Source organism: Streptosporangium fragile (assembly GCF_039534445.1).
GTDB lineage: Bacteria > Actinomycetota > Actinomycetes > Streptosporangiales > Streptosporangiaceae > Streptosporangium > Streptosporangium fragile.
In genome coordinates, this window is record NZ_BAAAVI010000051.1 from 1 (window position 1) to 57500 (window position 57500).

Here is a 57500-nt window from a genome sequence, read left to right on the forward strand (position 1 = left end):
TGCCGAACCCGCCGCCCCCGGCACGCGCGGGTGCCGATGCCCCCGCGGCCGGCGCCGGGCGCTCCCCGTGCCACCGCCCGGCCCCGCACGCGACCGCTCCCGTGCGCCACCGCGCCGCGCAGGCGGTCACCCCCGTGCCACCGCCTCCGGTCCCGCGCGCTCAGCCGACCAGGTCGGGGATCTCCTGGGTGGCGTACCACAGCAGTTCGTTGGCCTCGGCCCCGTCCACGACGAACTGGGCGTCGTCGTCGCCCCGGTCGGCCGCGGGGAGCGCCGCGATGGCGGCCTCGACGTCCTTGACCGCCGACGTGTCGTCCACGTGGACCGCGGCGATCTTCGCCATCGGCACCGGCGCCGCGAGCCGCACCCGGGCGCGCTCCTCCAGGTCGGTACCGCCGCTGACGTCGCCGTCCGGCACGTCGACCGCGACGACCACCCGGCGCGCGGCCACCTCCACCCCGTCCGCGCGGTCGGCGGCGAGCATTCGCAGGGACGCCCTGGCCGCCTCGGTCAGGGCGACGTACTCCAGTTCCTCGGTGTCACCCGAGACGTACCACTCGACCAACGCGGGGGTGACCGCGTAGCCGGTCAGCGGGGCCGGGCCGATCTCCCCCGCGGCGGCCACGCGGGCCAGCGCCGGGAGCGTACACGGCAGGTAGACGCGCATCCATGCCTCGATCTGTTTCTCCGGGATCGGCACCGGTTCGGCACCGATTCACCCCACGAGTGTGCCAGTCCCGGCGACCCGGCAGGGAGATTGCCCGCGCGGTGCGGCACGCGCCGGACCGGCGGGTACGCCGTCAGCGCAGCGGGACGCGGAGGAGGGTCTCCAGCTCGGAGATGGTCGTCTCGGGGTCGCGGTGGTGCACGCCGACGATGCCGAGCCCGCGGGCGGCCTCGATGTTGGCCTGGATGTCGTCGACGAACACGCATTCCGGCCCGGCCAGGCCGATCCTGCCCAGCGCGTGCTGGAAGATCCTGGCCTCGGGCTTGCGCATGCCGATCTCCCCGGAGATGACGACCTCGTCGAAGACGTCGTCCCAGCCGTCGCGGGGGTACTCGTTGGCCCAGGAGTTGGAGAGCAGGCAGGTCCGCACCCCGGCGGCGCGCGCCTCGCGGAGCATCTCGTACATCGGCTCGACCCGGTGGAATCTGGAGAACATCCTGGCCAGCAGCCCCTCGGCGATCGGCGGCACGCCGTCCGTGGTGAGCAGCCGGGCGGCGAGGTCGCGCTCGAAGTCCAGCCCGGAGATCTCGCCGCGCTCCAGAGCGTGGATCATGTTCTCCCCGGTCGCCGAGCCCTCGTAGGCGTTCATGACGAGCTCGCGCATCACCTGACGGTAGTGGTCGGGGTCGAGCCGCTCGGCGACGACCCACTCCGCGACGGCCTCGGAGAGGTCCACGGTGAGCACGCCGCCCCAGTCGATCAGCACGCCCTTCAGCATCTCGCCTCCTCGATGAAACGGGTTCCAGAGTAGGTCCGGCCGGTGCACGGCGGGAAAGGGGGTGGTGCGAAACTGACCGCCATGGACTTCGCGCTCAGCAGCAAGGCCGAGGAGTACCTCGCCAACCTGACCGATTTCATGAATACGCATGTGTACCCGGCGGAGCCGGTGTACCACGCGTGGCGACGCGACCGAGGTCACGACAACCACGAGCTTCCCCCGGTGGTGGAGGAACTCAAGGCGGAGGCCCGCTCGCGCGGGTTGTGGAACCTGTTCCTCCCTGACGAATCCGGCATGTCGGTGCTCGACTACGCCACCCTGGCCGAGGTCACCGGCCGCTCCATCGACCTGGCCCCCGAGGCGCTGAACTGCGCGGCGCCCGACACCGGGAACATGGAGCTCCTGCACATGTTCGGCTCGCCGGAGCAGCGGGAGCGCTGGCTCACGCCCCTGCTCGCCGGTGAGATCCGCTCGGCCTTCGCGATGACCGAGCCCGCCGTGGCCTCCAGCGACGCGACCAACATCGCCACCTCCATCCGGCTTGACGGCTCCGAGTACGTGATCAACGGTCGTAAGTGGTTCATCACCGGCGTGGCCGACCCGCGCTGCGAGATCATGATCGTGATGGGCAAGACCGATCCGGACGCGCCCCCGCACCGCCAGCAGTCGATGATCCTGGTCCCGTTGGACACCCCGGGGGTGGAGGTCGTCCGTCACCTGCCGCTCTTCGGCTACCAGGAGCAGCACGGCCACTCCGAGGTCGTCTTCACCGATGTCCGGGTGCCCGCCGAGAACCTGATCGGGCAGGAGGGCGACGGCTTCCGCCTGGCCCAGGCCCGCCTGGGCCCCGGCCGCATCCACCACTGCATGCGCGCCATCGGCATGGCGGAGCGGGCCCTGGAACTGATGTGCACCCGCGCCGCCAACCGGGTGGCCTTCGGCCAGACTCTCGCCCAGCAGGGCGTCGTGCAGCAGCAGATCGCCGAGTCGCGCCTGGCCATCGAGCAGGCCCGGCTGCTCACCCTGAAGGCCGCCTGGATGATCGACACCGTCGGCGCCAGGGCCGCCGCCTCCGAGATCTCCGCCATCAAGGTCGTCGCCCCCCGGATGGCCTGCGAGGTCATCGACCGGGCCATCCAGATCCACGGCGGCATGGGCGTCTCCGACGACGTCCCGCTCGCCATGATGTACGCCCAGGCCCGCGCGATGCGCATCTTCGACGGCCCGGACGAGGTCCACCTCCGCACCGTCGCCCGGCGCGAGCTCAAGCCGTACCTCTCCTAGCGTCCCGGGCTCCCGGCGGCTTCCCGGGTGCCGGGCGCATGGAGGCACAAACAAGGAAGATTCCCCACAAATATCCGGATCAAGGGCGGAGACGAGTTTCGCGGTCCCCGGTCGAGGAACGCTACGGGAGTGCGTCGGGGCCGTACCACGGCACGTGGAAGGCGTGATCGGTCTTCCCCGGCCGCGACGGCCCTCTCCCTCGGTTCCTGTGAGGAGGGATCATGGCAGTAGCTCAGACACACCAACCGCGCACCCGCACGGCGCCGCGGTCCACCGCGCCGGCCCCCACGGAACAGCGGACGGCGGAGCGGGAGGCGGCGGAGCCGGCGACGGGCGACCGTTCGTACACGCTGAACCTGCCGATGCTGACGGTGCAGGTCCGGCCGCCGCACATGCCGCACCTCCGCATGCCGCATGTTCGCATGCCGTACGTGAACCGGCAGGAAGCGAGCCACGCCGTCCACACCGCCAGGACGTTCCTCCCTCCGCCGGAGCGCCTCGCCTACTACGGGGGGCTCGGTGCCCTGGCGGTGGCGGGGCTCATCGAATGGCCGGTGGCGGCGGCCATCGGGGTCGGCACGGTGATCGCCCAGCGCGCCCGCAGGGAGAGCCGGTCCGCGGAGCCGGCCGCCCGGCTCCCGGGGCCCGCACCGCGGAAGAAGGCGTCCCCGGCGCCCACGACGTCCGAAACGTCCGGGACGTCCGGGACGTCCACGGCGCGGAAGGCGGGATCCGCTCCCCGCGCCGCACGGTCCACCGCCCGCAGTGCGAAGTCCGCCGCTCCGGCCGCGAAGACCGCGGAGACCACGAAGACCGCAGAAACCGCGAAAGCCACGGAATCCGTGGTGAAGACCGCGGGGGCCCCCACCGGACCGCGTCCGTCGGGCGGCGGAGGCGAACCCGGATGATCACAGCGACGGGGTCGATCGGCCCGCGCGCGACGACGCGCCGGTCCCGGTCCTCACGGGACGCGGCCCCGGAGAGATCGGCCCGGTGAAGCTGCCGGAGATCGCCGAGGAGTTCCGCGCCGTGGGCGGCGCGGAGAGGCGGGAGACCCCCGGAACCGGGGTCAGCGGGCCCGGGAGTTGATCAGCCGGGCGAGCGCGCGGTGCTCGGCTGAGCGCAGCACCCGCTCGGCCTCGGCCGGATCGACGACCGGGGCCTTCTCCAGCAGGCCGCGGGCGGCCTTGAGCTTCAGCAGGCGCCGGACGGACTGGTCGAGCCGGTCCTCGGAGATCTTCCCGGACTCCACCGCGGCCAGCACCGCCCGGTACGCCTCGCGGTAGTCCGGCGGCATCAGCAGCAGGTCGGCCCCCGCCCGGATCGCCCGCACGGCCACCTCACCGTCGCCGTACTTCTTGCGCACCCCCGCCATGTCCAGCGCGTCGGTCGAGACGACCCCGTCGAAGCCGAGCTCCTCGCGCAGCAGCCCGGTCAGGATCGGCTTGGAGAGCGTGGCCGGGTCGCCGGACGGGTCGAGCTTCGGCATGACGACGTGGGCGCTCATGATGGCGTCGACGTTCTTGCCGATGGCGGCGGCGAACGGCGGGGCGTCGAGCTTGCTCCACTGGGCCCGGGAGTGTGTGATCACCGGCAGGCCGGTGTGGCTGTCGACGGCGGTGTCGCCGTGCCCGGGGAAGTGCTTGGCGGTGGCGGCGATCCCGGCGTCGTGGAAGCCGCGGACCGCGGCGGCGACCATCGGCGCGACCTTGCGCGGGTCGGAGCCGTAGGCACGCGGGCCGATCACCGGGTTGCGCGGGTTGATGTTGACGTCGGCGACCGGGGCGAAGTCGAGGTTGACGCCCAGCGCACGCAGCTCGACGCCCGTCGCCTCGGCGGCCCTGCGGGCCAGCGAGGGGTCGCCGGTCGAACCGATGACCGAGGCCCCCGGCAGGTCGGTGACCAGCGGCGCGAGCCGGGAGACCTGGCCGTTCTCCTGGTCGGCGGCGATCAGCAGCGGGATCTCCGGCGACGCCTTCTGCAGCCCGTTGGTCAGCGCCACGACCTGCCGGACGCTCTTGACGTTGCCCGCCCAGGGGAACAGGATCACACCTCCCGGTCGGTACTTGGCGACCATCTTCGCGGGGGTGTCGACACCGAAGCGCGCCTGGTTCTCGCCCGACACCGTGTCGGCCGCCGCCCCGTACAGCACGGGCATGAAGAGCTGCCCGACCTTCTCCTCCACGCTCATCGAGGCGAGCACGGCCTCCACCCCGGAGGGCTTGGCCGTCGCGGGCGCCGTCGGTGTGGTGGCGGGGGCGGGCGTCGCCGCGGCGTCGGCACCGCCCTGCCGGGGCGAGCCCGGCGGCGCCGGAGCCGCCGCCGTCCCCGACGCGGCGCACCCGGCCACCACCGTCGCGATCACTGCCATCCCCGTCGTACGCATCCACCGAGCCATGGTTCCCACGCTATCCGCGCGAGCGACCCGGCACGCCACCCGCGGCCGTCCTCGCGCCGTCAGAGGGCCAGTTCGGCCAGCCCCGGCAGGTGGGCACGGGCCGCGGTACGGGCCTCGGTCGCGGAGGCGGCGGCCCGCGCGGCGCGGGCGGCCAGGACGCACTGCTCGCGGCTGTGGCGGGAGAGCACGGCCCGCACGGCGGGCAGCGCGGGTGCGGACATCGACAGCGAGGCGACGCCCAGCCCGACGAGCACGCAGGCGAGGGCCGGGTCGGCGGCGGCCTCGCCGCACACCCCGCAGGGCGTGCCGTGCTCTCCGGCCCCCTCGACGGCCAGCGCGACCAGGTCGAGCAGGCCGGGCTGCCAGGGGTCGTGGAGCGCGGTCAGCGCGCCCAGCTGCCGGTCGGCGGCGAAGGCGTACTGCGCCAGGTCGTTGGTGCCGAGGGACAGGAAGTCGACCACGGCGGCGAGATCGGCGGCGCGCAGGGCCGCGGACGGGACCTCCACCATCACCCCCGCCGACGGCAGTCCCGCCTCGGCGCAGGCGGCGGCGAACCAGGCGGCCTCCTCGGCGGTGGCCACCATCGGCGCCATCACCTGCAGCCGCGCCGAGGACCGGGACGCCGCCCGGGCCAGCGCGGCGAGCTGGACGTTCATGATCTCCGGGTGCGCCCGGGAGAGCCGGATCCCCCGCTCCCCCAGCGCGGGGTTCGGCTCCTCGGCCTGCGGCGGCAGGAAGGCGAGGGGCTTGTCCGCGCCCGCGTCGAGCGTCCGCACGACCACCCTGCCGCCGGGGAAGGCGTCCAGCACCTCCTGGTAGGCGGCCTCCTGCTCCTCCTCGCCGGGGGCCGAGGCCCGGTCGAGGAAGAGGAACTCGGTCCGGTAGAGCCCGACGCCCTCCGCGCCGTGCTCCAGGGCGGCCGCCAGGTCGCGCGGCCCTCCGATGTTGGCCAGCAGCGGCACCGGACGCCCGTCGGAGGTGGCGCCCGGTCCGGTGGCGGCGGCCAGCCCGGCCTGCCGCGCCGCGGCGGCGGCCCGTGCCTCGGCCACCTCACTGCCGGAGGGTTCGGCGCGTACGAGACCGCCGGTCCCGTCCACCAGCGTCCGCGTACCCGCCGCGATCGAGGTCGCCCCCGGGCAGGCCACGACCGCCGGCACGCCCATCGCGCGGGCGAGGATCGCGGTGTGGCTGGTCGGCCCGCCCTGCTCGGTGACGAAGGCCGCCACCACGTCCCGGGAGAGCAGCGCGGTGTCGGCGGGCGCCAGGTCCCGGGCGACGAGGACGTACGGCTCGGCGGCGCGCACGGGCACGCCCGGCAGGGGCCGTCCTTCGAGGACGGCGACGGCCCGGTCCCTGACGTCGTCGAGGTCGGCGACGCGCTCGCCGAGGTACCCCCCGGCCCCGGCCAGCGCCTCGCGGTAGCGGCCGAACGCCTCGTAGATCGCGCGGGCGGCGCCGGTCCCCCCGTCGACCAGCCGGGCCACCTCGGCGGTCAGGCCCGGGTCGCGCGCCATCATGGCCTGGGCGTCCAGGATGTCTCTGGCCTCACCGCCGGCGCGGGCCCCCCGCTCCTCGAGATCGGCCGCGACCCGTTCGAGCGCCGCCTCGGCCCTGGCCCGCTCCGCCGCGGCGTCCCCGCCGTGCCGGGCCTCCGGGGACGGGACGGCGGCCTCGTACGACAGGACGTACGCGGGACCGACGCCGATCCCCGGGCTCACCCCCACCCCCGTGAGCGTTGTCATGGCGCCGATGCGATACCGGCGAGTTGGTCGACCACCTCGTCGGCCCCCTCGCCCTCGGCCCTGATCACCACGGTGTCGCCCTGGCGAACGTCGAGCGAGAGCACGGCGAGGATGCTCTTGGCGTTCACCGGCTCGCCGTTCCCCTTGGCGACGGTGACGTTCACGGACGCCTTGGCGGCGGTCTGCACGAACGTCGCAGCCGGACGGGCGTGCAGGCCGACCTCGGCCGCAACGGTGACTTGGCGCTCGGCCACGTAATCCTCCTGGAGAGTCGGCCGGGCGGTCTAGACCGCCCGGTTCATTGACGGGGCGACAGGGGCCAGCCGACCCCGGTCAGGTCCGCGACCACGAGATCGGCCGCGGCGAGCTCGGCGTCCGTGTGGGTCGTCGCGATCCCCACGCAGGACATGCCGGCTGCCTTGGCCGCCGTGATCCCGGCGATCGAATCTTCGAACGCCACGCAGTGTGCCGGATCGACGGACAGGCGCGCGGCGGCGAGCAGGAAACCCTCGGGGTCCGGCTTGCCCACGACCACGTCCTGGGCGGAGACGAGCGTGTCCACCAGGGCCCGTACGCCGACCTCGGCCAGCCGCGCCTCGGCCCAGTCCCTGCCCGCGGAGGTGACGACCGCGACCGGCGACCCGTGCTCGGCGACCCGGCGGACCAGATCCGCGGCGCCCGGGACGGGCACGATGTCGGGCAGATCGGGATGGTCGTCGAAAGAGAAGACCTCGGCGATCAGGTCGTCGATCTGCTTACCGGGGAACAGGTGCGCCTGCTCCGCCAGGACGTCGCGACCGCGCCGCCCCATGAACCGGCGCAGCACGACCTCGTCGTGGACGACCCCGTGGCTCCTCAGCAGCATCGACCACATCGCGAGGCTCCGCGGCTCGGTGTTGATCAGCGTGCCATCGAGATCGAAGAGCGCCGCCGCATACATGGGTGAACCAGCCTCCGTGCCGTCATCGTGATCCGTTCCTGCCCCAGCATCCTTGCCGATTCCGCGGGGCCGAACCCCAGCGGGGTCACCTCCACTCGAAAAGCCCGTCTCCCGCCTCCACCCAACCCTCGGCGAGGCCGGTGACGGCACCGGCGGGAGCGTCCAGGGCGACGACCGGGCAGACCGGGGAACGGCCGCCCGCCTCGACCCGCGCCGGGTCCCAGGCCACGACGGGCTGCCCCGCGTCCACCCGGTCGCCCTCGGCGGCCAGCAACGTGAATCCCGCGCCCTTGAGCTGGACCGTGTCGATGCCCAGGTGGACGAGGACCCCGCGGCCGTCGTCGCCCACGACGACGAACGCGTGCGGGTGGAGCTTGACGATCGTGCCCGCGATGGGAGAGAGCGCCGAGCCCGGCGTCCGGACGGGCTCGATCGCCATGCCGGGCCCGACCAGACTCCCGGAGAAGACCGGGTCGGGCACCGACGCCAACCCCACGGCCGCCCCCGCGACCGGTGCCAGAACTGTGGTCATCGCACCCCCCTCGGCAGGTCCCGCCCCGGAGGGCGGGAACGGCCCCTAAGGCCCCGTCAGCCGATGACGTCCTCGATGTCGCTGGCGATCGTGTCGGCCTCGGGGCCCACCACCACCTGGACGATGTTCCCGGCGGCCATCACGCCGTGCGCCCCGGCCGCCCTGAGAGCCGTCTGATCGACCTTGGAGGCGTCGCGCACCTCGGTGCGGAGCCGGGTGATGCACGGTTCGATCTCGATGATGTTGTCCGCACCACCGAGTCCGGCGATGATCGCGTCGGCGTCGGCCGCCATGTCGCCCTCCCATTGTGATTGGCCCTGTCTCCAAGGCTATGACCAGGCTAAAGGACACTGTGTGATCAGTCGGTCTGGGTCACCTTGTTCAGGCCGCGGGGGGCGTCGGGGTCGATGCCCAGCCTGCGCGCGAGGGCCTCGGTCAGGAGCTGGCCGGGGACGATGAGGCCCAGCGGGGCGACCCACTCGGGCAGGTCGGGACCGTTCAGCGCGGCGGTGGCGACCGCGGACAGCGCGGTGCCGCCGCCGACGGTGAAGGCCGAGGCGCCCGCGCCGGTGACCCGCTCGGCGAGCGCCACGGTGCCGGCCAGGGTCGGGCCCTCACCCGCCGCGACCAGGATGGCCGGGGTGTCCTCGTCGACCACGGCGATCGGGCCGTGCAGCAGGTCGGCGTAGGACAGGCCCATCGCGTGCAGGTAGCACGCCTCCTTGAGCTTGAGCGCCAGCTCCAGCGCGGTGGAGAAGGCCAGGCCACGGCCGGAGACGACGGCGCCCGGCTTGTCGGCCAGGCCCTCGACGATCGCCTCCAGGTCACCCGGGTCGTTGATCAGCTTCTCCACCGCGTCCGGGGCCCGCCGCAGGTCGGCGGGGTCGACGTCCGCGCCCAGACCGAGGGCGAGCACGGCCAGCGCGGCGAGCTGGGTGGTGTAGGTCTTGGTGGCCGGGACGGCCTTCTCCTCCCCGGCGACCGTGCAGAGGGCGAGGTCGGCGGCCTGGGCCAGCGGGCTCCGCTCCCCGCCGTTGGTGATGGCCACGGTCTTCGCACCGCAGTCCCTGGCCCAGGCGAGGGTCTCGACGATCTCCTCGGTCCGGCCCGACTGGGAGAGACCGACGGCGAGGACGCCGTCGAGGTCGAGCTTGCGCCGGTAGGTGGTGGCGATCGAGGGGGCGGCGAGCGTGGAGAGTCGTCCCGTGTGCGTCTCAGCGAGGTAGCGGCCATAGACTGCGGCGTTGTCGGAGGTGCCGCGGGCGATGAACAGAAGCTGACGGGTCTGTCCCGCCAGCCGCTCCACCTCGGCGACCCGGGGGAGGAGGGCATCCAGTGTGGCTCGCAGCGCAGCGGGCTGCTCGGCGATCTCGCTGCGCATCTTGGTCGTCATCTCGCGCTCATCCTTCGGTTCGGACGGACCTCGGCGGGGACGAGATCGGGCCGTTATCGATCCGTCGCCGGTCCATACGTTGACACGCTTTTCCAGTCTCTGGTCTAGTCCGGACTAGACCAGTACGAACCATAACTCATGCCACATTTCAGATCGAGGGGGGATTCCATGGCTCAGATCGATCCGGATAGCCCCGTGCCAAAGTACTTCCAGCTGCGGGAGATCCTGCTCGACCTCATCGAGAGCAACGAGCTGACGATCGGCTCGGCGATCCCGTCCGAGCGCGAACTCTGCCAGCGGTTCGGCCTGTCCCGCATGACCGTGCGACAGGCGGTCGACCACCTGGTCTCCGAGGGCAGGCTGCAGCGGGTGGCGGGCAAGGGCACCTTCGTGGCCCGCCCGAAGATCGAGATGGCTCTCCGGCTCACGTCCTTCAGCGACGAGATGCGCGCCAGGGGCATGGAGCCCGGCTCCCGCGACCTGGACCGCCGGGTGGTCAGGGCCAGCGCGCACCTGGCCAGGGAACTCGGCATCCGGCCGGGGGACGAGGTGCACTTCATCGAGCGGCTGCGGACCGCGGCCGGCGAGCCGATGTGCATCGAACGGGCCCACATCCCCGTCTCCCTCGCGCCCGACCTCGACACCTACGACCTGACGGGCCGCTCCCTGTACGCTCTCCTGGAGACCCGCTACGGCCTGGTGCTGGACGCGGGCGAGCTCACCATCGACGGCGGCATCGCCGACCCCGGCGACGCCGACCTGCTGAAGCTGCCGCGCGGCGGGGCCGTGCTGCTGCTCCAGCGCCGCTCCTTCGCGGGCGGCGTCTGCGCCGAGCTCGGAGTCTCCACCTACCGCGCCGACCGCTACCAGCTCCGTACGGTCCTGGAAATACCGACCCGCCGCTCCTGAAGCCCGCAGGGCTCCTCCCCGCCGAACGCCCCGGCCGCGCCCGTCCCGCACCCGGGCCGAGGCCGCCGCGCACCCGTCAGCCTCCCTCCTTCAGCCCCCCGGAGGAAAGAGCATGAGCTTTCCCTCGGCGGACGCGGGTCCGCCCGCCGCCGTACCACCCGGATCCGTTCCGACGAGCGCGCGGCGTCCGGCCGGTCGTCGCCGTGTATTCGCCGCACCGGGTGGTACATACCCTCCATCCCCCGCAGAGCACGGCAGACGGGGGGGTCGAGGATGAGCACGGCAGCGGCGGAGCGCGGCCCGGGCGTCTGGTCGTCCGCCTTCTCGGTCCTGCAGCGCGTCGGACGCTCCCTGATGATGCCGATCGCGGTGCTGCCCGCGGCCGGTCTGCTGCTCAGGTTCGGCCAGGAGGACCTGCTCGGCCGCACCGACAACGCCTTCCTCGACCAGGTGGCCGGGATCTTCGCCGCCGCGGGCGGGGCCCTGTTCGACAACCTGCCGCTGCTGTTCGCGATCGGCGTGGCCATCGGGTTCGCCCGCAAGGCGGACGGCTCCACCGCACTCGCCGCCCTCGTCGGATACCTGGTCTTCGACCGGGTCAGCAGGACGATCTTCTTCACCGCCGCGCCGGAGTCCGAGGTCTACAAGAAGGTCGCGCAGAAAGTCGTGGGGCCGGACGGGCAGGCCGTGCCCGCGCTGAACCTCGGCGTGCAGAACCCCACCGGCGTCCTGGGCGGCATCGTCATCGGCCTCACCGCGGCCCTGCTCTGGCAGCGGTACTACCGGATCAAGCTGCCCTCCTGGCTGGCCTTCTTCGGCGGGCGCAGGTTCGTCCCGATCGTCACCGCCGTCGTCGCGATGGTCCTCGGCGTGGCCTTCGGCCTGCTCTGGCGGCCGGTCGGCGACTGGCTCGCCGGGGTGGGCGACTGGCTCTCCGTCCACGGCACCGTGGGCGCGGGCGCGTACGGCGTCGCCAACCGGCTCCTCATCCCGATCGGCCTGCACCACTTCCTGAACACGATCGTCTGGTTCACCCTGCCCGGGTGCACGGCCGGGGTCGACGGCGCGACCAAGAACGCGGCGGGTGACCTGAACTGCTACTTCGCCGGTCAGGAGGGCGCCGGGATCTTCATGACCGGCTTCTTCCCGGTGATGATGTTCGGCCTGCTCGGCGCCGCGATCGCGATCTGGCGGGCCGCGCCACCGCACCGGCGCCCGGCCGTCGGCGGCATCATGCTCTCGGCGGGGCTCACCGCCTTCGTCACCGGGATCACCGAGCCGATCGAGTTCGCCTTCGTCTTCGTGGCCCCGGTGCTGTTCGTGGTGCACGCGTTCCTCACCGGGCTGTCCATGGCCCTGATGGCCGAGCTGGGCGCCCGCCTCGGGTTCACCTTCTCGGCGGGCGCCATCGACATGCTCCTCAACGCCGGCAAGTCCAACACCCGCGAGCTCGGGGTGATCATCGGCTTCGGCGTGCTCTACTTCGTGATCTACTACCTGCTGTTCACATTCATGATCAGGAAGTTCAACCTGGCCACCCCCGGCCGGGAGCCCGAGGACGGTGGGGCGCCCACCGACACGGCCGCCGCGCCCGCCCCGGCCTCCTCCCCCGTTCCCGGTACGACCGCCGTCCCGTCCGCGGAATCTCCCCGGGAAGCCACGGCGCCACCTCCGGGGTCCACGACGCCTCCTCCTGCCCGTTCCGCGGAACCGCCTGCGCCTCCTGCGGGAGCCACGGAACCGCCGGGCCCCACGACACCGCCCACGGGATCCGCGGAGCCGTCCCCGGGACGGACCGGCACCCCGCGGGACGGGCCGGAGACCGGCCCGCCCGGTTCCTGAGCCGCGTTTCGGCCGCCCGCCGGGGATCACCGTCACGGCCGGAACCCGTCTCCCGGTGATGATGAACCGCTCCAACCCCAGGCCGTCTTCCCCTCCCAATCGGGCGAATCAGCCGGGATTCCGAAGAAGTTGGCGGAGTACGTATCCGGACGGCAGACCGGAAACTCCTTGATCTGTCACCCATGCCGACCAGCAGCCCAGCATCCTCGGAGTCGCCCATGTCGCCCTCTCGACGGCCGGTATCGCTCCCCCGGCTCGCGCCCTCCCCCTCCGCCGAACCGCCCTACGACGACGACCGCCCCGCCGGGGACGCCCCGGCCGCCCCGCCGTACGTCCAGGGAGCCCTGGCCCTCACCGTGGACCCCGAGCCCGGAAGGGATTCCGGGGCCGCGGGTCGCCGGGCGCAGCACCCGTTGGTCTGGGGCCCGCCGGGCGCGCCCCCCGACGAGCGGCGGCTGCGGGCCCTGGCGCAGGCCGTCGCCGAGATTCTCTCCGGCAGGCGGCCGCCGGCGAGCGTCGCCTGCCACCTGACCGGCCGGGCCCAGGCCGAGCTGGTCCGGAGCGGAAAGGTCATCGACAGCACCCGGCCGCCCCGGACCGGCCGGCTTCACGTCTCCCAGCCCGAGGACGGGGTGGTGGAGATGTGCACCGTGGTCGACTGCGGCGACCGCTCGCGCGTACTGGCGCTGAGGCTGGAACGCAGGGGCGTGCGCTGGCTGTGCACCGACGTCGAGACGGCCCCCTGAGCGCCCGTCCCGCACTGGGCACCGGCCCGCCGTCCCGGCCGGGCTCGGAGAGTCCCGGAGCCCGGAGACCCCGGAAGGCCGGGAAGACCCGGGAGGCCGGAAGACCGGCAAACCGAAGGGCCGGGAAGACCCGGAAGACCGGGAACCCGAAGACCCGGGAACCGGAGATGTCGAGAGGGCGGGAGAACCCGGGAACGCCGAAGGGCCCGCACCCATGGGTGCGGGCCCTTCCGGAGGCGGTCAGGCCTCGGTGTGCTTGGGGTCGCCGTGGCAGCGCTTGTACTTCTTGCCCGAGCCGCAGGGGCACGGGGCGTTGCGCTCGACGTTGCCGTAGGCGTCGCGCTCAGCCCGGGTGCTGACCCGGGTGTGCTCGATCTCGCCGCTCTCGCCGGGCGCGGTGTACTCCAGCTCGGAGGGGCGGTCGGGGCCGCGCAGGCCGCGGGCGATGATCGAGCGGGTCTCCGCGATCGCCGCGTCCTCGCTGGCCTCGGCCTCCTCGACGATCGGGTTGGTCTGCACCTCGACTTCGAGGTTGAACAGGTACCCGACCGACTCCTCCTTGATGCCCTCCAGCATCCGGGAGAACATCTCGAAGCCCTCGCGCTGATACTCGATCAGCGGGTCGCGCTGGGCCATGGCGCGCAGGCCGATGCCCTCCTGCAGGTAGTCCATCTCGTAGAGGTGCTCGCGCCACTTGCGGTCGAGGACCGACAGGATGACCCGCCGCTCCAGCTCCCGCATGGCCTCCGAGCCGAGCTCCTCCTCGCGACGGTCGTAGGCGGCCATCGCGTCGTCCTTGATCCGCTCGCTGAGCAGCTCGGCGGTGAGCTCCTCGACGCTGCCCGCCTTCCCGATGACGTCGTCGACGGCGACGCTGATCGGGTAGAGCTGGCCGAGGGCCTTCCACAGCTTGTCGAGGTCCCACTCTTCGGCGAAGCCCTCGGCGGTGGCGCCCGCGACGTAGTCGTCGATCACGTCGTTGATGAAGGTGCGGATCTGCTCGTGCAGGTCGGCGCCTTCGAGCACCCGGTGACGCTCGGCGTAGATCACCTTGCGCTGCCGGTTCATGACCTCGTCGTACTTCAGAACGTTCTTGCGGATCTCGAAGTTCTGCTGCTCGACCTGGTGCTGGGCGGAGGCGATGGCCTTGGAGACGATGCCCGACTCGATCGGGACGTCGTCCGGGATGTTCAGGCGGGTCATGATCATTTCGACCCTGGCCGAGTTGAACAGGCGCATCAGGTCGTCCTCAAGCGAGAGGTAGAACCGCGACTCGCCCGGGTCGCCCTGGCGGCCGGAACGGCCGCGCAGCTGGTTGTCGATGCGCCGCGACTCGTGGCGCTCGGTGCCCAGGACGTAGAGGCCGCCCAGCTCGGTGACCTCGTCGTGCTCGGCCTTGACCACCTCCTTGGCCTTCTCCAGCGCCTCGCCCCAGGCCTTCTCGTACTCCTCCGGGGTCTCGACCGGGTCGAGACCGCGGTTGCGCAGCTCCAGGTCGGCGCGGAAGTCGGGGTTGCCGCCGAGCATGATGTCGGTGCCTCGACCGGCCATGTTGGTGGCGACGGTGACCGCGTGCTTGCGGCCCGCCTCGGCCACGATCGCCGCCTCACGCGCGTGGTTCTTGGCGTTGAGGACCTCGTGCTTGACGCCCCTGCGCTTGAGCTCCTTGGACAGGCGCTCGGACTTCTCCACGCTGGTGGTGCCGACCAGGACCGGCTGGCCCTTCTCGTAGCGCTCCTTGATGTCCTCCACGCACGCCAGGAACTTGGCGTCCTCGGTCTTGTAGACCACGTCGGCCTGGTCCTTACGGATCATCGGCCGGTTCGTGGGGATCGGGACGACGCCGAGCTTGTAGGTCTGGTGGAACTCGTTGGCCTCGGTGGCCGCGGTGCCGGTCATGCCGGAGAGCTTGGCGTAGAGGCGGAAGTAGTTCTGCAGCGTGATCGTGGCGAGAGTCTGGTTCTCGTCCTTGATCTTGACGCCTTCCTTCGCCTCGATGGCCTGGTGCATGCCCTCGTTGTAACGGCGGCCGTGCAGGACGCGCCCGGTGAACTCGTCGACGATCAGGACCTCGCCGTCGACGACGATGTAGTCCTTGTCCTTCTTGTAGAGTTCCTTGGCCTTCAACGCGTTGTTGAGGAAGCCCACCAGGTGGGTGTGCTCGGGCTTGTAGAGGTTCTCAATGCCGAGCCAGTCTTCGACCTTCTGCACGCCCGACTCGAAGATGCCCACTGTGCGCTTCTTCTCGTCGACGGTGTAGTCGCCGCTGCTCTCCTCGCCGTCCTTGCCCTCGGTGCCCCTGCGGAGCCGAGGAACGATCTTGGCGAACTCGGCGTACCACTTGCCGGACTGCTCGCCCGGACCGGAGATGATCAGCGGGGTCCTGGCCTCGTCGATGAGGATGGAGTCGACCTCGTCGACGATGGCGAAGTTGTGGCCGCGCTGGACGCACTCCTCCAGCGACCAGGCCATGTTGTCGCGCAGGTAGTCGAAGCCGAACTCGTTGTTGGTGCCGTAGGTGATGTCGGCGTTGTACTGCCTGCGGCGCTCGTCGGCCGGCATGTTGGCCAGGATGACGCCGACCTCCAGGCCGAGGAAGCGGTGGATGCGGCCCATCTCGTCGGCGTCGCGCTTGGCCAGATAGTCGTTGACCGTGACGACGTGGACGCCCTTGCCCGAGATGGCGTTGAGGTAGGCGGGGAGCGTACAGGTCAGGGTCTTGCCCTCACCGGTGCGCATCTCGGAGATGTTGCCCATGTGCAGGTTGGCCCCGCCCATGATCTGCACATCGAAGTGACGCTTGCCCAGCACCCGCCGGGAGGCTTCACGGACGGTGGCGAAGGTTTCGGGCAGCAGGTCGTCGAGAGACTCGCCGTCGGCGTAACGCTGCTTGAACTCCGCGGTCAGCGCGCGAAGCTCGGCGTCGGTCAGGCTCGTGAAGTCGTCTTCAATGGAGTTGACCTGGTCGGCGATCCGCTTGAGCTTACGCAGAAGCTTGCCTTCGCCTGCGCGAAGAATCTTGTCGAGAAAGGCTGGCACTTTAGCTAAAGCTCCTCGCAGGTCTTCCGCGGCCGGACGGCCCGGTTGAGGACGAGACATGGTTCTCCGCTGCCATCGTAGGCGGTTCTACCACCTGACACAGCCACCCTGAATCACGCCCCGGCAGCGGATAGCGTTCCTTGCCCCCTTCTTTGAGAGAGTACGACCAGCTTCTAGGGGTATGTCGCCTCTAGCACGCCCGCGCGGGAATCGCCGCGCGGGCGCGTCGTTATGTTCGGAAGGAGTGGCCGCAATGGCGGACGACACGCATCAGGCAGACGCCAACCACGGGGGAAAGGCGTCGTCCTGGCTGGCCGTGACCGTCATCCTGCTGGGCTTCACCATCGCGGGGGTGGCCCTCTGCCTGGGTCCCAACTGGTTCATGTTCTGGATGGGGGCGGCGGTCTGCGCCCTGGGCGGGATCCTGCTGCTGGCCTTCCGGGTCTTCCAGGACGTGGTCCTCGACGCCCCCCGTACGATGCACGCGGGGACGAACCGGGACATGCTCAGCTGACGGGCCCGCCGGCCGGGACAACCGGGCGACCGGCGGGACGACCGGGGCAGTCGGCGGGACGGCCGGGGCGGCCGCGCCGGAGCACGACCGGCCTGTGGACCCGGCCGCCGGAGCGGCCACCCGGAGAGCACGGGCTGACACCGGCATAGCCCTTTCGTCGGTGTGGGGCGCTAACCTCGGCGTCATGCTGACGTGTTGCTTCCCCCGGGGGCGGGCATGACGCTCGCCCTCTCCCCCGACGAGGCTCGCCGCATCATCCTCCGCGCCCAGGGCTTCCTGGGCGCCGAGGCCCGCCGCGGCGGCGCCCCCGCGACGCTGCGCAGGCTGGGGGCCGTCCAGCTCGACACGATCTCGGTGCTGGCCCGCTCGCACGAGCTGGTCGCCTACGCCCGCCTCGGCGCCGTCGGCAGGCAGAAGGTCGAGCGGGCCTACTGGGACGACCCGGCCCGGGCGTTCGAGTACTGGTGCCACGCGGCCTGCATCCTGCCGATCGACGACTGGCCGCTGTACGCGTTCCGGCGCCGCTACTACCGCGACCGGAAGTTCCGCTGGCACGACGTGCCCGACAGCGTGGACAAGATCCTGCAGTTGGTCCGCGAGAGCGGGCCCGTCACCACCACCGACATCGGCGGCGCCAAGAACGGCGGCCCCTGGTGGGACTGGTCGGACTCCAAGATAGCCATCGAGTGGCTGCTCGACACGGGCGAGGTCGTCTGCACCCGCCGGGTGGGCTGGCGCCGCGTCTACGATCTCACCGAGCGCGCGGTCCCCGCGCACCTGCTCGCCGAGGACCTGTCCGACGCCGAGTGCGTCGCCCGCCTCGCCCGGATCGCCGGGCGCGCCCTGGGCGTCGCCACCCGCGCCGACCTCGTCGACTTCCTCCGCCTCAAGGCTCCCGAGGCGCTCCTGCTCGACCGGTGCCTGCTCGACGGCGCGACCGGGCTGGTGCCCGTCCGCGTCTCCGGGTGGCCGGAGCGCTCGGCCGCGGCCTGGGCCGACCCCGCCGCGTTGGAGACCGAACCCCGGGGCCGCCACCGTACGACCCTGCTCTCCCCGTTCGACTCCCTCGTCTGGGACCGCGCCCGCACCCTCCGCGTCTTCGGCTTCAACCACCGCCTGGAGGCGTACGTGCCCAAGGACAAGCGCGTCCACGGGTACTTCACCATGCCGCTGCTGGCCGGAGGCCGGTTGATCGGCCGGGTCGACCCGGCGCGCGAGGGCTCCACGCTCGTCGCCCGCCAGGTCGGGCTCGAACCGGGCGTCTCCCCCGGCAAGGGCGCCGGGCCGCTGGCCGAGGCGCTGTGGGAGGCGGCCGGTTGGGTCGGCTGCGACGCCGTACGCGTCGAACAGGTCGATCCGCTGCTGGCGGGTCCGCTCCACGACGCCCTGGGGCGCTGAGCGGAGGGGCGGCGACCACCGCGACCGCCCGGGGCGGGTCCGGACCGGGATCGGCACGGAGACCACCGCGGACCGCCGGGGCGAGCGGATCACCACCGGGCGCGGATCACCACCGGGGGCGGGCGGATCACCGCCGGGCGCGCACCGGCACCGGGGGGGCGGCGACCGCGGGACGGTCGCCGCGCCGGACGGGCCGCGTCAGGTGATCTCCAGCATCCGCTCGCGCACCGCGTAGACCACCGCTTCCATCCGGGAGTGCAGCTGGAGCTTGTCCAGGATGTTGCGGACGTGGTTCTTCACGGTGTTCTCCGAGATGAACAACTGCTTGGCGATCTCCCGGTTGTTCATGCCCTTCGCGACCAGGCGGAGCACCTCCATCTCCCGCTCCGTCAGGCGCGGAACGGGGAGCTGCGGTGGCCGCTCGGCCTCCTTGCGGCTCATGCTGGCGAACTCGCTGATGAGCTTGGCGGCCATCGCCGGGTTGATCAGCGACTGCCCTTCGTGCACGCCGCGCACGGCCTGCGGGACCTCGTCGAGCTGGACGTTCTTCAGCAGGTAGCCGGTGGCTCCCGCCTTGATCGCCTCGAAGAGGTCTTCCTCCTCGTCGCTCACCGTCAGCATGATGATCCGCGTGCTCGGCACGGAGGCCTTGATCGCACGTGTGGCCTCGATGCCGCTCCTGCGCGGCATCCGGACGTCCATGAGCACGACGTCCGGGGTGAGACGGTCGGCGAGTTCGACCGCTTCCTGACCGTCGCTCGCCTCGCCGACCACCTCGATATCCGTCTCCGCGTCCAGCGCCATCTCCAGGCTGCGCCGGATCAGCGCGTGATCGTCAACGATCAGCACGCGGATCGGGTCGCCACGCCCGGCGGAGCCGGTTGCGTCGTCGGGTTCCGTCACGCCTCCTCCTCGGGGGGCCAGAGCCGTTGGACCGCCATGATTACACGGGTTTCACGGTCCTCGGGTTGGGCGGAGAGGATCTTCGAACGCGTCCGTCAGGGTTCGACGAGGCGCAGGACGCCGTAGTTGTACCCCTGCCGCAGATATACGACGCTGGGCTGGCCGCTCTCCTTGTCGCGGAACAGGTAGAAGTCGTGCCCCACCAGCTCCATCTCCAGGAGGGCCTGATCGATCGTCATCGGCTCGGCCTTGTGGAACTTCTCCCTGACGATGAGCGGCCCGTCGCCGTCCATCTCGATGGGGATTATCGCCTGGTCCTCCGAGAGTTCGGCCTCGTCCGCGGTCTCGGCCGCGGGCCGGCTCTCCGCCTCGGTGAGAAGCCGGGCCGGGGCGCTCTCCAGGGATTCCGCGAGCGCGGTGGCCGTCAGCTCGGCGACCGAGGGGGGGCAGTGGTTGCCGTGGTGGATCTTCCGCCGGTCGGCGAGACGGCGGAGCCTTCCTTCGAGTTTTCCGAGTGCTATGTCAAGGGCGGCGAAGCGGTCGTCGGCCGAGGCCTCCGCGCGGATGGCGGGACCGCGCGAGTGGATGGTGAGCTCTACCCGCTCGCGCTGGTCGACGATGCGGGGATTACGCTCCTTGGACACCTCCACGTCAACGCGAATGAGCTTGTGGTCAAGACGCTCGATCCTGGCCAGCTTGGTGTTCACATGATCGCGGAATCGGTCACTCACTCCGGTGTGCCGCCCCTTGACGATGATCTCCATGCACAGCCCCCCTTCGAATCTCGACGGTGGTACGCGACACCCGCTCGGCCGACCTGGTCTTCGTCCCCACATCCGCCTGCTGAGGGTTTCGCAGCTCTTTGCCACTACATGCCCTTCTCCTCTGGCGAGGAACATCTGGCTCCTCGGGAAGGCAGGACTTACCTCTAAGCCGCACCGTGATCGATCGACGAAAAGTCGTCTTACGTGGGCCGTTTCGCCTGCGGCTGGCATCGGCTAGCCAGGCCGGCCCCCCAGCGGGGGTCGGTCCGGCGCAACCACGGACCCGAGCGGGTGCCATGGCTCAGACGCTATCCGCATCCTGGCCGAATGTCAGCCTGCCGATCCCCCGAAGGATCACTTTGGGTAGCGTCAGCGGGTCCGCGGCCCGCTCCGGGGCACCGCAGGCAGGTCCGGCGCGTCGGCGCACGACGGCTTTCCATACCCACTGAGCAGCTCTTATGCCCCGATCGAGGCGGCGAGATGTGGCGCCGGGGTGAGAATGACCATTTGCTTTCTCTTTACCCTCCGTCACCGCTGCGATTTTGATCTCTTCGGCGTGTCGCGGCGACCGCGGCGGCGAAGGAGGGGGTCACCCCCGCCTCCCGGAGCGCCCTGGCCGCCTCGGCGAGCGTCGCGCCCGTGGTGACGATGTCGTCGACCAGCACAACCGCCTCCACGCCGCCCCAGGATCGCGGTACGGGCGCGTTCCGGTCGGCCGGAACCGTGAAGGCCGAGAAGAGGTTCGCGGCCCGCTGAGACGAGCTCAGCCCCGCCTGGTCGGCCACCCGGCGCCGCTGGGCGAGCACCCCGGCCACGGTCACGGGCCACCCGGCCAGACCGAGGTAACCGGCCGCCAGCTCCGCGAGCCGGGTCACCGGGTCGTGCCCGCGCCGCCGCAGCACCGGCCGCGCACTGGGCACCGGCACGAGCACGACCGGCCGCGCGCCCGCCGCGGCGGCCACCGCCAGGGCGAGCGCCCCGGCCAGGGGACGCGCGACGGCCGTGCGGCCCCGCTCCTTGTACGCGATGATCATCCGGCGCACGGCGGGTGTGTATTCGCCCGCCGACCAGCACGCGGGCAGGCCGGGCGGGGCGGGATCGGGGGTCCGGCGCGCGGGCCGGCCGTGGAGCTCCACGGCGCAGCGGGGGCAGACGAGAACGCCCGGCGCGTCGCATCCGGCGCATCGGGGCGGCAGGATCAGGTCGAGCATGGCGGTCGTCACGGACTCACGGTGTCATGCCCCACCGACAGAAATCGCAGGACAGAGGCCGGATGGGTGTCCCGGCCACGGAAGTCCGGCGGGAGCGGCCCCGGCCGCCGCACACCCGGAACGAACCGGTCCACACCCGGAGCGGACCGGTCGCCGCTTCCCAGAGGGCTGCCCGGCCGTCCCCGGAGCCGTCGCCGTCCCGGGGCGGTCCCGGGACGGCGACGGGCCGGAATCGACCCGGGAAGGCCGGGAAGACCGGATCCGGGTCATCCCGGAGGGAAGACCGGGAAGGACGGGCCCGGATACCCCCGGGCGAAGACCGGGAGAAACGGACCCCGATCACCCCGGGAAGACCGGACCCGGGTCACCCCAGGGGGAAGGCCGGGGAGGACGGGCCGTCGGGACCGTTCTCGGCGAAGCCGGTGGAGCCGGTCGTCTCGTCCTTGACCAGCGGATCCCACTTGGCGGTGTTCCAGAACAGGACCTGCCGGTTGCCGTTGTCGTCTTCCGCCCCGGCCAGCAGGGTGCCGTCCAGCGCGGTGATGCTCTTGATGCGGGAGTCGGAGGCCAGCGACTTGGGCGCGGCGGTGACGGACGCCTCCAGCAGCTCGGACTTGCCGGTCAGCACGTAGAGGGTCTTGCCGTCCTTCCAGGCGATGTCCTTGATCGTCTGCCCGCTCTCGGCGGGCACCACGGTCTGGAGGTTGTCGATGCGGGTGTTCTCGCGCTGGCCGATGACCGTGCCGATGTGGACCTGCTCCCCCATCCCGTCCCTGACGACCACCGCGACGTGCACGCCGTCCCGTGCGACCTTGAGCAACCGGACGTGGGCCGTCTCCAGCTCGGGAGCGGAGACCCGGTACTGGTGCTTGTTCTCGCTGTCGTGCCGGAGCACGATCGAGGTGTGGTCGTCGGGCCGGTTGACCGTCCAGAGCGTGTCGTAGCGGTCCCAGGACGGCGGGGTGAGGTTGTCGCCGGTCACCCACACCCGCCACTCGCCGCCCGCGGCCAGCGGCGCCACGGAGACGGTCTTGTCGTCCGCCGAGAGCACCGCCACCTGCTTGACCGGCTGGGCGCTGATCGCCGGATGTTTGAACTCGTTGTCCTTCTGGCCCGCCCGGCCCGGCACCGGGTGGCCCGTGTTCTCCTTGCCCAGCAGATGCAGGGCCCCGCCGGCCAGGTAGAACGGGGCGACGTTGTTCGGGGTCATCCAGGGGTCGAACCTCGACTGCTCCTGCGCGTCGATCTGGAGCGCGGAGCCGGAGGAGTAGTACGGCTCGCCGTTGACCTTGACCTCGAAGCCCCAGCCGCCCTTGGTCAGCGCGGTGAGCGTGGCGGCGAGCTGGGCCGCCATCGAGTTGACGCGGTCGACGTCGACGCCCCGGGTGAGGTCGATGACGACGCGGTTGTTCTCGGTGGTGACGTCGATGAGCTCGGTGCCGGGCTCGAAGGCGGTGTTCACCGCGTCCTTCAGCGAACTGCTCGGCCCCTGCAGCAGCCGCTCGACCGTGGTCTTGGCGAAGTTGGCCGCGGGATCGATCGGCACGCGGACCTGGTCGACCACCAGTCCCTTCCACTGCGCGTCCAGGAAGTACAGGTCCACGGGGAGGTAGCCGCGGTCGACGTCGACCTCCGAGAGCAGCAGCCCGTCGGGGGCGGCGTCGATCCGCCAGCCGCCGGGCCCCCTGACGAGGCTGAAGGGCTCGTTGAGCGCGCCGCCGCTGGGGCGGTAGCGGCCGTCCTGGTCGATGATGGCCGTGACGGCGCCCTTGAGGGTGACCCGCGTCTGCTTGTCCTCCTCGCCCACGGGCGGGAGCTTCTCGTAGTCACCCTGCCGGTAGACCGTGACGCCGCTGTGGGGGTTCCACTTCCTGGCGAAGGTCTCGGTCAGGTAACGGCGGGCGACCGTGCGGGCCGGGTCGTCGGGGCTGGCCATCGCGGCCCGGAAGCCGGTGACGACCTCCTCGGGCGACCACTCGGGGTTCGGCGACATGGGGATGACCCGCGCGTACGGGTCGCCGAGCGGGTTGCCCTTGCGCACGTCGTCGACGGCGATGGCCTTGCCGCCGGTGGGGATGACGGCGCAGGAGGACGTGCCGCAGGCCAGCACGGCGGCCATCGCCGCCAGGCCCGCGGCGCGGAGAGGCTTAGTCCGCATCGCGGCCTCCGTCGATCACCGCGGGCGACAGCACCGGGGTCATGTGCTGCCCCCGCCACGTGCGGCGCATCTCCACCTCCGGCGGGACCAGCGGCAGCGGCGATCCGCGCAGGACGGCCCCGGCCACCCTGGGCAGCGAGAGCCGGAACTGCGATCCCTCGCCGGGGGCGCCCCAGGCCTGCAACCAGCCGCCGTGCAGCATGGCGTCCTCCCGGGAGATGGCCAGCCCCAGTCCGGTGCCGCCGATCGTGCGGGCCCGGGACGGGTCGGCCCGCCAGAAGCGGTCGAAGACCAGGTTCTCCTCACCGGGCTTCAGGCCCACCCCGTGGTCGCGTACGGCCACCGCGACCGCGTCCCGGTCGGCGCCGACCGAGACGACGATGTCGCGCCCCTCGCCGTGCTCGATGGCGTTGAACAGCAGGTTGCGCAGGATGCGCTCGACCCTGCGGCTGTCCATCTCCGCCATGCAGGGCTCACCGGGCAGGCGCAGGTCGAACCTGGTGGAGTGCCGCTCGGCCAGCGCCTCGGAGTCGGCGACGGCGCGGAGCACCACGTCCCTGACGTCCACGGAGTCGATGTCCAGGTCGGCGGCGCCCGCGTCGTAGCGACTGATCTCCAGCAGGTCGGCGAGCATCGCCTCGAACCGGTTGAGCTGGTTCTGCATCAGCTCGGCCGACCTGGCGGCCATCGGGTCGAAGTCCTCCCGGGCGTCGTAGAGCAGGTCGGCGGCCATTCGCACGGTGGTCAGCGGGGTGCGCAGCTCGTGCGAGACGTCGGAGACGAACTGCCGCTGGACCTGGGAGAGCTCCTCCAGCTGGTGGATCTTCAGCGCCAGGTTGGCGGCCATCTCGTTGAAGGAGGTGGCCAGGCGTGCCAGGTCGTCCTCACCGCGCACCTTCAGCCGTTCGTCCAGGCGCCCGGCGGCCAGCCGCTCGGCGGCCTGCCGCGCGAGACGCACCGGCGTGACGACCTGGCGGGTGACCAGGAAGGCGATGGCGGCCAGCAGCAGGACGAGACCGGCGCCGACGAGGATGATCATCTGCTGGACCGAGGCGAGGATCCGTTCCTCCTTGTCCAGGGGGACGAGGTGGTAGATCTCGTACGAGGTGTCGAGCCCGGTGCCCCAGGTGTCGAGGCGGGTGCCGATGATCAGGCCGGGCACCGGCTCCGGCTGCCCCTTGTAGTACAGCGGGGTGTACCAGGTGCTGTCTTCGCCGGCTTCCTTCTTGAACAGCTCCTCGCGCTGCCTGGGCGGGATGCTGACCGGGTCGATGTTCGTGGTGCCGTAGAACTCGCCGGGCCGGTTCTCGTTGCGGATGATCACCGAGTAGCGGCTGGCCGAGCCCGCGCGCCGGGCGAGCGCGTCGGTGGCCTGGCTGAGCGGGCTGCCGCCGCCCGCCTGGAGCGCCTGGCCCGACTCCACGGGCTGCTTGGCGGCCTCGGCGGCCGGCTGGTTGAGGTAGCCGAGCACCGCGTTCCGGTCGGCCTGGGCCTCGCTTCTGGCCGCGCTCTCCCTGGCCTCCAGCGTGGCTCTGGCGATCTGCTGCATGAGGAAGACGCCGAGCACGGCGACCACCACGATGGAGATGACCATGGTGCTGGTGACCACGCGGAGCTGTAGCGAGCGCCAGAAGACCCGGCGCACCCGCCCGGCCGCGCGCCGGACGCTTCGCCGGAGGCCCCGCGCCAGCTGGCGCGGGGTCCGGCGACGCTTCTTCGGGGCGGAAGGCATGTCGGGGTCCGGGGGGATCCGCGGATCAGGCCGGGCCGGCCTTGTAGCCGACGCCGCGGACCGTCACGACGATCTCGGGATGCTCCGGGTCCTTCTCGATCTTCGCGCGGAGGCGCTGGACGTGCACGTTGACCAGGCGGGTGTCGGCCGCGTGGCGGTAGCCCCAGACCTGTTCGAGCAGGACCTCGCGGGTGAAGACCTGGCGGGGCTTGCGCGCGAGGGCGACCAGGAGGTCGAACTCCAGCGGCGTGAGGTTGATGGTCTCCTCGCCCCGCTTGACCGAGTGCCCGGCGACGTCGATGGTGATGTCGCCGATCTGCAGGATCTCCGGGGTGGGCTCGTCGGTGCGGCGCAGCCGGGCACGGACCCGGGCGACGAGCTCCTTGGGCTTGAAGGGCTTGACGATGTAGTCGTCGGCCCCGGACTCCAGACCGAGCACCACGTCGATGGTGTCGCTCTTGGCGGTCAGCATCACGATCGGCACACCGGATTCGGCGCGGATACGGCGGCAGACGTCGATACCGTCCGCGCCCGGAAGCATCAGGTCGAGCAGGACCAGGTCCGGCCTGGTGTCACGGAACGCGTCGAGCGCCTTGTCGCCGTCGGAGACGAAGGAAGGTTCGAAACCCTCCCCGCGCAGCACGATGCCGAGCATCTCGGCGAGAGCGGCGTCGTCGTCGACGACCAGCACGCGTCCTTTCATGGCCCCTCATTCGGTTTACGCAGTTCGGGAGTTATTGGGATAAATCGCTCGATCGTCGAAGATTACCCTTGTCCGCCTACTGGATGACACCCGCCGACGACCGCACATCCAAACGACGAATTTTAGGCACACGCAACGTGAAGCGCGTCGTGGTGCCCCCGTACGGCCGCCACCGGTCCCGGTGACTGCGGGCACCGGGCGGAGATGACCACGCTCCCAGTCTGCGGTAAACGACACCGTCTCGGCCATCCCTCCGGCGTCTCCGTCGATCTCCGTGACGGAAACGGCACCTGCCGCGCGGAGAAAGGGAGCTGCGATCGCCCGATCACCACGAGCGGTGGGGCCACATGCCAGGATTGGGATATGTCAGACGGTCACGGTTCCGCCCCCGGCACGCCCCCGGGTTGGGCGTCCAACCAGCCTCCGCCCTACGGCGGCGATCCGGGATCGCCGTGGACCACCCCCGGTTCGGCTCCCGGAGCCCCCCCGCCCCACACCGGCCACGGGCCCTACGGGCAGGCGCCGCCGTACCAGCAGGGCCCGTACGGGGCGCCACCCTACGGGGCGCCGCCCGCGATGCGGCCAGGGATCATCCCGCTGCGCCCGCTGGGCCTGGGTGACATCCTCGACGGCGCGATCAAGCTGATCCGTTCCAACCCGCGGAGCGTGCTCGGCCTGTCGGCGATCGCCGCCGTGGTGAGCGCGGTCCCCCTGGCGATCGCGCAGGCGTTCGCCCTGAGTTCCGTCGCCCCCGCGCTGGACGACCCCGCCACGGCGGAGGTGTCCGGGGCGGACCTCCTCGCCTCGTACAGCAGCCTGCTGCTCTCGTCCGTGGTGGAGTTCGTCGCGGTGGTCGTGCTCAGCGGCGTGTTGACGCGCATCCTGGGCCGCGCGGTCTTCGGCGGCAGGATGACCGCCGGAGAGGCCTGGCGGCTGACCCGGGGCCGGGTGCCCGCCCTGTTCGGGGTGGTGATCATCGAGATGATGGTCCTCCTGGCCCCGCTTGTCCTGATCTATGTGTTGTTCGCCGCTCTCGCGGCATCCGGGGCCTTGACGGGGGCCGGGGCCGGCGGGGCGGTGCTCCTGATCCTGGCGGCGATCCCGGGCTTCCTCGTCTACGTGGCGTTCTTCGCCACCAAGCTGGCTCTCGCGGCGCCCGTGGCGGTGCTGGAGCGGCGCGGTGTGATCGACTCCCTGCGACGGTCCTGGCATCTGGTCAAGGGCGCCTTCTGGCGGACGCTCGGCATCCTGATCCTCACCCAGATCCTCGCCGGGCTGATCGCCCTGGCGCTCTCCCTGCCCTTCTCCATGGGGGTGAGCCTGATCAGCGTCCTGAGCGAGAGTTCCACCGGCTCGCAGATCGTCGCGGCGGTGCTGATCGCCGTGGGCGGCACGATCAGCGCGATGATCACCTATCCGTTCCAGGCCGCGGTCAGCGGCCTGCTCTACGCCGACCGGCGAATGCGCGCCGAGGCGTTCGACCTGGTGCTGCAGACCGCGGCGATCGAACAGCAGCGGCAGGGCTGGGTCCACGCGTCCGCCGACGACCTGTGGGACCCCTCCGTGACCCCCGTCCAGCCCGGGTACGGGCAACCGGGACAGGGACCGGCGGGGTACGGGCAGCCCGGGTACGGGCAACCCGGGTACGGGCCACCCGGGTACGGGCAACCGGGACAGGGACCGGCGGGGTACGGGCAGGATCACGGACAGCCGGGGCCCGGGGAACGGGGACAGCCCGGTCAGGGAGCCCCGTGGTCCCAGCCCTGACCTCCCCGATCGACATCGATCGCGAGGAGGCACAACGCCAGGCGGCCCAGGAGCTGCTCAAGGCGGAGTACGCCAAGGAGTCGCTCCTCGACCGGATCCTGCGCGGCGTCAGCCAGTTCCTCGGCGACCTGCTGGACCAGGACTCCGTGGGCGTCGTCGGCGGCGTGGTGGCGTGGTCCGTGCTCGCCGCGATCGTCGTCGCCCTCCTGACCGCGATCGTCCTCGTCGCGCGCAGGACCGCCCGGGGCCGCACCGCACGCGGGGAGGGCGTCTTCGGCCGCCGCCGCCGCACCGCCGCCGAGCACCGTGAGGCCGCCGAGCGGCTGGCCGCGGAGGCCCACTGGTCCGACGCCATCCGTGAGCGGCTCCGGGCGATCGCGAGCGAGCTGGAGGAACGCGTGATCGTCGACGCGACGCCGGGCCGCACCGCCGGCGAGCTGGCCGCCGAGGCCGGGCGGGCGCTGCCCGCGTTCGCCGCCGGGCTGGCCGCGGCGGCGCGGGTGTTCGACGACGTGACCTACGGCGAGGTGCCGGGCACGGCCGAGGGCTACGCGCTCCTGCGCGACCTCGACGAGCGCCTGCGCGACGCCCGTCCGGTGCTCGCCGGGGCCGCGCCGGGAACCGCCGGGCAGGGGGCCGTCCCATGAGCCTGGCCGCACCCCCGGGAACGGGGTCGACGTCGGCGTCGCCGACCGCCCGCGGCCTCTGGCGTGACGGCCGGGGCATCCTCGTGGTCGCGTTCCTCGTGGTCATCGGGGCTGTCACCGGCGTGCTGCTGAGCGGCTCCGGGGGGACCGGCAGGCCGCTCGACCCCGCCGACAGCTCGCTGTCGGGCGGCAAGGCCCTGGCCGAGCTGCTGCGGGCCCGGGGCGTCCGGGTCGTGCGGGTCACCTCGGCCGCCGAGGCGGAGAGCGCCGGCACCGGCACACTGCTGATCGGCGACACCTCCTTCCTCACCGCGGAGGACGCCGCGCGGCTGGCCGCGCTCCCCGCCGACCTGCTCCTGGTCGGCGTGCGGGCGCACCTGGACGTGCTCGCACCCGGCGCGGTGCCCCGGCAGGAGCAGGCGCGTACGCGCTCCCGCGAGCCCCGGTGCGCCCTGCCGGCCGCGGCCAGGGCGGGCAGCGCCTACCTGGGCGGGACGACCTTCACCTCTTCGGCGTCGGCCACCGGCTGCTACCCGTCGGACGGGGCGCCCACCCTGGTCTCCTACCCGGACGGGGAGCGGACGGTCACCGTCACGGGTGACGGCGGATTCATGAGCAACCAGCGGCTCGCCGAAGACGGCAACGCCGCGCTCGCGATGAATCTGGCCGGGGCCAAGCCCGTGCTGGTCTGGCTGACGGCCCCCGAGTCGCCCCCGCGGACCGGCGGAGAGGCGTCCTTCTACGACCTGATCCCCGGCGGGGTCAAGTGGGCCGTGGTGCAGGTGATGCTCGCGGTGCTCCTGCTGGCCCTCTGGCGGGGGCGCAGGCTCGGCCCGGTGGTGGCCGAGCGGCTCCCCGTCGTGGTCAGGGCCGCCGAGACGGTCGAGGGCCGTGCCAGGCTCTACCGTGCGAGACGGACCCGCGACCGGGCCGCCGCGGCGCTCCGCGCGGGCTTCACCGACCGGGTCACACCCCGGCTCGGGCTGCCCTCGGCAGCGGGGCCGGAGGCGACGGTGAACGCGATCGCCGACCGGACCGGCCAGCCGGCGACGAGCGTGGGCGCCGCCCTGTACGGGCCGCCCCCGGCCGACGAGGCCGGGCTGGTCGCCCTGGCCGCATACATGGACATGGTGGAAAGGCAGGTCAGAGAGTCGTGAGCGAGCGTAGCGCGCGAGCCGGAACGCCCGGCCGCACCGCGGTCCCGGCACCCGGGAGGGGGTCCGCGTGACCACACCACCGGGCAACGGAGACCGCACCGGGGCGACCTCCGCCGGGGCCTTCCCCGGCGACCCCTTCCCGGGCGCCCCGGGCGATCCCGGCGCCCCGCAGGCGCCGAACCCGCCGAGCGCGCCGAACGCGCCGTACTTCCCGAGCGCGCCGGACGCGCCGTACTTCCCGAGCGCGCCGGACGCGCCGCAGCCTCCGGGCCCGGCGAACGCGCCGCACACGCCCGGCGGGCCGCACACGACGGGCGCACCGAGCGGACCGGACGCCCCGCACACAGCGGGTACGCCATACGCGCCCGGCGGGCCGCACGCGCCGCGGGTTCCGGGCGCTCCGGTCGCCCCGCCGGTCCCGGCCGCGTACGCGACGGGCGCGGCGGACGCCGCCCGTGACGCGCTGGGCGCGCTGCGCGCCGAGGTGTCCAAGGCGGTCGTCGGCCAGGACGCCGTGGTCACCGGCCTGGTGATCGCGCTGCTCTGCCGGGGTCACGTGCTGCTCGAAGGCGTACCGGGCGTCGCCAAGACCCTGCTCGTCAGGACCCTGGCGGCGGCGCTGTCCCTGGATTTCAAGCGGGTGCAGTTCACCCCCGACCTGATGCCCGGCGACATCACCGGCTCGCTGATCTACGACGCGAAGACGTCGGAGTTCGAGTTCCGCGAGGGCCCCGTCTTCACCAACCTGCTCCTCGCCGACGAGATCAACCGGACCCCGCCCAAGACGCAGGCCGCGCTGCTGGAGGCGATGGAGGAGCGCCAGGTCAGCGTGGAGGGGGCGGCGCGCCGACTGCCCGACCCGTTCATCGTGGCCGCCACCCAGAACCCGATCGAGTACGAGGGCACCTACCAGTTGCCCGAGGCGCAGCTCGACCGGTTCCTGCTGAAGCTGACCGTGCCTCTCCCGCCCCGCGATCAGGAGATCGCGGTGCTGGAGCGGCACGCGCTGGGCTTCGACCCCCGCGACCTGTCGCACATCAAGGCCGTGGCCACCGCCGGCGACCTGGCCGCGGGACGCGACGCGGTCAGCCGGGTGCACGCCGGCCCCGAGGTGCTCGGCTACATCGTGGACATCGCCAGGGCCACCCGCCAGTCGCCCTCGCTCCAGCTCGGCGTCTCGCCGCGTGGAGCCACCGCGCTGCTGGCCGGGGCCCGCGCGTGGGCGTGGCTGTCCGGCCGCGGCTACGTGACGCCCGACGACGTCAAGGCGCTGGCCAGGCCCGCGCTACGGCACCGGATCCAGCTGCGCCCCGAGGCGGAGCTGGAGGGCGCGACCGCCGACGGCCTCATCGACGCCATCCTCGCCTCCGTCCCCGTCCCCCGCTGACCGATGGCGCTGACGGGACGGGCCGCGCTGCTGGCCCTGCTGGGCACCCTGGTCGTGCTGGTCGCGCCCCGGCCGGGGCCGGCCGTGGCGGGGGTGGCGCTGCTGATCGCGGCGCTGGTCGCGGTGGATCTGCTGCTGGCCGGGAGCGTGCGCGCGCTGCGCTTCACCCGCGCGGGTGACCGCCTGGTACGACTCGGCGAGTCCGCCGCGGTCGAGCTGATCGTGGAGAACCCCGGCCCCCGCAGGGCGCGCGGCCTGATCAGGGACGCCTGGCCGCCGTCGGCGGGGGCCGCGCCCCGGCACCTGCCGCTGGACGTGCCGCCCGGGGAGCGCCGCCGCCTCGTCACCACGCTCACCCCCACCCGCAGAGGTGACCGGGAGGCGGTCACGGTGACGGTGCGCACCCTGGGCCCGCTGGGCGTCGCGGCCCGCCAGGGCGCGCACCGGGTGCCCTGGTCGGTCCGGGTGCTGCCCCCCTTCCTCAGCCGCAAGCACCTGCCGGCGAAGCTGTCGCGGCTCAGGGAGCTGGAGGGCCAGCACCCGTCGATGGTCCGGGGGCAGGGCACCGAGTTCGACTCGCTGCGCGAGTACGTGATCGGTGACGACGTCCGCTCGATCGACTGGCGGGCCACCGCGCGCCGTAACGACGTCGTGGTCCGCACCTGGCGGCCCGAGCGCGACCGGCGGGTGCTGATCGTGCTGGACACCGGCCGCACCTCGGCCGGCCGGGTGGGCGCCGCTCCGATCCCGCTGGCCGGCGAGACCCCGGGGGCCGGCCCGCCCGCCAGGCCCGGCCCGCCCGGCGCGGCACCGGTGGTGCCCGGCTGGCCCCGGCTGGACTGGTCGATGGACGCGGCGCTGCTGCTCGCGGCGCTGGCCTCCCGCGCCGGTGACCGGGTCGACTTCATGGCCTACGACCGCGCGGTGCGTGCCTGGGTGTCCGGCGCCGGCCGTACGGAGCTGCTGTCGTCGCTGGTCAACACCATGGCCCCGATCGAGGCCGAGCTGGTCGAGGCCGACTCGGCCGGGATGGTCGCGGCCGTCATGGCGCGGGCCAGGCGGCGCTGCCTGGTCGTCGTGCTGACCGACCTCAACGCGGCGGCGCTGGAGGAGGGTCTGCTGCCGGTGCTTCCTCAGCTCTCGTCGCGGCACCTGGTACTGCTGGCCGCGGTCTCCGACCCGCAGGTCGCCGCGATGGCGGGCGGGCGCGGCACCCCCGAGCTGGTCTACGGAGCCGCCGCCGCCGAGCGCCTGAGCGCGGACCGGCGCAGGATCACCGCCCGGTTGCGCCGCCAGGGGGTGGAGGTGGTGGACGCCGCCCCCGAGCAGATCGCCCCCGCCCTGGCCGACGCCTACCTGGCGTTGAAGGCGGCCGGCCGCCTGTGACGGGGAGGGGCCCCTACCCCGCGCTGGGCGCGAGGTCGGGGGCCCGCTCCAGGTCACCGGTCTCGCGGGCCGCCTCGGCCCGGCGGCCGAAGTAGACCACGTACGCGAGGAAGGCGGCCTCGGCGACCACGCCGATGCCGATGCGGGCCCAGGTGGGCAGGCCGGAGGGGGTGACCAGGCCCTCGATGAGCCCGGAGACGAACAGCACCACGACCAGGCCGAGGGCCACGCTCATCACCGCCCGGCCCTGCTCGGCCAGGGCCTCCCCTCTCCTGCGCGGGCCCGGGTCGACGACCGTCCAGCCCAGGCGCATGCCGACCGCCGCGGCCAGGAACACCGCGGTCAGCTCCAGCAGGCCGTGCGGGGTGATGAGGCCGAAGAAGATGTCGAGCTTGCCGCGCGAGGCCATCAGCCCGGCGGAGACGGCCACGTTGAGCGCGTTCTGCCACAGGACGTAGGGGATCGGGATGCCGAGCAGGATGGACATGATGATGACCTGCATCGAGACCCAGGCGTTGTTGACCCAGACCTGACCGGCGAACGAGGCCGCCGGGTTCTCCGAGTAGTAGTCGGCGAAGTCGTGCTCGACGAGTTGCGTGATTTCCTCCGGGGTGGCGATCGCCGCCTGGACTCCGGGGTTCTCCGCCACCCAGACGGCGACGACCGTGGAGACCAGGACGAACGCGACCGTGGTGCCGATCCACCACCGGCGCGCCCGGTAGGCGACCACCGGGAAGGAGACGGTGAAGAAGCGGATGAACTCGCGCCAGGCCGGGGTGTGCGCCCCGGTCACCGCGGAGCGGGCGCGGGCGACGAGCGCCGACAGGCGGCCCACCAGGATCTGGTCGGCCGAGGCCGAGCGCACGAGGGACAGATGCGTGGCCACCCGCTGGTAGAGGTCGACCAGCTCGTCGACCTCGGCGCCGTCCAGCGACCTGCGCCGCCGGATCAGCTCCTCCAGGCGGTCCCAGGTGGCGCGGTGCGCGATGACGAAGGCGTCGATGTCCACTCGGGCAGCCTATCCAGTCGAAGGTAGGGTGCTTGGTGTGTCCGATGTCGTAACCGGCGAGGCCGTGGTCGTCGAGGTCCGCGTCGCCCAGCTCCCGAGCAGGGCCGCGGCCCTGCTGATCGACATGGTGGTCCAGATCACGACGCTGCTCGGCGCCTCCCTGCTGGTCGGCATGCTGGCCTTCCTCAGCGATCCGGCGCTGACCACGATGGTCTACATCGCGCTCACGGTGCTCGTGCTCGTCGGTTATCCGGTGGCCTTCGAGACGCTCAGCCGCGGCCGCAGCCTGGGCAAGCTCGCTCTCGGGCTCCGGGTGGTCGCCGACGACGGCAGCCCGGAGCGGTTCCGGCAGGCCCTGTTCCGCGGGCTGGCCGGGGTCCTGGAGTTCTGGATGCTCAGCGGTGCCCCCGCCCTGATCAGCTCGCTGATCTCGGAGCGGGGCAAGCGGCTCGGCGACATCTTCGCGGGCACCGTCGTCATCTCCGAGCGCGGCCCCCGGCAGTACGGTCCGCCGCTGGAGATGCCGCCGCAGCTCGCCGCGTGGGCGGCGACGCTGGAGCTGTCCCGGCTGCCCGAGCAGGTCGCGGCCACCGCGAGGCAGTACCTCACGAGGTGGTACGACCTGAGCCCCGCGGTCCGGCACGAGATGGGGGTGCGGATCGCCACCGAGATGTCGGCGTTCGTGTCTCCGCCCGCGCCTCCGGGCGTGCCGCCGTTCGCGTACCTGACCGCGGTCCTGGCCGAGCGCCGCCGCCGCGACCACGACCGCCTGACCCGGCGGGCCGGTGCCGGGCCTCTCGCGCGGGAGACGCCCGGCGGGCCCCACCCGGCCGGTCCCGGCGGTACCCCTCCCTGGGCCGCCGGGCAGCCCCCCGCCCCGGCCGGGACCGCGCCGCAGCAGCTCGTCCCGCCCGCGCCACAGCGACCGCCGTACGCGCCGCAGCAGCTCGTCCCGCCCGAGGCGCAGCAGCTCGTCCCGCCCGCGCCACAGCGACCGCCGTACGCGCCGCCGGGGCAGGCGGCCCCGGGGCGGATCCCGCTGCCGCCTCCCCCGACCCGGCCGTCGCCGCTGCCCGCTTCCCCGCCACCCGCGTCCCGGCCGGTCGAGCAGGCGCCCGCCCCCACCACCCCGGGCGGTTTCGTACCTCCTGCCTGAGGTCGCCCCGGGCCGGGCGGGAACGCGGGCGCGGGAAGCGGAGAAGCGGAGAAGGGGCGGCGGAAGGTCCGCCGCCCCTTCGTCCGGACCGTTCATCCGTGTCCGGCGACCGTCAGGTCAGTGCCGGCCCCGATCGGGGTAGGAGCCCTGGGTCTGCACGTTCAGCCGGTCCACGCGGACGTGCTTGGCCGGGTCGGTGCGGCTGTCCTCGATCTTGAGGACGTCGAGCCCGCGCCAGTAGTCGGTGGCGTAGACGTAGCCGTTGTAGTAGTACGCCGACCAGATGCCGCCGCGTCCGCCGTCAGGCTCGGGCCCGCGCTCGAAGTAGCCGAACTCCTGGGGGTTGGCCGAGTCGGTGAAGTCCACGAACGAGACGCCGCCCTGGTACCAGGCCTGGACCATGATGTCCTTGCCCTTGACCGGGATCAGCGAGCCGTTGTGCGCGACGCAGTTCTCCGTGTCGGCCTGGTAGCGACTGATCTTGAAGTAGCTCTTGAACACCAGCTGGCCGTTCACGATGTCGTAGATGGCGTCGGCGCCGCGGTTCGGGCCGGTGGCCTCGTTGCAGGTGGCCCCGCTGCCGCCGCCCAGCTCGTCGGTGAAGACGACCTTGGTGCCCTTGTTGTTGAAGGTCGCCGAGTGCCAGAACGCGAAGTTCTGGTCGGTGACCCGCGCGGTCACCTTCGGCGCGAGCGGGTTGGAGATGTCGAACAGGACGCCGTCACCCATGCAGGCGCCGGCCGCGATGTTCTTCTCCGGGTAGACCGTGATGTCGTGGCAGCCGCTGGTCGGCAGCAGCAGGCCCGGCTGGGTCTCGTTGCCCCCGTCGGGGAAGATCACCGGGGTGGCGACGACCGCCGCGTCGGTCGGCTTGCGCAGCGGCACCTTGATGATCGAGATCTTGTCGTGCGGCGGCTGGCAGTCGGGGAAGGCGGTGTTCGGGTTGTAGGAGGAGACGTACAGGTAGACGTTCCTGCGGTCCCGGCCCTTGCCCGGCAGGAGCGTCAGGGTGTGCGAGCCGCAGTTCGTCTCGACCGACTTGATGTACTTGGGGTTTTTCTTGTCGCTGATGTCGAAGATCCGGACACCCTCCCACGACTCCTTGACGTCGGCGCCCTGGGCGACGCTGTTGCAGGAGTCGTCGCTGCGGGAGTTGTCGACGGCGCTGAAGAGCAGGTCGCCGTAGACGGAGACGTCCATCTGGGAGCCGGGGCAGATGATGCCGCTGACCAGCTTGGCCTGGTTCGGCCTTCTGATGTCGTAGATCGAGAAGCCGCCGTAGTTGCCGACGTAGGCGTAGCCGTCCTGGAAGGCGATGTCCGTGTTGACGGTGGGTTCGAGACCGGGGAGCTTCGGGAGCGTGCCCTGGTGCGAGACGTTGGGGCTCGTGACGATCTCACCGGGTGGAGGGATGTCGGCGGCCTGCGCGGGCACCGTCGACATGAGTGTGACGGCGGCGGTGGCCGCCACCACTAAAGCGCGGATGGACCTGTGGGGAGCGAACACTCAGGTGCCTCCTTCGGGGACATAAGCCAGGGATAAATTAGCAAATTGTCCGCCTTGCAGGACCAATTGACCACAGGCCGCTTTGTATCAAAAAAATTGTATTTTAACCTCTTTACGAGGTAGGCAGAAAAGTTTAGAGTTTATGCCCCATAGAGGACGGGAGGCGGGCCCGCCGCCTCCCGAAAAGAAGTCACCGGCCGCCGGAGCGGCCGGTGACGAGGGTGAACCGGTGACCGTCAGCGCGGATCAGTGACCGTGGCCGTGACCGTACTCACGGTAGGACTTCTGGGTCTGCGCGTTGAGGATGTCGAACTTGACGCCCCGCGCCGGGTTCGTCCGGGGGTCGTTGATCCTCAGGACGTCCAGGCCGAGGTTGAAGTCGCTGCCGTAGACGTAGCCGTTGTAGTAGTACGCCGACCAGTGGCCGCCGCTGAGCGCCGGGGCGGTGTTGTCGGGGCCGCGCTCGAAGAACGCGATCTCCTGCGGGTTGGCCGAGTCGGTGAAGTCGACGACCGAGATGCCGCCCTGGTACCAGGCCTGGACCATGATGTCCTTGCCCTTGACCGGGATCAGCGAGCCGTTGTGCGCGACGCAGTTCTCCGTGTCGGCCTGGTGGCGGGCGATCTTGAAGTAGCTCTTGAACTCCATCTTGCCGCCGACGATGTCGAAGTAGGCGTTGGCACCGCGGTTCGGGCCGATCGCCTCGTTGCAGGTGGCCTGGGTGCCGCCGCCGAGCTCGTCGGTGAAGATGACCTTGGTGCCCTCGTTGTTGAAGGTCGCCGAGTGCCAGAACGCGAAGTTCTCGTCGTCCCGGACCGTCGCGGTGACCTTCGGCTCGACCGGGTTGGAGATGTCCATCAGGATGCCCTCGCCCATGCAGGCGCCGGCCGCGATGTTCTTCTCCGGGTAGGCGGTGATGTCGTGGCAGCCGCTCGTCGCCGAGGTGCGGTAGGGGTAGGGCAGGTTCTCGCCCGGGTTGCCGCCGTCGGGGAACAGGACCGGCGTGGCGACGACCGAGGCCGAGGCCGGGTCACGCAGCGGCACCTTGATGATCGAGATCTTGTCGTGCGGCGGCTGGCAGTCGGGGAAGGACGCGCTCGGGCTGTAGGAGGAGACGTAGACGTAGACGTTCCTGCGGTCCCTGCCCTTGCCCGGGACGAGCGTCAGGGTGTGCGAGCCGCAGTTCGTCTCGACGGCCTTGACGTACTTGGGGTTCTTCTTGTCGCTGATGTCGAAGATCCGGACGCCCTCCCACGAGTTCTTGTTCGCAGCGCTCTGGCCGGTGCTGCTGCAGGAGTCGTTGTTGCGCGAGGAGTCGACCGCGCCGAAGAGCAGGTTGCCGTAGACCGCCACGTCCATCTGGCCGCCGGGGCAGATCACCGAGCTGACCAGCGAGGTCTGCTTGGGGCGCCTGACGTCGTAGATGGAGAAGCCGCTGTAGTTGCCGACGTAGGCGTAGTCGCCCTGGAACGCCATGTCGGTGTGGATGTCCGTCAGCTCTGCGGGCTTGGGCACGTTGAGAACATGCTCGACGTTCTCGCTCTTGGAGATCTCGCCCGGTGCCGGGATGTCGGCGGCCTGGGCGGGTGACGTGGCCAGAACCGTCGTGACGACGACTCCGGCCACGAGCAGGAACCGGCCGGTCAGGCCCTTCCTGAGGGGGGTGGACACTCCTGAACCTCCTTGCCACATGCACCGTAAAGTGCACATAAGTGACTGAATAGTTCATCTTCCTTGACCATCGATGCAAGCCGTCACTGTGTCAGAAAGTATTTCCGAGGTGCGGCCTTTACCAACCGCCCCGCCGCGGGTACGGTCTGTCGTCAAAGAAGATCCGCGAGGGAGGTCGGGTGCGCCTCAGGCTCATCGCCATGATCGTCGTCACCCTGTCGCTCGGCGCGTGCACCTCGGATCCCAAGCCGGCCGCGGCCCCGACGGCCCCGGCGGTGTCGGCGCCGGTGATCGTCCCGGGCAGGCCGGGCGAGGCCGCCAGGACCGTCAGCCCCGCCGAGGCCGCCACGCTCGTGCCCACGCCCACCCCCAACGCCGCCGACGTCACGTACGTGCGGGACATGATCGTCCATCACCGGCAGGCCCTCGACATGGCGGCCCTGGCCCCGACGCGGGCGGAGAACTCCAGGCTGAAGAGCCTGGCCTCCCGGATCAGGGATTCCCAGGCGCCGGAGATCCAGTTCATGACCACCTGGCTCCAGCAGCAGGGCCTGACGGCCCCCGGCCACCACGCCCGGCACGAGGGCATGCCCGGCATGGCCACCCCCGAGCAGATCGAGGCGCTCAAGGCCGCCTCGGGCAAGGACTTCGACCGGCTCTTCCTGCAGCTGATGATCGCCCACCACCAGGGCGCGCTGAAGATGTCGGAGCAGGTCCTGACCGGCGGCTCCCACCTGAGGATCGAGGAGCTGGCCAACGACGTCACGGCCACCCAGAGCGCCGAGATCCGCAGAATGCAGGAAATGCAGGCGGCCCTTTGACGCGCTCCCCGAGCTGAAGCCCGGGGACGCCGCCTGCGCCGTATGAGGCCGCGCGACGCTTCGGTCAGGAGCCGAGGCGCCAGGAATGAAGGTATTCCTCCTGCTCCGCGGTGAGCTCGTCCACCTCGATCCCGGCCGCGGCCAGTTTGAGCCGCGCGACCTCCACGTCGACCTCCTGCGGCACGTCGTAGACCCCGGGCGCGAGAACCGCCCGCTCGCGGGCCAGCCACGCGACGGCGAGCGCCTGGGCGGAGAACGACATGTCCATCACGGCGGCCGGATGTCCCTCGGCCGCGGCGAGGTTGACCAGCCGGCCCTCGGCGAGCAGCAGGATCCGGCGGCCGTCGGCCAGGACGTACTCGTCGGTGTTGGGCCGCACCCCCCGGTGCACGGTCTGCGCCAGCTCGTCGAGGGCACGCACGTCGATCTCTACGTCGAAGTGGCCCGCGTTGGCCAGGATCGCGCCGTCCTTCATCAGGACCAGGTGCTCGCCTCTGATCACGTCGCGGTTCCCGGTGACCGTGACGAACACGTCGCCGGTCCGGGCGGCCGCCGCCATCGAGCGCACGTCGTACCCCTGCAGCGAGGCGTCCAGCGCCTTGACGGGGTCGATCTCGGTCACCACCACCCGGGCTCCCAGCCCTCTGGCCCGCTCGGCCACGCCCCGGCCGCAGTAACCGAACCCGGCGACGACCACGGTCTTGCCCGCGAGGAGGGTGTTGGTGGCGCGCATGATGCCGTCGACGGTCGACTGGCCGGTGCCGTACCGGTTGTCGAACATCCGCTTGGTCCGGGTGTCGTTGACCGCGATCACGGGGAACCGGAGGGCCCGTTCGGCGGCCATCTGCCGGAGCCGGATGATGCCGGTCGTGGTCTCCTCGCACCCCCCGGAGACCCCCTCCAGCAGCTCCGTACGCTCGGTGTGCAGGATGTTGACCAGGTCGCAGCCGTCGTCGAGGACGATGTCCGGGGCGATGTCGAGCGCCCGGTGGATGTGACGGTAGTAGACGTCCCTGGTCACCCCGGCCTGCGCGTGCACGGCGATCCCGTAGTCGCGCAGCGCCTCGGCGACGTCGTCCTGGGTGGACAGGGGGTTCGAGGCGGCCAGGGCGATCTCGGCCCCGCCGGCCCGCAGCGTGCCCATGAGGACGGCGGTCTCGGCGGTGACGTGCAGGCAGGCGGCGACGCGCAGCCCACCGAGGGGCCGCTCGGCGGCGAACCGCTCGCCGATCGCGGTGAGCACGGGCATCGCCCGCGCCGCCCACCCGATCCGCCGTTCCCCCGCGGCCACCAGAGCGCTGTCAGCGGCGTCCACGTCGTTCTCCCCGGATTGCCCGAAGGCCCCCGCAACGCGTGCGGGGGCCCGATGGATCTCGTCGACCGGTATCGGTACTAGTAGCGGTAGTGGTCGGGCTTGTAGGGGCCCTCGACGGCCACGCCGATGTACTCGGCCTGGGCCTTGGTGAGCGTGGTGAGCTTCACGCCCAGGGCGTCCAGGTGCAGGCGGGCGACCTTCTCGTCCAGGTGCTTGGGCAGCACGTAGACGCCGATCGGGTAGTCGTCGGTCTTGGTGAACAGCTCGATCTGGGCGATCACCTGGTTGGTGAAGGAGTTCGACATGACGAACGAGGGGTGGCCGGTGGCGCAGCCCAGGTTCATCAGGCGGCCCTCGGCGAGCACGATGATCTGCTTGCCGTCGGGGAACTTCCAGGTGTGGACCTGCGGCTTGACCTCGGTCTTCTCGATGCCCGGGACCCTCGCCAGCCCGGCCATGTCGATCTCGTTGTCGAAGTGACCGATGTTGGACACGATGGCGTTGTGCTTCATCCGGGCCATGTGCTCGGCCGTGATGATGTTGAAGTTGCCGGTCGTGGTGACGAAGATGTCGGCGATGCCGACGACGTCCTCCAGCGTGGTCACCTGGAAACCGTCCATGGCGGCCTGGAGCGCGCAGATCGGGTCGATCTCGGTGACGATGACACGGGCGCCCTGGCCCCGGAGGGCGTCGGCGCAGCCCTTGCCGACGTCGCCGTAACCGCACACGACGGCGACCTTGCCGCCGATGAGCACGTCGGTGGCGCGGTTGAGGCCGTCGATCACCGAGTGGCGGCAGCCGTACTTGTTGTCGAACTTCGACTTGGTCACCGAGTCGTTGACGTTGATCGCCGGGAACAGGAGCGTGCCGGCCTTGAACATCTCGTAGAGGCGGTGGACGCCGGTGGTGGTCTCCTCGGTGACGCCCTTGATACCCGAGGCGATCTTCGTCCAGCGGCCCTCGTCGGAGACCGTGCGGCGGAGGAGATCGAGGATGATCTTCCACTCCTCCGGGTCGTCCTCGGCGGCGCTGGGGACGGCGCCGGCCTTCTCGTACTCGGCGCCCTTGTGGACGAGCAGGGTGGCGTCGCCGCCGTCGTCGAGGATCATGTTGGGGCCGTCACCGCCGGGCCAGGTGAGGGCCTGCTCGGTGCACCACCAGTACTCCTCCAGGGTCTCGCCCTTCCAGGCGAAGACCGGGACACCCTGCGGGTCCTCCGGGGTGCCGTTCGGGCCGACCACGACGGCGGCGGCGGCGTGGTCCTGGGTGGAGAAGATGTTGCAGCTCACCCAGCGGACCTCGGCGCCGAGCGCGACCAGGGTCTCGATGAGCACGGCGGTCTGGATGGTCATGTGCAGCGAGCCCATGATCTTCGCACCGGCCAGCGGCTGGGACTCGGCGTACTCCTTGCGGACGGCCATCAGCCCCGGCATCTCGTGCTCGGCGAGCTGGATCTCCCTGCGCCCGAAGGCCGCGAGGGAAAGGTCGGCGACCTTGAAGTCCATGTGTTTACCCCTCTGGTTGATGGACGGCGCTCGCCTCACGCCCTCGCAGGCCGCACCGGTCTTGGCTCGCGGTCCTGCTTCGCTCTCGGGCCGGGCTCACCGCTCCACCGGAAAAGTCGACGGTGCGAGTCTAGGCGGCCGGAACGACTCCACGCACCCTCTGAACCGGTAACCTGACACAAGAATGTAAGAATCCTAGGAAGGGGCCCGGCGATGCGGATCACCGAGGCGGCCAGGCGCCTGGGCATGTCCCCCCGGATGCTCCGCTACCGCGAGGCTCTCGGCCTGCTCCCGCCGGTCAGGAACCAGGGCGCGCACCGGCGCTTCGGCCCCGAGGAGCTCTCGGCCGTGGCCCAGGGCGTGGAACTGGAGAAACGGTTCGACATCTCCCCCGCCGAGCTGGCCTTCGGGCTGCGCGTGCTGAGCGAGCCCGCCGTGGCGCAGGCCGTACGGGAACTCGGGTTGCGCATCGGCCGGATCCAGGCGCCGCGCCGGGCGCTGGACTTCGAGAAGGAGAAAGCCCTGCGCCTGCTCCAGGGACGCCGGTAGCGGCGAGGTCGTCCCGGAGACGGCGACAGGGCCGAGCGGCCTCGCACGGGCTGGGCCGCCTCGCGAGGCCGGAAGAGGTCGGGATCGGACGGAGCCGGGCGGGCGCGGGGTCAGGCGGAGCCGTTGACGCTCGCCCGGTCGAGGTCGGGCTCCAGGTAGATGACGCGGGCCGCGGGGACGGCGGCGCGGACGCGCTGCTCGGCCTCGTCGATGCCGCGGGCCACCTCGGCCGCCGTGTCGTCGTGGTCCACCGCGATCTTGGCGGCGACCAGGATCTCCTCCGGGCCCAGGTGAAGCGTGCGCATGTGGATGACCCTGGACACCTCGGGCGTGCTCCGCAGGGCCTCGGCGATCTGGGCCTCGACCTCCGGGCCGGCGCCCTCACCGATCAGCAGCGACTTGGTCTCGATGGCGAGGATGACCGCGATCACGCCGAGCAGGGCACCGATCATCAGGGTGCCGATGCCGTCCCAGACGGGGTTTCCGGTCACCACGGCCATCGTCACGCCGAAGAGCGCGAAGATCAGGCCGAGCAGCGCGCCGAGGTCCTCAAGGACGATGACGGGGAGCTCGGGAGACTTGGCCCGGCGGATGAACTGCACCCAGGACTGGTTGCCCCGGATGTGGTTGGACTCGATGATGGCCGTCCGGAACGAGAACGCCTCGGCGATGATCGCGAAGATCAGCACACCGAAGGCCCACCCCGGGCTCGTGAGCGCCTCCGGGTGGGAGACCTTGTGCCAGCCCTCGTAGATGGAGAAGACCGCGCCGATGGTGAACAGCACGACGGCCACCACGAACGCGTAGAAGTAGCGCTCCCGGCCGTACCCGAAGGGGTGCTGGGGCGTGCGCGCGCGCTGGGCGCGCTTGCCGCCGATGAGGAGCAACGCCTGGTTGCCCGAGTCGGCCACCGAGTGGACCGACTCGGCGAGCATCGATGACGAGCCCGTGAAGACGAACGCCACGAATTTGGATGCCGCGATCGCCAGGTTGGCGGCCAACGCCGCGATGATCGCCTTAGTACCGCCGCCCGCGCTCACGGCAGCCTCCGCTCCTGCTATCCGAAAAAGACCCGACAGGATCCTATTGGGAAATTCTCGCCCTGAGCTCTGTGATCGCCGCCACAGGTGCAGGATCGATACCGTACCCGAGAGCGAGGTACGTACTCGCGAAATCTCCCAGACCGATCAGCGTCGCCAGCCGCTCCAGCGGGTGAACCCCCTCCGCGACGACCCGGGTGACCCGGACCCCCCTGTCTTCGGCGAGCCGCACCGCCGCCTCGCAGCTCCGCGCCACCCGCGGGTGCTCCTCCACGTCGCGCAGCACGAACAGCCGGATCTCCCGGCCGCCGTCGTCGGCGAAGATGTCACGCTGGGCCAGCGGGCCGTCGAAGGCGGCGATCTGACCGTGGTCGACTCCGGGGACCTCGCCCCAGATCGCCGGATACTTGCCGTTCTCGTTGAGCTGCGCGGCCCACCGGTTGGCGGCGACGGCCGCCAGCGGGGAGCATCCCCAGATCATCGGCACCGACTCGGCGATCCCCATGGCCAGCGACTTGCCCGGATTGATGAACGACTCGCTCGCCGGGCGGCAGCGGTGGGCGATGTCCTCCAGGCGCTTGGCGGCCTCCTCGAACACATCCTCGCCGGCGTCGATCAGGCCCAGTTCCGCGGCGGCGACGACCAGCGGGACCGCCAGCGACCACACCGCGGCGCGTGCCGGGCCGTCCGATTCGACGGGCACGAACGGCGCGCTCGCCTGCCGGGCGATCGACTGGAGCGGTGAGTCGGACCCGCCGACGGCGAGCAGGCGGCAGCCGCGGCGGACCGCCTCGGTCGCCACCGCGAGCGTCTCCTCGGTACGGCCCGAACGCGAGACGGCGATCACCAGGTCGTTCGCACCGATCCAGCCCGGCAGCCGGTAGGACCTGACGGTCAGCACCGGCAGCGGGACACCGGAACCGCACACCGCGTTCAGGATGTCACCGGCGACGCCCGAGGCGCCCAGGCCCGCGACCACGATCGCCCGGGGCCGCCCGTCACGGGCGACGGAGGGCAGCGCCGACTCGAGCGCGGCCCGCCGGGAGGTGCGGATCTGGGCGGCCGAGGAGGCCACCGCGCGCAGCATCCCCGACGGGTCGCCCTCGGTCAGCAGGCCCTGATCGTCCAGCCGATCGGGCTCCCAGTTCACGACTTCCGCGCCTCGTCCACAAGCAGGACCGGGATGTCGTCCCGGACCGGGTACACCAGGCCGCAGGCGGCGGAGGTGCAGGACAGCTCGTCCACCTCCGGCTCGGCACGCAGCGGGGACTTGCAGTTGGGACAGGCCAGGATCTCCAGCAGCCAGTCGTCGATCTTCACGTGCTCAGCTCCTCACGACAGCAAGGACCTCGTCCCTGATCGCTGCCATCTGATTCTCGTCGGCCGCCTCGGCGTTCAGCCTGAGCAGCGGCTCGGTGTTGGACGGACGGAGGTTGAACCACCATCCGGGGCCGGAGACGGTCAGGCCGTCCAGTTCGTCGAAGGTGACGCCGTCGCGGACGGCGAACGTCTCACGGACCCGCGTCACCGCGGCGGCCTGGTCGGCGACCGTGCTGTTGATCTCTCCGGAGGCCGTGTAGCGAGTGTAGTCGGCCAGGATCTCGGAGAGCGGCCGGTCCTGCCCGCCCAGCGCGGCCAGCACGTGCAGCGCGGCCAGCATGCCGGAGTCGGCGAACCAGAAGTCCTTGAAGTAGTAGTGCGCGGAGTGCTCGCCGCCGAAGACCGCGCCCGTCCTTGCCATCTCGGCCTTGATGAACGAGTGGCCCACCCGGGTGCGGACCGGCCGGCCGCCGTGCTCGGCGACGATCTCGGGAACGGCCCGCGAGGTGATCAGGTTGTGGATGACCGTGGCGCCGGGGTGCCGGGCCAGCTCGCGTACGGCGACCAGCGCGGTGACCGCGGAGGGGGAGACCGACTCGCCGCGCTCGTCGACGACCCAGCAGCGGTCGGCGTCGCCGTCGAAGGCCAGGCCGATGTCGGCGCCCACGTCGAGCACGGCCTTCTGCAGGTCGCGCAGGTTGTCGGGCTCGATGGGGTTGGCCTCGTGGTTGGGGAAGGTGCCGTCGAGCTCGAAGTACAGGGCGGTCAGCTCGACGGGCAGCCCCTCGAAGACCACCGGGACCGTGTGGCCGCCCATCCCGTTGCCCGCGTCGACCACGACCCGCAGCGGCCGGATGCCGGACAGGTCGACCAGGGTGCGCAGGTGGTCGGCGTAGCCGCGCAGCAGGTCGCGCTCGGAGACCCTCCCGGCCGCGGCGCCGCGGAGGGCGCCCGACCGCAGGATCTCGGCGGCCCGGTCGCGGATCTCGACGAGCCCGGTGCCGCTGCCGATCGGCACGGCACCGGCCCGGCACATCTTCATGCCGTTGTAGCGGGCCGGGTTGTGGCTCGCGGTGAACATCACTCCGGGCAGGGCGAGGCTGCCGCTGGCGTAGTAGAGCAGGTCGGTCGAGCCGAGCCCCGCGTTGACCACGTCGGCCCCCCGCGAGATGGCGCCGCGCGTGAAGGCGGCGGCCAGGGGCACCGACGACTCGCGCATGTCGTGCGCCACAACGGCGGTATCGGCCCCGGTCACCTCCACGAACGCCGCGCCGACCGCCTCCGCGGTCTCCTCGTCGAGTTCGTCCGGCACGACGCCTCGAACGTCGTACGCCTTGAAGATCCTGGCGAGGTCGCCCACTCCGGCTCCGCTTTCTGTGTCGTGTTCGCTGGCCCCAGCCTAGTAGGGTCAGCGGTCGCGCTGGGGCTGAGCCGAGCGGAGCACCCGCAGATGACCTCGGCGGCCGACCTCGACACCCTGGCCGACCGGCTCGGCGCCACCGCTCGGCGCGGGCCTGGCGGCCTCGCGGACCGCGTTGGCGAGGGCTTCGAGATCGTCCGTACTCGGCGGCGCGCCGTCGGTGGGCAACCGGACGACCTCCCACCCGCGGGGCGCGGTGAGCCGCTCGGCATGCTCGGCACACAGGTCGTAACAGTGCGGCTCGGCGTACGTAGCCAAGGGCCCGAGAACAGCGGTCGAATCGGCGTAGACGTACGTGAGCGTGAAAACGGCAGGCTGACTGCACGCGGTGCGGGAACAGCGGCGGACGGGGCTCACGGTGGGACCGTATCCGGTAAGCGTCCGGGGCGCCACTATCTGAGCGCTCTTAACGAGCGTGTCGCCACAATTCGGACACGTGTCCCGGCTTCCACCCCCCTGTACGGCTTGCGCCCTGTCGGCACCGCGCGGCGCGCGCTCTCGCATCCCGCCGCGCTCCGGACGGTCCCGGCCTCGGGGACAGCATCTAAGCTGGGCGCGTGAGCTCGGCACCCGGTAGACGTCCTCCCCGCAGGCGCGACAGGCACGGCCGCGGCCTGCGCGGCCCGCTCGCGCCCTCGCACGTGCCGATCGCCAAGGCCCGCAGCGAGCGCTTCGACGACCTCGTGCTCGACTCGGTCGACCGGCTCAAGCCGCGGTGGGGCAAACAGCTGGCGGCCGTCGAGTTCGCGGTCGAGGAGGTGCCGCCGGCCAGCGAGCTGGGCGACGGCCCCGGGCTGCTCAACGGCGACCCCATCCCGTTCGGCCGCTCCGAGCCCGCCGCGGGGAGCCAGCCGGCCGTGGTGGTCATCTACCGCCGGCCGCTGGAGAGCCGGGCCCGTGACCGCGACCACCTCGGTGCGATGGTGCACGAGACGGTGGTCGAGCAGGTCGCCGGTCTCCTGGGGCTCTCCCCCGAGTCGATCGACCCGGGCTTCGACGACCACGACTGAGCCGCGAGCGGGGCGGTGGTCCGGCGGCACCCGGGTGCGCCGGCGGTCTTCCGTCCGCCGACGGGCCGAGGGTGCGCCGGTGAGCGCCGCGGCGTCAGGGCAGCACGACGGCGGCGGACTCGGTGACCGGGGGGACCAGCGCCCACATGCGGGCCGGGGCCAGCGGCTGGATCGTCAGCGCCGGACCGCCCTTGAGCCGCTCGTCCATCACACGCCCGCCGTACACCGGCCCGGAGCCCGGCAGCGGCAGCAGGACCACCGCGAAGGGCCCGTCCACCTTGGGGAGCTTGACCTGCTTGGTCCGCCCGGCGGAGATGTCGACCTGGAACGGCTCCCGCGGCTCGCCCTCGCGCGGCAGCACCTGCACGCTGACCCTCCCGATCGCGTCGGGCGCGGTCAGCAGCAGGCGGGCCCCCTTCTTGTCTCCCGTACGGTTGCCGGCGACCACGCTGCCCAGATCGATCGGGACGGCGCCGGCGGTGAAGGCCACGTCGCCCTTGGCGCCGGTGCGGGCGACCAGCCCGGCCACGATCGGCGTGTCGGAGGTGAGCACGAGCGCGGCGGGCCGGCCGCCGACGCCGGCGGACAGGTCGAGGGCGGCGACGGAGCCGGCGGGCACCTCGACCAGTTCCCGGCCCTTGAGCGCGTAGGTCCCGTCGGGGGTGAGCGCCCTGACCTCGACCAGGGTGTCGGCCTCGTCGACGGAGGCGACGAGGAGCCGGCGCTCGCCGCCGCCGCCCGGGATGCCCGGCACCACGACGCGGGTGGCCGGAGGCGCGGCGGCCGGCAGCCAGTCGACGCCCCGCCCGCCGTTCATGATCGCCCGGGCCGCGGCGGTGACCCGGCCGGAGATCGTACGGACGTGCAGAGCCATGACGAGCGGCGACGGCGCCAGGTCCGCGACCTTGACGGTGCGGCTCTCGCCCGGCTTGAGGGTGAACACCCCGCCGGCGTCACCGACCACCGGGCCCTCACCCGAGTAGACCAGGATCTCCGTGATGGCCGGGGCGAGGTCGGCGTTGGTCAGGTAGAGCGTGACGTCGGCCGCGGCGGGCCCGGGTCCGACCAGCCAGGTGCTCGCCACCGGCTCCGTGCACCGCACCCCGGCCAGCCCCCGCTGCCCGCCCGAGGTCTCCCTGCGGGTCTGCGCCGCTTCCACGCCGGCGGCCATGCTGCCGACGGCCGTCGTGACCAGGGGCGGCGACCCCGCGGGCACCCCCTCATGCCAGAGCCTGCCGGGGGTGTCGAGGGTGGCGAGGGTCTTGTCCCCGGTGACGAGCGTCGCGGTGCCCTGCCCCTGCCCGCCGGGCGGGGTGATCACGGCGACGTCGGTGCCACCCGGGGCGGGGCAGACGGTCGTCACCTCGGCGACGGGTACCTTCTGGGGGCCCGGCGGGCGGGCGGCGACGGCGTCGGGACGGCCGGCGAACGCCACCCCGTACAGGGCGAGCAGCGCCACCAGGACCAGGGCCAGGAGACCGAACCGGTTCTCGATCAGGGATTTCACCGGGCGGCCAGCTCCCTCACCGGTCCGGGCTCCTCCTGCGGGGCGGGCTCCGCGCCGTCGGTCCGCGAGCCCGGAGCCGCCAGGGCCGCGACGACGAGCACCAGCACGGCCTGGGCCCAGAGCCAGCGGCCGTGCCAGGGGTCACCGGGCGGGGCGGCGGGGAGGGCGACCTGCTGGGTCAGCCGCCACACGCCCACCGCGCGTGACAGGCTCATCCTGGCCAGTGCGGGCTGGGAGTCGAGAGCCTGGCTGAGCCGCGGGTCGACGGGCGCGGTCAGCACCACGAACCGGATGCCGTGGGCCGCCAGCACGCGGGCGTCGTCACCGCCCCTGCCCGACACCAGCCCGGCCGCCGCGAGGCGGACCCGTTCCCGGGGGCCGTCGGGGGCGGGAATGTCGGCCTCGCCGACCACCGGGGTCCGGCCGCGCAGCACGGTGTAGCGCAGGCCTTCCTCCGTGCCGTGCAGCATCAGGGCGCGCTCGCCGCCCGCGGAGTTCACCGCGACCAGGGCGGGGACGACGTCTCGGACGGTCCCGCGGAGCGGGCCGTCCGCACCCCGGGCGACCCACATGCCCGCTGCGAGCAGCGGAGTGGAGAAGGCGACCAGCACGACGCCGAGCGCGGCGGCCCGGCGCAACCCTCCGGCCGCCCGGAACTCGACGATCCGGTCGGCGGTGAGCGCCGCCACCACGAGCATGCCGGTGGCGGCGAAGGCCAGCGGCACGCCCGGCCAGGCGGGGGCCTCGACGTCGCCGCCCGCGGAGGTGACCTGGGTCCGGCTGACCAGGATCGCCACCAGCACACCGAAGAGCGCGACACCCCAGCCGATCGCGATGACCATCCGGTTGCGGCGCATCAGCAGCGCGGCGAGGCAGGCGGTGATGAGGCCGCCGGTCACCCAGAGCGGCGGCATGCCGGGGCCGCCGGGGCTGAGCAGCAGCAGCGCCTGCGCGGGCAGCCGGGCCTCGACCAGGGAGGACTGGTGCAGTCCGGCCTCCAGCAGCAACCGGCCCGGATCGGCGGCCGTCTGGAGCAGCCAGGGGAACAGCAGCACCACGGGCACGGCGAACGCCACGGCCATCGACACGGCGACACCGCGCCGCGGGAAGGCCAGCGCCGCCAGCGCGCCGAGGACGGCGGCGAGCGGGTAGACCAGCGGGGCGAAGGCCGTGCCCACGGTGAGCAGCAGGCCCAGTCCCCAGGCGGCGCGGCGGGCGCGGCGCCGCTCCCCGGCCAGCACCCTGGTGGCGAGCGCGGCGTAGACGGGCAGCAGCACGAGGACCACCGCGGTGCCGAGCCGCCCGGCGGCGATCGCGCCGGTGGCCACCGGCAGCAGGGCGTAGGAGGAGGCCAGCCAGACCCGGGTCCACCGCCCGGGGATCATCGACCGCGTCGCCACGTACGCGGACAGGCCCGCCAGCGGCACGGAGCCGAGCAGCAGCAACGAGACCGCGAGCCAGGTCTTGCCGAACAGCAGGCTGGACAGGACCGCCAGCACCGCGACGTACGGCGGCGCCCACGCGTCGCTGCCCAGGCCGGCCTGGTGGTAGTCCTCACGGTAGAGGTCCCACAGGTCGGAGGCTCCGCCGATCACCGGGACGAGCGCGCCGCCGCCCAGCCGGGCGCCGCCGATCAGGGACCGCTCGGCGGCCAGCGTGACCAGGGCCAGCGCCAGGAAGAGCAGGACGCCCGGATTGGAGAAGACGCGCTGCGTCACCCCGGCGTCGGTGAGCAGTTCCTCGCCGTCCTCCTGCTGGGCGGCGGTCACGGCGTGGTGGCGTCCGGCGGACTCCACGAAACCGGCCCCCGACAGGTAGCTCTGCGTCCGGTCGGCCAGCCGCCGCCAGCCCGCGCCCGGCGGGCTCAGCAACCGGCGGATCGTCCCGTACGACTGCTCGCGGCCCAGCGCACGGGCCCGGCGGGCCCTGAGCATCCGGACGGGATGGCCGAACACCGAGCCGAAGGCGAGGAACTCGTCCAGCGCGTTGGCGGGCTGCTTGGCCGCCAGGAACAGGACCGTGCGGAAGAGCGAGCCGAACAGGTTGCGGACCAGCGCCCGCAGCAGCGGCCGGAACGGCAGGTTCGCCATGACGACGAACATGGCGTTGCGGCGGTCCAGGCGGCGGGGGTGGTCACCGCTGGCGGTGATGCGGCGCCGGCGCCGGTAGGCGGCCTCGGCGTGCCAGGCGACCGCCTGGGTGACGTTCAGCACGCGGTATCCGGCCGACCTGACCCGCCAGCACAGGTCGAGGTCGTCGCGGAACAGCGGCAGCGCGGGGTCGAGTCCGCCGACCTCGTCCCAGACGTCCCGGCGGATCAGCATGCCCGCGGTGGAGACCGAGAGCACGTCCCTGACGCCGTCGTACTGCCCCTGGTCGAACTCGCGGGCCTCCAGCCCGGTGTCCCGGCGGCCGGTGCGGTCGACGGTGACGCCGACCTCCAGCAGGAGCCGCCGGTCCAGCCAGTCGCGGAGCTTGGGGCCGAGGACCGCCGCCCGGGGATCCTGGTCGGCGGCCCGGAGCAGGGCCTGCAGGGCGCGGGCGTCCGGGGCGCAGTCGTCGTGCAGCAGCCAGATCCATTCCTGCCCGCCTCCGGGCCCGAGCCGGTCGAGGACCTCGGTGACGGCCTCGCCGAAGCCGGTCGAGCGCGGGAGAGTGAGCACGGCCTTGGGGCCGAGGGCACCGGTCAGCAGCGCGGTGCTGCCGTCCCTGCTGCCGTTGTCCACCCCGACGACCCGGTCCACCGGGCGGGTCTGCCGGAGCAGGGCTTCGAGGGTCTCTCCCAGCCAGCGGGAACCGTCGTGGGAGACGACGATCGCGGTGACGGTGTGGTGGGGGCGTGGGGGGTCGGTGATGGACATACATCCCGAGGTTCAGGAGGCGGCGGTGATCGGCGCGACAACGATACGACACCCTATGTCTGACTATGTCTTACATCGGGAGGTACTTAAGGAAAAGGGTCACGCGACCGTCGGCCACGTGACCCCTCGGGCATATTCGTGAAGCGTCCCCCCCGGGACACCGTCAACTCCCTGTCAGAACCGCTCGGACCGCTCGGACCGCAACAGCCGTCCGGACGCCAGGCGCTCAGACCGCCTCGCGCTTGATCCGGCGGCGTTCCCGCTCCGACAGCCCACCCCAGATGCCGAACCGCTCGTCATGCTCTAGTGCGTACTCAAGACACTCGGCACGCACCTCGCAGGAACGGCAGACCTTCTTGGCCTCCCGGGTGGAGCCGCCCTTCTCCGGGAAGAACGCCTCCGGGTCCGTCTGCGCGCACAAGGCGCGCTCCTGCCAGCCAAGCTGCTCTTCAGCGATGCTGTCTTGTGCGATGACCAGGTCGGCCACTGCACACCTCCCTGCCGCACGCCCGCAAATGGAGCCCCCCTATGAACGCCTCCCCCTTACCCACCCAGAGGACGACGTAACAACATGCGTGTAATTACACGCGCGTGTCTGGTGTGGCGTCAAGCGGCATGCCGGTATCCGGGGAAAGACCCGCTCTCCCCGGTTGTGGGTCGTGTGCCAGCCACGACGGCAATTGCACCAGGCGATCGCGGCGATCGCCAGAGACTCAGCGCTCCCGACGGTCGGAACCGTACCAGGACATGTTCGGATCCTGACCGGGGCCCACCCTCTCTCTATCCGGGGTTTCCTCACCCGTGACCTGACCTGGGCGTTGTTCGGGCTTGTAGATCGCCGTCGGGTCGATGGGCTGCGAGTCCCACGTCCGGCCGGCGGGCGGCGCGGAAGCACCCAGCGGGTCCGCCTGGTAGGCGTTCGGGTCGAAACGGATCGTCGCCTCACCCTGCGCGTCCCACTGGTGGCCGCCCTGCTGGTACGGCTGCGCGGGGGGCGGCGCCTGCGGGGTCTGCGGATGACCGAACGGGTCGTCGTAGGCGGCGCCCGGCTGCGCGGAGCCGTACTCGGGGACGCGCAGGCTCGGCTCGGTGCCCTGGTTCTGCTGCTGGTAGCTCTCCGCCTGCTGGTAGGCCTGGGCCATCTGCTGGGCCCGGGGGTCGATCGGGTCGGGCGCGGGGTAGTGCAGGTTCGGCTCGGTGGGCCGGCCGAACTCCGCGCCGGAGTACCCGGTCGACGGCTGGCCGTAGTTCTCCGGCGGCTGCGGGAAGGACTGCTGGGGCCGGTCGTCGAACGGGGTGCTCCGGTTCCCGTCGGCCGGCGGGTAGGACGCGGGCGCCTGCTGCTCCGCGGGCCGGCCGTAGGCGGGGGGCTGCTCCTGCGGCTGCCCGTAGGACGGGACCTGCGACTCGCCCGGCTGACCGTACGCCGGGGCCTGCGACTCGGGACCACCGTAGGACGGCTGCTGTCCGAAACCCTGACCCTCCGGCTGCCCGAAGCCCGAAGACCCCGCGTCGGAGGGCTGGCCGTAACTCGGCAGCCGGGGCTCGGTCTGCCCGTACCCGGAGACCTGCTCACCCTGCTGACTTGCGGCGCCGCCGTAGGACGGGACCTGCTCCTGACCGTAAGACGGGACCGGCTCCTCGGGCCGGCCGCCGTAGGACGGCTGCTGCCCGTCCGAATGCCGGCCGCCCGCACCGGACGCCGGCGGATCCGCCTGCTGCCCGTAGCCCGGGAGCGGGGAGTCGGAGTACTGGCCGTAGCCGGGGAGTGCGGGGTTGGAGTGCTGCCCGTACCCGGCGGCCGGCTCCTGGGGCTGCCCATAGGACGGGGGCTGCGACTGTCCGTAGGGGGACGATTCCTGCGGCTGCCCGTAGGACGGGACCTGCGACTCGCCCGGCTGACCGTACGCGGGAGCCTGCGCCTGCCCGTACGCGGGAGCCTGCGCCTGGCCGTAGGACGGGACCTGCTCCTGACCGTAGGACGGGACCTGCTCCTGACCGTAGGACGGAGCCTGCGACTCGGGCCGGCCACCGTAGGACGGAGCCTGCGACTCGGGCCGGCCGCCGTAGGACGACTGCTGCCCGTCCGAATGCCGGCCGCCCGCACCGGACGCCGGCGGATCCGCCTGCTGCCCGAAGCCCTGACCCTCCGGCTGCCCGAAGCCCGAAGACCCCGCGTCGGAGGGCTGGCCGTAACTCGGCAACCGGGGCTCGGTCTGCCCGTACCCGGAGACCTGCTCACCCTGCTGACTTGCGGCGCCGCCGTAGGAAAGGGGGTCGTAACCGGCGATCGGCGGGTTGTACGGCGTGGCCGAGGGCTGGACGTCCGCCGGGACGTACGGGCTCGGGGTGTAGGTCTCGGTCGGCGCCGGGGTGGGAGCGGGCGCCGGGGCCGCGGGCTGCGCCTGCGGGACGGGCTGCGGCGAGACCTGCGGCAGGTTCTGCTGCGGGGCCTGCTGGGAGCCCGGGTAGGGGCCGGGCTGGGCGCCGTACGGCTGGGAGTCGGCCGGCGGGGCGTAGGAGGGAGCCTGCGGGTGGGTGTCGGTCTGCCGGCCGTACCCCTCCGAGCCGCCGCCGGAGCTGTGCGCGGGCGCGGGCGGGAGCGCCGGCAGATTCTGCGGAACCTGGACGGCGGGAGCGGGCACGGCCTCCCGGGGGTGGCCGCCCTGCGGGACCTGGCCGTGGGGAGCCTGGTCGTGCGGAGCCTGGCCGTGGAAAGGAACCTGACCCTGCGGAGCCTGGCCGTGGAAGGGAGCCTGGCCCTGCGGGGCCTGGCCGTGGGGAGCCTGGTCGTGGGGGCCCTGCCCCTGCGGCGGGACCTGCCCCTGTCCGGGCACGTGAGCGTCGGGCTGGGAGTACTGCTCCCGGGAGCGGCTCCCGGAACGGCCGGAGTCGTCCGCGGCGAACGGGTCGCCGGCCGAGAGCGCCCGGGGCAGCAGGTAGAGCAGCGCGAGCGCGGACAGCGCCAGGGCGGGGAGGTGGAGGACGAGCAGTTCGACCTTCCCGAGGAAGCCCGGGGCGCCGCCGAACAGGCCGCCGAGCAACCCGATCACGCCGAACAGCAGGGTGAGCCCGAGTGTGCCGACCGCCACCAGGGCCATCAGCTTGAGGCGCTCGATCACCGGCCCGAGGTGGGTGGCCAGCAGCACGGCGCCGACGAGCAGCGCGGGGATGACCGGTGAGGCGAACTGACCCAGGTAGGCGACGGATGCCCTGCCGAAGGACGACGTCCCGAACAGCAGCCGCTCGATGCCGACGAGGACGCTCGTGGACGCGACGGCGACCATGAGCCACGCCGCCGGTTCTCGGAGCCGGCTCGCCTCGACGTTGATCACAACTACCCCCATAGGGTCTTTAGGTAAACCCGGGTCAGTTTTGCACATGGCTGACTTTGGTGCCGGTGGTCCCGGGAAGCCCACCAACCCCATAAGTGCACCATTGCATCCTATTAATCCACATTTCGGACAGTAGGTCAGACGATCCTGCCAGCACCGGCCCGTATAACGATCATGAAAAGACTGGTCGTCTCCTCTCCCGGAGCCCCGTCGAAGCGCTCTCCCGGCCCTGCCGAAGAGCGTGCGGACCAAGTGGAAGACTGGCGGCATGCGCATTGTGTCCCTCGCCGGCGGAATCGGCGGCGCCCGCTTCCTGCGCGGCCTCCGCAGCACGGCTCCCGATTCGGAGATCACCGTCATCGGCAACACCGGTGACGACATCAGCCTCTACGGCCTGCGGGTCTGCCCCGATCTCGACACCGTGATGTACACCCTGGGCGGCGGCATCAACGAGGAGCAGGGCTGGGGGCGGCGCGACGAGTCACACGTCGTCAAGGAGGAGCTCGCCGCCTACGGCGTCGAGCCGCAGTGGTTCGGCCTCGGCGACCGCGACTTCGCCACCCATATCGTGCGCACCCAGATGCTCGACGCCGGATACCCCCTCTCGGCGGTCACCGAGGCGCTGTGCGCGCGCTGGCAGCCGGGTGTGCGGCTGATCCCGATGACCGACGACCGGGCCGAGACCCACGTGGTCATCTCCGACGAGCGGGGCCGCCGGGCGATCCACTTCCAGGAGTGGTGGGTGCGGCTGCGCGCCTCCGTCCCCGCCGAGCAGATCATCCTGGTCGGCGCCGACCAGGCGGCTCCCGCCCCCGGGGTGCTGGAGGCCATCGCCGCCGCCGACGCGGTGATCCTGCCGCCGTCCAACCCGGTCGTCAGCATCGGCACGATCCTGCAGATCAAGGGTGTCCGCGAGGCCCTGGAGGCCAAGACGGTCGTCGGCGTCTCCCCCATCGTCGGCGGCGCCCCCGTCCGCGGGATGGCCGACGCCTGCCTGACCGCGATCGGCGTGGCGACCACCGCCCAGGCCGTCCTGGAGCTCTACGGCACGCCGCTGGTGAACGGCTGGCTGGTCGCGGAGGAGGACGCCGGTGTCGCCCTGGACGGCGTGGAGGTCGAGGCCCGCCCGCTGATCATGCATGACGTGGCGGCCGCCGCCGACATCGCCCGCGCCGCCCTGGACCTGGCCGTGCGTCTCGCGGGCGGCGGCGCCGAACCTCCCGCGCCCGCCGCCGGGCCCGGCGCGTCCCGGGAGGAGACCCCCGAGGCCGGGACGGAGGGTTCCCGATGAGCCGGATCAGGCGCGGGCAGAACGGTCCCGTCGACGTCAGGCTGGAGATCTTCCCCGTCCCCGGCCTCCCCGAGGTGCGCGAGGGCGACGACGTCGGGGAACTGATCGCCACGGCCCTGCCCGGCCTGCGGGACGGCGACATCCTCGTGGTCACGTCCAAGATCGTGAGCAAGGCCGAGGGCCGGGTCCGCCACGGCGTCGACCGGGCGGAGGCCGTGGCCGCCGAGACGAGGCGGGTGGTCGCCCGGCGCGGCGAGACGGTGATCGCCGAGACCGCGCACGGCTTCGTCATGGCCGCCGCCGGGGTCGACGCGTCCAACACCCCGCCCGGCACGGTCGTCCTGCTGCCCGCCGACCCGGACGCCTCGGCCGCGGCCGTCCGGGCCCGCCTCAGGGAGCGGCTCGGCGTCTCGGTCGGCGTGATCGTCTCCGACACCTTCGGCCGCCCGTGGCGCAACGGGCAGACGGATCTGGCCGTCGGGGCCGCCGGGGTGACCCCCGCGCTCGACTACCGGGGCATGTCCGACGACCACGGCAACGCGCTGGAGGTCACCCTGACGGCCGTCGCGGACGAGTTCGCCGCGGCCGGCGACCTGGTCAAGGGGAAGGTCGCGCAGACCCCGGTCGCGGTGATCAGAGGCCTGGCCGAGTACACCACCGAGGAGGACGGACCCGGCGTGCGCGACCTGATCCGCGGGTCCGACGACGACATGTTCCGGTACGGCGCGCGCGACGTGGTCTTCGCCCGCCGGACCATCCGCGAGTTCGCGCCCGGCCCGGTGGACGGCGCCAAGGTCCGCCGGGCGGTCGACGCCGCCATCGCCGCGCCCGCCCCGCACCACACGACCCCGTGGCGGTTCGTCCTCCTGGAGTCGGCCGGGGCCCGCGAGAAGCTGCTCGACGCCATGCGCGAGGCGTGGATCGCCGACCTGCGCGGCGACGGTTTCTCCGAGGAGTCGATCGCCAGGCGGATCAGGCGCGGCGACGTGCTGCGCGCGGCCCCGTACCTGGCGGTGCCCTGCCTGGTCATGGACGGCTCGCACACCTACCGCGACGACCGGCGCAACGCGGCCGAGCGGGAGATGTTCGTGGTCGCCGCCGGCGCGGGGGTGCAGAACTTCCTGGTCCAGCTCGCGGTGGAGGGGCTGGGCTCGGCCTGGGTCTCCTCCACGATGTTCTGCCGGAACGTGGTCCGCGAGGTCCTCGGCCTGCCCCCGTCCTGGGACCCCATGGGCGCCGTCGCCATCGGCCGCCCCGCCGCCCCGCCCCGGGACCGCGCCCCCCGGCAGGCCGCCGACTTCGTCGTCGTCCGCTGACCCCGCCCCGGACGGTCACCGGGGTGTCCCGGTGACCGTCCGTCCACGAGACCGCGGCAAGTCGCTCACCAACGAATTCCAAGTACCCCGTTCCACAATGCGGCCATGAGCCCATCGCGCCGCGCTGCCAGGACGTCCCGTGGCAGGCGCCCCTCCGGCCCCGGCGGGACCTCCCGGGACGGCACGCCTCGTGGATCGATAGGGGACAGGATCCTCTGGCCGCTGTTCTTGCTCGTGCTGATCGGGGGGATGACCGTGCTGGCCGTCGTCGACGCGGTGCCCCGCGTCCGGCTGGCGCTCGGCCAGACCGGCACCTCCGGCACCATGACCGTCTCGTGGTGTGATGATCCGGGCAGCGACGGCCCGCGGCGGCGCTGCGAGGGGACCTTCGTCTCCGACGCCACCGGGGAGGCGGTCGTGGCCGGTGCCGTCAACACATTCGAACCCGGCGACGTCTATTCCGCCCAGCTGACCCCGGACGGCGGCCGCGCCGTCCTGCGGGGTGTCAGATACGCTCTGGCCGATCTCCGGTCCTCCTGCACCGGCCTGTTCATCCTGGCGATGATACTGGCGATCTGGATAAGGCCGTTGACCCGCACCGTCATAGTCGCCACGTCCGCGATGGGGACGGTGGGGCTGGTGGGATGGATCGCCGGCTGGATCGCGTCCCTCGGCTGACCGGCCCGGCGGTCAGGCGGGTTTGCGGCAGGTGGGGTGGCACAACCGCCTGGCCAGGGCGGACAGGAACACATCGATGATCTCCCCGGGCTCCTGGGCGACGTGCAGGGAGCCGTTGGTGACGGAGGCCACCTGGGTGAGGGTGGCGCGGTCGAGGTCGGCGCCGAAGGCGAGGACGACGATCTGGACCGGC

Annotated in this window: 50 protein-coding genes (1 of these 50 running past the window's edge); 18 read left to right on the top strand and 32 right to left on the bottom strand. The window is 72.1% G+C overall.

Going from position 1 to position 57500, the window contains the following annotated elements:
- Positions 1 to 160: 160 nt before the first annotated feature.
- Together ABD841_RS28285 and ABD841_RS28290 are read right to left on the bottom strand one after the other, a co-directional pair.
- On the bottom strand, positions 161 to 667 hold the full coding sequence (locus ABD841_RS28285; protein ID WP_344978260.1) for a DUF6912 family protein: 507 nt from the start codon (positions 665 to 667) through the stop codon (positions 161 to 163).
- Between the two features lie 133 nt (positions 668 to 800).
- Positions 801 to 1445, bottom strand: a complete 645-nt coding sequence (locus ABD841_RS28290) for an HAD family hydrolase (protein ID WP_344978169.1) — start codon at positions 1443 to 1445, stop codon at positions 801 to 803.
- Positions 1446 to 1526: 81 nt separating this feature from the next.
- On the opposite strand from ABD841_RS28290, the gene ABD841_RS28295 reads away from it, so the two are divergent.
- Positions 1527 to 2729, top strand: coding sequence for an acyl-CoA dehydrogenase family protein (locus ABD841_RS28295; RefSeq protein ID WP_344978171.1), 1203 nt, complete (start codon positions 1527 to 1529; stop codon positions 2727 to 2729).
- Between the two features lie 505 nt (positions 2730 to 3234).
- On the opposite strand, the gene ABD841_RS28300 is transcribed toward ABD841_RS28295, so the two are convergent.
- From ABD841_RS28300 to ABD841_RS28335, 8 genes are all read right to left on the bottom strand, one after another.
- Entirely contained in the window at positions 3235 to 3564 is a 330-nt protein-coding gene (locus ABD841_RS28300) for a hypothetical protein (RefSeq protein ID WP_344978173.1), read from the bottom strand.
- Between the two features lie 234 nt (positions 3565 to 3798).
- Positions 3799 to 5127, bottom strand: coding sequence for a glycoside hydrolase family 3 protein (locus tag ABD841_RS28305; RefSeq protein WP_344978175.1), 1329 nt, complete (start codon positions 5125 to 5127; stop codon positions 3799 to 3801).
- Between the two features lie 59 nt (positions 5128 to 5186).
- Positions 5187 to 6869 carry a phosphoenolpyruvate--protein phosphotransferase gene (ptsP, locus tag ABD841_RS28310; RefSeq protein ID WP_344978176.1) on the bottom strand — a complete coding sequence of 561 codons (1683 nt, stop codon included), beginning with the start codon at positions 6867 to 6869 and terminating at the stop codon, positions 5187 to 5189.
- Positions 6866 to 7123 (bottom strand): HPr family phosphocarrier protein, encoded by a 258-nt coding sequence (locus tag ABD841_RS28315; RefSeq protein WP_344978178.1) that lies wholly within the window; start codon positions 7121 to 7123, stop codon positions 6866 to 6868. The genes ptsP and ABD841_RS28315 overlap by 4 nt, the downstream gene beginning before the upstream one ends.
- Positions 7124 to 7167: 44 nt before the next feature.
- The gene (locus ABD841_RS28320; protein ID WP_344978180.1) at positions 7168 to 7809 is read right to left on the bottom strand and encodes an HAD family hydrolase; all 642 of its coding nucleotides are present in this window, start codon (positions 7807 to 7809) and stop codon (positions 7168 to 7170) included.
- A gap of 85 nt (positions 7810 to 7894) precedes the next feature.
- Positions 7895 to 8341 carry a PTS sugar transporter subunit IIA gene (locus ABD841_RS28325; protein WP_344978182.1) on the bottom strand — a complete coding sequence of 149 codons (447 nt, stop codon included), beginning with the start codon at positions 8339 to 8341 and terminating at the stop codon, positions 7895 to 7897.
- A 56-nt stretch (positions 8342 to 8397) separates the two neighbouring features.
- On the bottom strand, positions 8398 to 8634 hold the full coding sequence (locus ABD841_RS28330; RefSeq protein WP_344978184.1) for a PTS sugar transporter subunit IIB: 237 nt from the start codon (positions 8632 to 8634) through the stop codon (positions 8398 to 8400).
- 65 nt (positions 8635 to 8699) lie between these two features.
- Complete coding sequence (locus ABD841_RS28335) at positions 8700 to 9734, bottom strand: SIS domain-containing protein (protein ID WP_344978186.1); 1035 nt, start codon at positions 9732 to 9734, stop codon at positions 8700 to 8702.
- Between the two features lie 168 nt (positions 9735 to 9902).
- On the opposite strand from ABD841_RS28335, the gene ABD841_RS28340 reads away from it, so the two are divergent.
- The 3 genes from ABD841_RS28340 to ABD841_RS28350 all read left to right on the top strand — a co-directional run bounded on the left by ABD841_RS28340 (position 9903) and on the right by ABD841_RS28350 (position 13231).
- Positions 9903 to 10643 (top strand): GntR family transcriptional regulator, encoded by a 741-nt coding sequence (locus tag ABD841_RS28340; RefSeq protein ID WP_344978188.1) that lies wholly within the window; start codon positions 9903 to 9905, stop codon positions 10641 to 10643.
- A gap of 273 nt (positions 10644 to 10916) precedes the next feature.
- The gene (locus ABD841_RS28345; protein WP_344978190.1) at positions 10917 to 12485 is read left to right on the top strand and encodes a PTS transporter subunit EIIC; all 1569 of its coding nucleotides are present in this window, start codon (positions 10917 to 10919) and stop codon (positions 12483 to 12485) included.
- A gap of 218 nt (positions 12486 to 12703) precedes the next feature.
- A complete protein-coding gene (locus tag ABD841_RS28350; protein ID WP_344978192.1) occupies positions 12704 to 13231 on the top strand; it encodes an Rv3235 family protein in 528 nt (175 codons plus the stop codon).
- 240 nt (positions 13232 to 13471) lie between these two features.
- On the opposite strand, the gene secA is transcribed toward ABD841_RS28350, so the two are convergent.
- Positions 13472 to 16270 carry a preprotein translocase subunit SecA gene (gene secA / locus ABD841_RS28355; RefSeq protein WP_344978194.1) on the bottom strand — a complete coding sequence of 933 codons (2799 nt, stop codon included), beginning with the start codon at positions 16268 to 16270 and terminating at the stop codon, positions 13472 to 13474.
- 253 nt (positions 16271 to 16523) lie between these two features.
- Here secA and ABD841_RS28360 point away from each other — a divergent pair, with 253 nt between their 5' ends.
- The gene (locus tag ABD841_RS28360) at positions 16524 to 16784 is read left to right on the top strand and encodes an HGxxPAAW family protein (protein ID WP_344978196.1); all 261 of its coding nucleotides are present in this window, start codon (positions 16524 to 16526) and stop codon (positions 16782 to 16784) included.
- A 192-nt stretch (positions 16785 to 16976) separates the two neighbouring features.
- Entirely contained in the window at positions 16977 to 18182 is a 1206-nt protein-coding gene (locus ABD841_RS28365) for a winged helix-turn-helix domain-containing protein (protein ID WP_344978198.1), read from the top strand.
- A 198-nt stretch (positions 18183 to 18380) separates the two neighbouring features.
- Here ABD841_RS28365 and ABD841_RS28370 read toward each other — a convergent pair whose 3' ends face one another.
- From ABD841_RS28370 to mtrA, 6 genes are all read right to left on the bottom strand, one after another.
- Positions 18381 to 19085: a response regulator gene (locus ABD841_RS28370; protein ID WP_344978200.1), complete on the bottom strand. Its 705-nt coding sequence runs from the start codon at positions 19083 to 19085 to the stop codon at positions 18381 to 18383.
- 95 nt (positions 19086 to 19180) lie between these two features.
- On the bottom strand, positions 19181 to 19849 hold the full coding sequence (hpf, locus tag ABD841_RS28375) for a ribosome hibernation-promoting factor, HPF/YfiA family (protein WP_344978202.1): 669 nt from the start codon (positions 19847 to 19849) through the stop codon (positions 19181 to 19183).
- A 518-nt stretch (positions 19850 to 20367) separates the two neighbouring features.
- Entirely contained in the window at positions 20368 to 21072 is a 705-nt protein-coding gene (locus ABD841_RS28380) for a ComF family protein (RefSeq protein ID WP_344978204.1), read from the bottom strand.
- A gap of 352 nt (positions 21073 to 21424) precedes the next feature.
- The gene (locus tag ABD841_RS28385; RefSeq protein WP_344978206.1) at positions 21425 to 23218 is read right to left on the bottom strand and encodes an LpqB family beta-propeller domain-containing protein; all 1794 of its coding nucleotides are present in this window, start codon (positions 23216 to 23218) and stop codon (positions 21425 to 21427) included.
- Entirely contained in the window at positions 23208 to 24950 is a 1743-nt protein-coding gene (mtrB, locus tag ABD841_RS28390) for an MtrAB system histidine kinase MtrB (protein ID WP_344978208.1), read from the bottom strand. The genes ABD841_RS28385 and mtrB overlap by 11 nt, the downstream gene beginning before the upstream one ends.
- A 25-nt stretch (positions 24951 to 24975) precedes the next feature.
- The gene (gene mtrA / locus ABD841_RS28395; RefSeq protein WP_030509347.1) at positions 24976 to 25653 is read right to left on the bottom strand and encodes an MtrAB system response regulator MtrA; all 678 of its coding nucleotides are present in this window, start codon (positions 25651 to 25653) and stop codon (positions 24976 to 24978) included.
- A 363-nt stretch (positions 25654 to 26016) separates the two neighbouring features.
- On the opposite strand from mtrA, the gene ABD841_RS28400 reads away from it, so the two are divergent.
- From ABD841_RS28400 to ABD841_RS28420, 5 genes are all read left to right on the top strand, one after another.
- Positions 26017 to 27420, top strand: a complete 1404-nt coding sequence (locus ABD841_RS28400) for a DUF7847 domain-containing protein (RefSeq protein ID WP_344978211.1) — start codon at positions 26017 to 26019, stop codon at positions 27418 to 27420.
- The gene (locus tag ABD841_RS28405; protein WP_344978213.1) at positions 27405 to 28067 is read left to right on the top strand and encodes a DUF4129 domain-containing protein; all 663 of its coding nucleotides are present in this window, start codon (positions 27405 to 27407) and stop codon (positions 28065 to 28067) included. The genes ABD841_RS28400 and ABD841_RS28405 overlap by 16 nt, the downstream gene beginning before the upstream one ends.
- A complete protein-coding gene (locus tag ABD841_RS28410; RefSeq protein WP_344978215.1) occupies positions 28064 to 29224 on the top strand; it encodes a DUF4350 domain-containing protein in 1161 nt (386 codons plus the stop codon). The genes ABD841_RS28405 and ABD841_RS28410 overlap by 4 nt, the downstream gene beginning before the upstream one ends.
- Positions 29225 to 29687: 463 nt before the next feature.
- Positions 29688 to 30611 (top strand): AAA family ATPase, encoded by a 924-nt coding sequence (locus ABD841_RS28415; protein WP_344978262.1) that lies wholly within the window; start codon positions 29688 to 29690, stop codon positions 30609 to 30611.
- 3 nt (positions 30612 to 30614) lie between these two features.
- Positions 30615 to 31997 carry a DUF58 domain-containing protein gene (locus ABD841_RS28420; protein ID WP_344978217.1) on the top strand — a complete coding sequence of 461 codons (1383 nt, stop codon included), beginning with the start codon at positions 30615 to 30617 and terminating at the stop codon, positions 31995 to 31997.
- Between the two features lie 13 nt (positions 31998 to 32010).
- On the opposite strand, the gene ABD841_RS28425 is transcribed toward ABD841_RS28420, so the two are convergent.
- Entirely contained in the window at positions 32011 to 33006 is a 996-nt protein-coding gene (locus tag ABD841_RS28425; protein WP_344978219.1) for a stage II sporulation protein M, read from the bottom strand.
- A gap of 37 nt (positions 33007 to 33043) precedes the next feature.
- Between ABD841_RS28425 and ABD841_RS28430 the strand changes: the two genes are divergently transcribed.
- Positions 33044 to 34162: an RDD family protein gene (locus tag ABD841_RS28430; protein ID WP_344978221.1), complete on the top strand. Its 1119-nt coding sequence runs from the start codon at positions 33044 to 33046 to the stop codon at positions 34160 to 34162.
- A gap of 117 nt (positions 34163 to 34279) precedes the next feature.
- Here ABD841_RS28430 and ABD841_RS28435 read toward each other — a convergent pair whose 3' ends face one another.
- Together ABD841_RS28435 and ABD841_RS28440 are read right to left on the bottom strand one after the other, a co-directional pair.
- Positions 34280 to 35605 (bottom strand): LVIVD repeat-containing protein, encoded by a 1326-nt coding sequence (locus tag ABD841_RS28435; protein WP_344978223.1) that lies wholly within the window; start codon positions 35603 to 35605, stop codon positions 34280 to 34282.
- Positions 35606 to 35914: 309 nt separating this feature from the next.
- The gene (locus ABD841_RS28440; protein ID WP_344978225.1) at positions 35915 to 37339 is read right to left on the bottom strand and encodes an LVIVD repeat-containing protein; all 1425 of its coding nucleotides are present in this window, start codon (positions 37337 to 37339) and stop codon (positions 35915 to 35917) included.
- A gap of 179 nt (positions 37340 to 37518) precedes the next feature.
- On the opposite strand from ABD841_RS28440, the gene ABD841_RS28445 reads away from it, so the two are divergent.
- A complete protein-coding gene (locus tag ABD841_RS28445) occupies positions 37519 to 38160 on the top strand; it encodes a DUF305 domain-containing protein (protein ID WP_344978227.1) in 642 nt (213 codons plus the stop codon).
- 64 nt (positions 38161 to 38224) lie between these two features.
- Here ABD841_RS28445 and ABD841_RS28450 read toward each other — a convergent pair whose 3' ends face one another.
- Positions 38225 to 39475: an adenosylhomocysteinase gene (locus ABD841_RS28450; protein WP_344978229.1), complete on the bottom strand. Its 1251-nt coding sequence runs from the start codon at positions 39473 to 39475 to the stop codon at positions 38225 to 38227.
- Between the two features lie 77 nt (positions 39476 to 39552).
- Positions 39553 to 40980, bottom strand: coding sequence for an adenosylhomocysteinase (gene ahcY, locus ABD841_RS28455; RefSeq protein ID WP_344978231.1), 1428 nt, complete (start codon positions 40978 to 40980; stop codon positions 39553 to 39555).
- Positions 40981 to 41193: 213 nt separating this feature from the next.
- Here ahcY and ABD841_RS28460 point away from each other — a divergent pair, with 213 nt between their 5' ends.
- Positions 41194 to 41529 carry a MerR family DNA-binding transcriptional regulator gene (locus ABD841_RS28460; RefSeq protein WP_344978233.1) on the top strand — a complete coding sequence of 112 codons (336 nt, stop codon included), beginning with the start codon at positions 41194 to 41196 and terminating at the stop codon, positions 41527 to 41529.
- A gap of 110 nt (positions 41530 to 41639) precedes the next feature.
- Here the strand turns inward: ABD841_RS28460 and ABD841_RS28465 are convergent, their stop codons facing one another.
- The 5 genes from ABD841_RS28465 to ABD841_RS28485 are packed head-to-tail and all read right to left on the bottom strand — an operon-like array spanning position 41640 to position 45666.
- Positions 41640 to 42569, bottom strand: a complete 930-nt coding sequence (locus ABD841_RS28465) for a cation diffusion facilitator family transporter (protein WP_344978235.1) — start codon at positions 42567 to 42569, stop codon at positions 41640 to 41642.
- A gap of 43 nt (positions 42570 to 42612) precedes the next feature.
- Entirely contained in the window at positions 42613 to 43719 is a 1107-nt protein-coding gene (locus ABD841_RS28470) for an SIS domain-containing protein (RefSeq protein ID WP_344978237.1), read from the bottom strand.
- Positions 43716 to 43889 (bottom strand): Trm112 family protein, encoded by a 174-nt coding sequence (locus tag ABD841_RS28475; RefSeq protein WP_184538708.1) that lies wholly within the window; start codon positions 43887 to 43889, stop codon positions 43716 to 43718. Before ABD841_RS28475 ends, ABD841_RS28470 begins: the two co-directional genes overlap by 4 nt.
- A 4-nt stretch (positions 43890 to 43893) precedes the next feature.
- Entirely contained in the window at positions 43894 to 45249 is a 1356-nt protein-coding gene (locus ABD841_RS28480) for a phosphomannomutase/phosphoglucomutase (RefSeq protein ID WP_344978240.1), read from the bottom strand.
- 48 nt (positions 45250 to 45297) lie between these two features.
- Positions 45298 to 45666, bottom strand: coding sequence for a DUF3499 domain-containing protein (locus ABD841_RS28485; RefSeq protein WP_184538704.1), 369 nt, complete (start codon positions 45664 to 45666; stop codon positions 45298 to 45300).
- Positions 45667 to 45866: 200 nt separating this feature from the next.
- On the opposite strand from ABD841_RS28485, the gene ABD841_RS28490 reads away from it, so the two are divergent.
- Positions 45867 to 46319, top strand: coding sequence for a metallopeptidase family protein (locus ABD841_RS28490; protein ID WP_344978242.1), 453 nt, complete (start codon positions 45867 to 45869; stop codon positions 46317 to 46319).
- Positions 46320 to 46413: 94 nt separating this feature from the next.
- Here the strand turns inward: ABD841_RS28490 and ABD841_RS28495 are convergent, their stop codons facing one another.
- From ABD841_RS28495 to ABD841_RS28510, 4 genes are all read right to left on the bottom strand, one after another.
- The gene (locus ABD841_RS28495) at positions 46414 to 47826 is read right to left on the bottom strand and encodes a DUF5719 family protein (protein ID WP_344978244.1); all 1413 of its coding nucleotides are present in this window, start codon (positions 47824 to 47826) and stop codon (positions 46414 to 46416) included.
- Positions 47823 to 50687, bottom strand: coding sequence for a glycosyltransferase (locus tag ABD841_RS28500; RefSeq protein WP_344978246.1), 2865 nt, complete (start codon positions 50685 to 50687; stop codon positions 47823 to 47825). The genes ABD841_RS28495 and ABD841_RS28500 overlap by 4 nt, the downstream gene beginning before the upstream one ends.
- A 226-nt stretch (positions 50688 to 50913) precedes the next feature.
- On the bottom strand, positions 50914 to 51174 hold the full coding sequence (locus tag ABD841_RS28505; protein ID WP_012888122.1) for a WhiB family transcriptional regulator: 261 nt from the start codon (positions 51172 to 51174) through the stop codon (positions 50914 to 50916).
- Positions 51175 to 51400: 226 nt separating this feature from the next.
- Positions 51401 to 54034 carry a hypothetical protein gene (locus tag ABD841_RS28510; protein WP_344978248.1) on the bottom strand — a complete coding sequence of 878 codons (2634 nt, stop codon included), beginning with the start codon at positions 54032 to 54034 and terminating at the stop codon, positions 51401 to 51403.
- A 256-nt stretch (positions 54035 to 54290) separates the two neighbouring features.
- On the opposite strand from ABD841_RS28510, the gene cofD reads away from it, so the two are divergent.
- From cofD to ABD841_RS28525, 3 genes are all read left to right on the top strand, one after another.
- The gene (cofD, locus tag ABD841_RS28515; protein WP_344978250.1) at positions 54291 to 55313 is read left to right on the top strand and encodes a 2-phospho-L-lactate transferase; all 1023 of its coding nucleotides are present in this window, start codon (positions 54291 to 54293) and stop codon (positions 55311 to 55313) included.
- The gene (locus tag ABD841_RS28520; RefSeq protein ID WP_344978252.1) at positions 55310 to 56629 is read left to right on the top strand and encodes a coenzyme F420-0:L-glutamate ligase; all 1320 of its coding nucleotides are present in this window, start codon (positions 55310 to 55312) and stop codon (positions 56627 to 56629) included. The genes cofD and ABD841_RS28520 overlap by 4 nt, the downstream gene beginning before the upstream one ends.
- Positions 56630 to 56734: 105 nt before the next feature.
- On the top strand, positions 56735 to 57307 hold the full coding sequence (locus ABD841_RS28525) for a hypothetical protein (protein ID WP_344978254.1): 573 nt from the start codon (positions 56735 to 56737) through the stop codon (positions 57305 to 57307).
- Positions 57308 to 57319: 12 nt separating this feature from the next.
- Here the strand turns inward: ABD841_RS28525 and ABD841_RS28530 are convergent, their stop codons facing one another.
- Positions 57320 to 57500 carry the 3' end of a substrate-binding and VWA domain-containing protein gene (locus ABD841_RS28530; RefSeq protein WP_344978256.1) on the bottom strand. 1571 nt of this gene lie beyond the right edge of the window, so 181 of the gene's 1752 nt are visible here — the last part of the coding sequence; its start codon lies beyond the right edge, outside the window; it ends in the stop codon at positions 57320 to 57322.

What these genes read in the sequence shown, in the direction of transcription:
- ABD841_RS28285 (WP_344978260.1), bottom strand. Translation starts at nt 667, where the DNA reads ATGCGCGTCTACCTGCCGTGTACGCTCCCGGCGCTGGCCCGCGTGGCC.
- ABD841_RS28290 (WP_344978169.1), bottom strand. Translation starts at nt 1,445, where the DNA reads ATGCTGAAGGGCGTGCTGATCGACTGGGGCGGCGTGCTCACCGTGGAC.
- ABD841_RS28295 (WP_344978171.1), top strand. Translation starts at nt 1,527, where the DNA reads ATGGACTTCGCGCTCAGCAGCAAGGCCGAGGAGTACCTCGCCAACCTG.
- ABD841_RS28305 (WP_344978175.1), bottom strand. Translation starts at nt 5,127, where the DNA reads ATGGCTCGGTGGATGCGTACGACGGGGATGGCAGTGATCGCGACGGTG.
- ptsP (WP_344978176.1), bottom strand. Translation starts at nt 6,869, where the DNA reads ATGACAACGCTCACGGGGGTGGGGGTGAGCCCGGGGATCGGCGTCGGT.
- ABD841_RS28320 (WP_344978180.1), bottom strand. Translation starts at nt 7,809, where the DNA reads ATGTATGCGGCGGCGCTCTTCGATCTCGATGGCACGCTGATCAACACC.
- ABD841_RS28325 (WP_344978182.1), bottom strand. Translation starts at nt 8,341, where the DNA reads ATGACCACAGTTCTGGCACCGGTCGCGGGGGCGGCCGTGGGGTTGGCG.
- ABD841_RS28330 (WP_344978184.1), bottom strand. Translation starts at nt 8,634, where the DNA reads ATGGCGGCCGACGCCGACGCGATCATCGCCGGACTCGGTGGTGCGGAC.
- ABD841_RS28335 (WP_344978186.1), bottom strand. Translation starts at nt 9,734, where the DNA reads ATGACGACCAAGATGCGCAGCGAGATCGCCGAGCAGCCCGCTGCGCTG.
- ABD841_RS28340 (WP_344978188.1), top strand. Translation starts at nt 9,903, where the DNA reads ATGGCTCAGATCGATCCGGATAGCCCCGTGCCAAAGTACTTCCAGCTG.
- ABD841_RS28345 (WP_344978190.1), top strand. Translation starts at nt 10,917, where the DNA reads ATGAGCACGGCAGCGGCGGAGCGCGGCCCGGGCGTCTGGTCGTCCGCC.
- ABD841_RS28350 (WP_344978192.1), top strand. Translation starts at nt 12,704, where the DNA reads ATGTCGCCCTCTCGACGGCCGGTATCGCTCCCCCGGCTCGCGCCCTCC.
- ABD841_RS28360 (WP_344978196.1), top strand. Translation starts at nt 16,524, where the DNA reads ATGGCGGACGACACGCATCAGGCAGACGCCAACCACGGGGGAAAGGCG.
- hpf (WP_344978202.1), bottom strand. Translation starts at nt 19,849, where the DNA reads ATGGAGATCATCGTCAAGGGGCGGCACACCGGAGTGAGTGACCGATTC.
- ABD841_RS28385 (WP_344978206.1), bottom strand. Translation starts at nt 23,218, where the DNA reads ATGCGGACTAAGCCTCTCCGCGCCGCGGGCCTGGCGGCGATGGCCGCC.
- mtrB (WP_344978208.1), bottom strand. Translation starts at nt 24,950, where the DNA reads ATGCCTTCCGCCCCGAAGAAGCGTCGCCGGACCCCGCGCCAGCTGGCG.
- mtrA (WP_030509347.1), bottom strand. Translation starts at nt 25,653, where the DNA reads ATGAAAGGACGCGTGCTGGTCGTCGACGACGACGCCGCTCTCGCCGAG.
- ABD841_RS28400 (WP_344978211.1), top strand. Translation starts at nt 26,017, where the DNA reads ATGTCAGACGGTCACGGTTCCGCCCCCGGCACGCCCCCGGGTTGGGCG.
- ABD841_RS28410 (WP_344978215.1), top strand. Translation starts at nt 28,064, where the DNA reads ATGAGCCTGGCCGCACCCCCGGGAACGGGGTCGACGTCGGCGTCGCCG.
- ABD841_RS28420 (WP_344978217.1), top strand. Translation starts at nt 30,615, where the DNA reads ATGGCGCTGACGGGACGGGCCGCGCTGCTGGCCCTGCTGGGCACCCTG.
- ABD841_RS28435 (WP_344978223.1), bottom strand. Translation starts at nt 35,605, where the DNA reads ATGTCGACGGTGCCCGCGCAGGCCGCCGACATCCCTCCACCCGGTGAG.
- ahcY (WP_344978231.1), bottom strand. Translation starts at nt 40,980, where the DNA reads ATGGACTTCAAGGTCGCCGACCTTTCCCTCGCGGCCTTCGGGCGCAGG.
- ABD841_RS28460 (WP_344978233.1), top strand. Translation starts at nt 41,194, where the DNA reads ATGCGGATCACCGAGGCGGCCAGGCGCCTGGGCATGTCCCCCCGGATG.
- ABD841_RS28500 (WP_344978246.1), bottom strand. Translation starts at nt 50,687, where the DNA reads ATGTCCATCACCGACCCCCCACGCCCCCACCACACCGTCACCGCGATC.
- ABD841_RS28510 (WP_344978248.1), bottom strand. Translation starts at nt 54,034, where the DNA reads ATGGGGGTAGTTGTGATCAACGTCGAGGCGAGCCGGCTCCGAGAACCG.
- cofD (WP_344978250.1), top strand. Translation starts at nt 54,291, where the DNA reads ATGCGCATTGTGTCCCTCGCCGGCGGAATCGGCGGCGCCCGCTTCCTG.
- ABD841_RS28520 (WP_344978252.1), top strand. Translation starts at nt 55,310, where the DNA reads ATGAGCCGGATCAGGCGCGGGCAGAACGGTCCCGTCGACGTCAGGCTG.
- ABD841_RS28525 (WP_344978254.1), top strand. Translation starts at nt 56,735, where the DNA reads ATGAGCCCATCGCGCCGCGCTGCCAGGACGTCCCGTGGCAGGCGCCCC.